The following is a 55,704-nucleotide window of genomic DNA, read 5'->3' as shown; positions in this document are numbered from 1 at the left end:
CAGGACTTCCGCTCGACCGAGATGTTCCTCTCGATCTGCGTCATCTACCTCGTCGTCATCCTCGGCGTCTCGGCGCTGGGGCACCGGCTGGAACGGCGCCTCAACCGGCCCTACGGGTCACGGTGATCCCATGGACCTGCTTTACGAATATCGCGTCTTCCTCTTCAGCGGACTGATCGAGACGCTGAAGATGTCGGCGGTCGTGGCGATGGGCGGCACCTTCTGCGCGATCCTCCTCACCATGGGCATCACGGCAAAGCCGCGGCTCGTGAACCGCGCGAGCTATGCGCTGGTCGAGCTGCTGCGCGACCTGCCGCTGATGGTGACGGTGCTGCTCGTCTATTTCATGCTGCCCATGACGGGGCTCGGGCTCAATCCGTTCTGGTCCTGCTGCCTCGCGATCTCGGTCTGGGGCGGGGCCAACGGGGCGCAGATCCTGCGCGCAGGGCTGGCCTCCGTGGGCAAGGGCCAGCGCGAGACGGCGGCGGCCTTCGGCTTCGGCCCGGTGAAGACGCTCCTCCTCGTGACGCTGCCGCAGGCGATGCCGGTGATCGTGCCGCCCTATGTGGGCCTTCTGACGGCGCTCGTTCAGGCCACCTCGCTCGGGGCCGTGGTGGGGGCGCAGGAGCTTCTGCGCACGGGCCAGGTGCTGATCGAGCAGACCACCATCATGCAGGGCGGCAGCCCGGCCTATCTCGTCTACGGTTCGATCCTCGTGGTCTATTTCACCCTCTGCACGCTGATCTCGCTGGTGGGTGGGCGCATCGAGCGCCATTTCCTGAAGCCCTATTCCGCCTCGAGCGGGGCGCAGGCCGAGGACCGGGCACATGAGATCGACGCCGCAATCTCGGTGAGGACCTGAGGATGGATGCGCCCGCCTCCCTCGCGGCCCTTCCGGCGCTCGCGGAGCTCTGCGCCGCGCCCGTCGCTCCGGCAGAGCGCGCAGCCGCGGTGCGGCCGCTGGCCGATACGTTGGGCGTGATGCTCGCAGGGCTTGCCGATCCGCGCGCGGCGGATCTGGCGGCGACCCTGAGCCTCTCGGCCGCGCCCGGCCGTGCACGCCTGCCCGGCAGCAATCTTCAGGGGGCTCCGGCCGATGTGGCGCTGATGGCAGCGTTTGCCGCCCACCTCCTCGATTTCGACGATGACGAGACCGAGGTGGCGATGGCCCATCTTTCTGCCCCGGTCCTCGGCGCGGTGCTGGCGCTGGCCTCGTGCCCCGAAACTTCTGTCGAGGCCCTTAACAATGCCTACCTCACCGGCTGCCGGATGATGCTGGCCCTGGGCAGCATGGCCAATCCCGCGCTCTACCGGGCGGGCTGGCACGCGACCTCCGTGCTCGGCAGCTTCGGGGCGGCGGCGGCGGCGGCGCGGCTTCTGGCGCTCTCTCCCGCGCAGGCGGCCGAGGCTCTGGGCCTTGCCGCCTCGGGCGCGGGCGGCCCGCGCGGAGCCTTCGGCGGCGAGGGCAAGCCGCTGCAGGTGGGGCTTGCGGCCGCAAACGGCCTGCGGGCGGCAGAGCTTGCCGCCGCGGGTTGGAAGGCCGCGCCCGGCGTGCTCTTCGGCGAGCGCGGGCTTCTCCAGCGCATGACGGGCGGGGCGCTCGCTCCGCTCCGCCTGCCCGGAGCCTTCCCGCCGCCGGGCTTCGTGACCAAGCTCTTCCCGAGCTGCACCGCCACCCATGCCGCGGTGGCCGAGCTGCTGGCGCTGCGCGCGCGGATGGCCGCGCCCACGGCCCAGATCCTCTGCGCGGTCGATCCGTTCGTGCCCGCGATCCTGATCCCCGGCCTGCCCACGAGCCCGGATGCCGCGCGCTTTTCCTTGGCCTACTGCCTCGCCGTGGCGGCGCGGACGGGTAGGCTCGGCCCCGAAGCCTTCGAGGCAGCGGCCTTCGACGCGCTCGGCCCGCGCGACCCGGAGATCCGCGCCCTGATGGCCCGCGTCCGCGTCACGGCCGACGAGAGCCTGCCCCGCGGCCCGAGCGGCATCGCGACGGGCGCCGTCGTGACGCTGATCGCCGCCGACGGCACCCGCCTCACCGGCCGCCGCGAGGCCGCCCCGGGCAGCGCCGCGGCACCGCTTTCCGACACCCAGCTCGCGGAGAAGTTCGCGGCCTGCCTCGCGCCCGTGGCCCCCTCGTCCGAGGCCCGCGCGCTCTGGCAGCGGCTCCTCTCGCCCACCGATTTCCCCTCCGCCGGGGCATTGCTCGATGCCCTGCCCCTGGCCCTCACCGACCGGAAAGATCCCAGATGAAGAACTCCGTGAGCTCCCGCCTGACGGAACGCACCGCGGCCGAGGTGGCCCGCACCATCTACGAGCCGTCGATGAAGGGCTTCGACGCCCCGGCGCTGGAGCGGATGTGCGCGCTGAACGAGGCCCATGCCGCGATGCTGGCCGCCCGCGGGCTGATCCCGGCCGATTGCGCGCGCGACATCCTGCGCGGCATCGCGCAGATCCGCGCCGAGGGCCCCGCCGCCATCGACCTCGATCCGCAGTTCGAGGACAGCTACTTCGCCTTCGAGAACCGGCTCGGGCAGGTGGCGGGCAAGGCGGTGGCGGGCTGGCTCCATGTCGGGCGCAGCCGCAACGACATCGGCTCGACGCTCGACCGGATGGCCGCGCGCGAGACCTGCCTCGCGCTTCTGGCCGCGATGGAAGAGGCCCGCCGCGCCTGTCTCGCGGCGGCCGGGCGGCATGTGCTGACCGTCATGCCGGGCTACACCCACCTCCAGCCCGCGCAGCCCATCACCTTCGGCTATTACCTCGCCAACGTCGCCCGCGGGATGGAGCGCGAGCACGAGCGGCTTGCGGCGGTCCTCGACCGGCTCGACGCCTGCCCGCTCGGCTCGGCGGCGCTGGCCGGCACCTCCTTCGCCATCGACCGCGACCAGACGGCCGACCTTCTGGGCTTTGCCGCGCCGGCTACGCCGGGGCTCGACGCCGTGGCCTCGCGCGATTTCGTGACCGAGCTTCTCTGGGCCGTCACCAGCGCGCAGGTGCTGTTTTCGCGCGTGGCGCAGGATCTCTATGTCTTCACCACCTGGGAATTCGGCGCGCTCTCCTTCCCTGACCGGGTGGCGGGCACCTCCTCGATCATGCCGCAGAAGAAGAACATGCTGCCGCTCGAGTATTTCCGGGCCGAGGCCGGGCGCAGCATCGGGGCTCTGGCGGGCACGCTCGCGGCGGTAAAGGGCTCGAACTACTCGATCGGCCTCGACAGCGTGCGCGAGGGGGTGGCCGACGCCTGGCCCGCCTTCGCCCGGTTCGCCGCCGCCCTGCCCCTCCTGCGGCTGATCTTCGAGACCGCGACGCCGGATGCCGAGAAGCTGCTGGCGCGCTGCAAGGCCAATTTCTCGACCGCGACGGATCTGGCCGACGGGCTCGTGCGCGATTTCGGCATCTCGTTCCGCGACGCCCATCATGTCGTGGGGCGCGCGGTGCAGATGGTGCTGGCCGCGGGCGGCGGCGCCGAGGAGCTGACGGTCGCGGTGCTGAACGAGGCGGCCGAAGCCGAGATCGGCCGCAGCTTCGATCTGCCCGAAGAGCGGCTCAGGCGCTGGATGGATCCGGTCGAGGCGGTGCGCGCACGCAATGTCGCGGGCGGCACCGCGCCCGAGGTGGTCTCGGCACTCCTCGCCGACATGGAGGCGCGCCTTGCGGCGGATGCCGAGATGCGGGCCGCGAGGTCTGCCGCGCTCGACGCCGCCGCACAAAGGCTCGCCGCCCGGGTGGCAGAGCTCTCGGCCTGAGCCCGGCCTCCCCTTCCCTTTCCCCTGCCACGCCGGCGGCGGGGCCCCACACACCTGCCCCGAGGGGCGAAACCAAGAGGATCAGACATGCTAAATTTCAACGAGGACCGCTTCCTCCGCATCCAGTCGGGCGCCGTTGCGCTCGCGCCGCGGATCGACGCCGAGATCGGCGCGGCCATCGCGGCGGGCGCGACCAACCTCTATTTCCTCGGCACCGGCGGCGTGGCCTATCTGATGGAGCCCGCCGTCCAGCTGCTGCACCGTCGCTCGGGCTTCCCGACCTTCAAGGACTATCCGGCGGAGTTGATCCTGACCGGCTCGGCCAATCTCACCGACAAGTCCATCGTGGTGATGCCCTCGCTCTCGGGGACCACGAAGGAGAGCGTGGCCATGCTCGGCAAGCTGAAGGAAGTGGGCGCCAAAATCATCACGCTGGTGGGCCATGCCGATACGCCACTCGGCCTCGGCGGCAACCCCGCGCTCGTCAACTTCGCCGAGGACGACACCTCGTCCGAGAGCTTCTACCTCCAGTCGCTGCTCGTGGCGCTCTCGGTGATGAAGGCCCGCGGCGAGATCGACAACTACGACGCGCTGGTGGCCGAGCTTCAGACGGTTCCCGCGGCGCTCGTCGCGGCCAAGAAGGCCTTCGAGCCCAAGGCCGAGGATCATGCGCGCATCATCGCAGGCGCCGACTATCACATGTTCACCGGCGCCGGGAACATGTGGCCCGAGGCGCTCTATTACGCGACCTGCATCCTCGAGGAGATGCAGTGGATCCGCACCCGGCCGGTCCATGCGTCGGACTTCTTCCACGGCCCGCTCGAGCTGATCGAGCCGGGGGTGAGCCTCGTGCTGTTCCGCGGCGAGGACGCCTACGATCCGCTGGCCGAGCGTGTGGCGCAGTTCGCGCGTCAATATACCGACCGGCTGACGGTGATCTCGACGGCCGACTACTGCCCGCAGACGCTCTCGCCGGAGGTGCGCGCGCTGATCTCGCCCGCGGTGATGGCCACGCTGATGGAGCGTCTGAGCGCTCATCTCGAGGTGATGCGCGACCACCCGCTTGTCACGCGCCGCTACTACAAGCGCGTGGCCTATTGAGCCTTGCACTCCGGCGGCCTTCGGGCCGCCGGGCACCCACGTCTCGGGCAGTTGTCACTTCACTGCTCGACCGATCGGGGCCGCACATACCCTCCGGCTCCATCCCGCCGGAAGTAGAGACAGTTGCAGCAACCACGCCAGTCCCGTGGCGTGGCTGCAGATATCGGTCGCGACACTCTCGACGGGCAGCTTGGGTCAGATTGTTGCCCCACATCGGTCCAGATGCTCGCTCAGGGAGCCATGTGAACGCGCCGCCTCGGGCTTCGGCGGTAGTGCCCGAACAGATTGCGGCGCCGCCGAGTGTCCATGTCGTCAGGCCCTGCTGTCGGCAAGAGCATGATCTTCCAGATCCATGACGTCCTCGGACGATTTCTCCCAGCCGGCGCGTTCGTCATCGGTGGCGCGCGGCGAGAAGAGACCGGTCACGGCGTAGAAGACCCCGATCACCGGCGCCGTCCAGCAGGCGAAAGCGAGCGGGATGTAGAGCAGGTTCTGCAACTCGCCCGACATGATGCCCAGTCCCAGCGCCGAAATCACGAAGGCGCCTCCGGCATTCCACGGGATCAGCGGACTCATCAGCGTTCCGCCCTCTTCGACCGCGCGGCTGAGGTTCAGCGTCGAGTAGCCCATGCCACGATAGAGCGGCGAATACATCCGCCCCGGAAGCGCGATGGAGATATAGGGATCGCCCGCCACCAGATTGGTCGCAAAGGCGGTGGCGATGGCCGAGCTCTGGACCGCCGCGAAGGACTTCACCCGGGCGATGATCGCCGTGATGATCGCCTCCAGGCAGCCCGTTCGTTCAAGCGCGCCGCCGAAGCCGAGCGCGATCAGCATGAGAGAGATCGTCCACATCATCGACTGGATGCCGCCTGCGTTCAGCAGGCTGTCGATCTCGGCAACCCCGGTCTCGATGGCATAACCCGACTGGGCGTAGGTGAAGACATCATGCACGCCAGCGCCCTGCTGGAAGATCGCGATCAGCGCCCCCACCAGCACCCCCGCGAAGAGCGAGGGCAGCGGCGGCTTGCGCTTCAGTGCCAGCGCCACGACGACCAGAGCGGGCAGGAGCGGCACGAGGCCGATCTCGAACCGCTGGTCGAGTTCCACGGTAATGCGCTCGATGGCGCCGAAGGAAGCCTCGCCGGAGCCCATCAGCGCGTAGCCGGCCGCCAGATAGGCCACCAGCGCGATCAGCATTGCGGGCACCGTCGTGGGCAACATGTTGCGGATATGGTCGAAGATGTTCACGCCGGTCACGGCAGGCGCAAGGTTGGTGGTGTCGGACAGGGGCGAGATCTTGTCGCCGAAGAAGGCGCCCGAGACCACTGCCCCTGCCGTCCAGTAGGCCGGAATGCCGAAGCCCGCGCCGATCCCCATCAGGGCCAGACCCACCGTTCCGACCGTGCCCCAGCTGGTGCCAAGGGACAGCGAGACCACCGAACAGAGGATCATGGCCGCTGCCAGGAAGATCGACGGGTTCAGGAGCGTGAGCCCGTAGTAGATCAGGGTCGGAACCGTCCCCGAGGCGATCCAGACGCCGATGATCATGCCCACCACGATCAGAACGGACAGGGACGGCATCGAGACATGGATGACGTGGAAGACGCCCTCGCGGATATCGAGCCATGTCTGACCGCGCAGGACGCCGACAAGGCCGGTGATGGCCAGCCCGATGACCAGCGGTATATGCGGGGTGAAGTCGCCGAAATAGAACAGCTGCAGCGCCAGCAGGCCCAGCGTCAGGAGCACCGGCACCAGGGCAATCGAAAGGGGCGGCGGATCGAACCTCGGCTTTTCCATCTGGGGCTCCGGCTTGGCTTCAACTACAGGTGAAGCGCCGGAACCGCCGTTTCGGTTCCCCGATCCGGCTCATCAACCGGATCCGGCAAGGGTGCGGGAACCCGCGGACGGTCGCCCCCGCGCATGGCGGCAAGGTCGGCGAGCCGCTCCCGGGAGCAGGACGTATCGTGGAGCATGACGCGATCCGCAGCGCCCGGATGATCGCCCCGCGGGCTCGAGATCGCGCCGCTCCGCGAGGAGAACCTTCCGGAAGCGCGCGATGATCTTCAGCGGGTTCCATCGCGGCGACGCTCAGGCGGGCAGCCGCCCGAGGCGCCCGCCTCCCGCAGCATCCCCGGGATCGACCATGCACGTCGAAGGACATGGACAGGTTGCGAGGCCGTCCGCCCGCCAGCCGCGACGCATGCCGATGGATGGGCTCCTGTTCCTATGAGGTCCATCGCCAAACTCTCGCGGCACCGCTTTCCGGGGCTCGTTCCGGTAATGGTTAACGGAAGCAGAGTGGGGACGCCGATCGCGCCCCCTTAACGTCGTCCGCGCATCGCTGATGCCGTTCGTCCCAAGGAGGAATGGGCGCGCATGTCCATCAAGTTCAAGTTGACCGCCATCTTCGCCGGGATCTTCCTGCTGTTCGCGCTCTCCATCGGCATTGCCATCAAGGAGTTCGGTGCGATGGAGGCGCGGCTCCAGCACATCGCGAAGGTCGATTTCTCGGTCGCCCTGCTGACGGAGCGCATGATCTCCGAGCAGCAGCGCGAATCCGCTTCGCTCCGGGACCACATGATCGCGACCGAGGAAGGCGCTCTGGAGAAATACGAACAGGCGTTCGTCGCGGCGCGGAAGGAACGGGATGCACTTCTGGCGGAACTGCAGGGGCTGGTCTCCGACCCGGACGAGCTGAAGGCGCTCAACCGGATCGGCGAGCTCAACGCCGAAGGATCGCAGCGCAACGATCAGGCGATGGCGCGATCGAAGCTCTATGACCTCGGCGGAGCGGCAAACATCCTGCACGATCCAGCCTCCGACGCCAGCCGCTCGGAACGTTCGAAACTCCTGAACCAGTTCCGCGAAGAGCGGGCTGCAGATGTGGCCGATGCCGTTTCCTCCGCAGAGACAGCCAACCACAAGGCCATCCGCATCCTTGTCGTGGCCCTCGGGATGGCGGCCGCGCTTGGCGGGGCTTCGGCCTTCTGGATCATCCGCTCCATCATGCTCGGGCTGAAGCAGGCAGTGGCCCTGTCGGCAAGGACTGCCGAGGGCGACCTGCGCCAGACCTCGCACCTGACTTCCGGCGACGAGATCGGCACGCTCATCGAGTCGAGCAACCGGATGGTGCTGAAACTGCGTGAGGTCACGGGCGTCGTCGCCAACACCGTGCGTCAGGTCGGGACCGGAAGCTCGGCCATGGCCGCCACCGCGGAGCAATTGTCGCAAGGCGCGCAGGAGCAGGCCTCCGCCACCGAGGAAGCATCGGCTTCGGTCGAGCAGATGACCGCCAACATTCGACAGACGGCCGAGAATGCCAGCGCCACCGAGGTCATCGCGCGCGAGGCGGCCGTGCGGGCGCGCAGCTCCGGTGCGGCGGTCGGCGAGGCGGTCGAGGCCATGCAGTCGATTGCGGACCGGATCATGGTCGTGCAGGAGATAGCGCGCCAGACCGATCTTCTTGCCCTGAACGCCGCTGTGGAGGCCGCGCGGGCCGGCGAACACGGCGGCGGCTTTGCGGTGGTGGCCGCCGAGGTCCGCAAGCTTGCCGAGCGCAGCCGGACCGCAGCCGAAGACATCTCCGGCCTGTCGGTTCGGACCGTCCGGACCGCCACAACGGCGGGCCAGATGCTGGACGAGCTCGTTCCGGACATCGACAGGACATCGACCCTGGTGACCGGCATCTCGGTCGCCTCGCGCGAACTCGCTCTTGGCGCGCAGCAGGTGGCGACGGCGATCCAGCAGCTCGACAGCGTGACACAGCAGACCTCATCCGCGGCGACGGAACTGGCGTCGAGCGCCGACCTCCTGTCCGGCCAGGCCGGAACGCTCCAGCAGATGATGGGCTACTTCCGGATCGATCGCGACGAGGCAGAGGCGACAGGCCCGATGGCCGCAGCAGCGTCTTCCGACGCCCTGCAGGGCGGGTACGCCTTCGAACTGGACGCCTCGGAGGACGAGCGTGGCCTTGAACCGAAAGGCGGGCGTCGTGACGCTGCTTGAGTCCCTCGTCCGCGCCGGAGCGCCGCGCCTGATGCAGGGCATCCTTGCCGCCGTCCTGGGCACCGCCGTCGCCACGGGCGCCGGTCATGGTGCCGAACCTGCGGAGTTCCGCCTCGGCCTTGCAGGCGGCGAGGATCCGGAGACGGCAATCGCGGCCAACGAATGTTACCGGTCGCTTCTGGAGAAATCGCTTGGCGTTCCGGTCCGGCTGATCACCAGCTCCAGCTATGACGGGATCATCGAAGGGCTTCTGGCAGGCTCCGTCGACATGGCCTGGCTTGGCGCCTCGTCGTTCGCGCGCATCCACCTGGAGAACCCGGATGCCGTGGACGTGACGCTGACCAAGCAGAACAAGGCCGGCCTGACCGGCTACTTCTCCTATGCCTTTGCACGCCGGGAGTCGGGGATGAAGACCATCGCGGATGCACGCGGAAAGGTCTTCGCCTTCGGCGAACCGGATTCCACCTCCGGCTATCTCATTCCCTCGGCCGAGCTTGCGCAGGAACTGGGCAACCTGTCGGAGTACTTTGCCGAGACCCCGTTCTCGGGCGGCCACGAGAAGACCATCGTCGGCGTCGCCGAGGGCCGCTTTGCCGCGGGGGTGAGTTCCGGCGACGGCATCGGCACCTGGGAGGAGGGGTTCAGTTCCGGCGCCTTCCGCAAGGCGGCCGACGCCGGGCTGGTTCGCATGTCGGACCTCGTGATGCTGTGGCAGTCGCGCATGATCCCGGAGGGGCCCCTCGTCATCAGGCGCGCCGTTCCGCAGGAGGTTCGCGACACGGTCGTCCCGGCCACGGCACGCCTGCACGAGACCGACCCTGCATGCGCCCGCCAGGTGGCCGGCGGCGAAGCCAAGGATTTCGTCCCGACGACGCTCCGGGCCTATCGCGGCGTCATAGCCGCCCGAAAGCAGCAGATGCAGGCGGAATGATCCGCCTGCATCCGGCGGAGATGACACGGCGGGGCGATCCCGCCGGCGTTCGGTACCGGTGTGGGCCATCACGAAGGTAATGGCCGTCATTCTCGACCCGGCGGCGCCGGAGCGTTTCGTCGACAACGAGGCCGGAGCGGCCGGCGTCAAACCCGAAGCCCGTGCAAATTGTCGAGCCATCGGGCACGAGCCTGAACGTCCCGACCACAGCCGAGCCGGCCAATGCGATCCGCCCCTTCGTGGGCCCCTGAAGGTTGGGTGACGGCCTCGCCGTTCCGGCCGCGCTGACTACATGGTCGACGCCAGCCGTTCCGGCGGCCACAGGAGGCTGCCGTCGGGTCGGCAGAACGTGCTCGCGATGGCCCGGCCCACATGCGGATCGCGCTGGATCGGCAGCCGATGACACATCGTTCGCCAGCCGCCGAGGCTGGGCTGAGTGCCCCGGTCCTCCGTATCTGGAGAGGGAATCCTCCCCGCATCAGCCCACCTCCCCACGCGGGACGGGAACGCTGACCTCGCCCCGTGGCCGCTGGAAGCGCGTTTCTCCCCAAGCCGAGTGGACCCAATGTCTTTCACCCGGCCTCGGACGCAGGCGGCCGTCTGACCCAATCTCTTGAGGAGGTTTCGGCTCCTTGTTGGCGAAAGCCGGGCCGCGATGCTACCGTGCATCACGCGGTGCAGTCCGGTGGACTGCTTTTTCAGCGCCTTCCGCTGCTTGAGGCGCGGGATCGGCCGAACGCCGCGGACAGGGGAGGACAGGGTATGCTTGCAAGAATCCTCGTGCCCGTGGGCATCGATGGGGCGGGAGAGCCCGCGCTGGCCCATGCCGCGCAGCTCGCACGGCGCCACAGAGCGCATGTCGTCGTGGCGCACTGCCGCGCCCGGCCGGAGGACATGCTGCCCTACAGCACGCTGCTACCTGCCTTCGCACGCAAGACGATCCTGTCACAGGCCGTCGAACTGGCGGTGCAGGAGGAAGTGGCCCTGCGCGAAACCTTGCGTCAGAGGGCCCGGGATCTCGACCTCACCGAAACCGAGCATCCGGACGGAGAGCGCGCGACGGTCGAGTTCGTCGAGGAGTTCGGCCCGATGGCCGATGTCATCAAGCACATCGGACGCCTCGCGGACATTATCGTTGTGACACGGCCCGACCGGGATCGGAGCCTTGGCACCAACGCGCTCAAGTCGGCCCTGTTCACCACGGGCAGGCCCGTGCTGATGTGTCCTCCGGGCGGCGCGCGTGCCGACTTCAGCGCGCGGGTCGCCGTGGCATGGAACGGCTCGTTGGAGGCGGCGCGCGTAGTCGCACTGACCCTCGACATCGCGGCCGCGGCAGAGCGGGTCGCGATCCTGGCGGGCGGCAGCGGCGAGCCGCGCGGGGCCACGACCGAGGGGCTGCTCGAATACTACAGGCTCAGGGGCATCGCGGCCGAGGCGCATCGCTTCGAGTCCCGCAACCCCGGCGCGGCGCTGCTGGAGAAGACCGCGGAGGTGGGCGCCGGCCTGCTGCTGATGGGTGCCTACGGGCACAGCCACGAACGCGAGATGTTCTTCGGAGGCAACACGCAGAGCGTCGTGGACACGGCTCCGATCCCCGTCGTCATGGCGCATTGACCGGTTTTTTCGCCACGAAACAAAATGCTTCTTGAAGTCTGACTTGCGCAATATAGTGTCTCAAGTTCGTCGCAGCGGTTGAAGATCCTTAAGCCATTCCGCATTCCCGAGAGGAAAGGACCTACGATGCCGATCACGAAGCGCGTATTTGTGCAGATGACCTTCTCGGCGCTGATTGCGCTCCTGCCCATGCCTTCACTGGCGCAGGACTGGAAGCCGAGGCGTCCGATAGACTTCACGATCATGGCAGGCCCCGGAGGGGGCGCCGACCAGATCGCGCGCTTCATCCAGTCCGTCGCGGAACGCTACGACATGATGAGCCGGCCCCTCGTGCCGACAAACCGCGGGGGTGGTTCCGGGGCCGAGGCACTGCTTCACGTCAAGGGCGCCTCGGATCCCGACCACACGCTGCTCGTGACGCTGAATTCTTTTTTCACCACTCCGCTCCGGCAGGAGAACCTCGGGATCGACGTCCAGACCTTCACGCCGGTCGCGATGATGGGGGCCGATCCCTTCGTCCTCTGGGTCCACAAGGACTCGGGCATCACCAGCTTCGACCAGTTCGTCGAGGAGGTGCGCGCTGCAAATGGCGAGTACGTCATGGGCGGCACCGGGATGGGACAGGAGGACTCCATCGTCATCGCCTACATGGCGGATGCCTACGACCTGAAGATCAAGTATATCCCCTATGACGGCGGCGGCGCGGTCGCCCGTGACCTCGCCGGCAAGCAGGTGATGGCCACGGTGAACAATCCGGCGGAAGCCAAGGGCTTCTACGAGGCGGGAAGCGTGGTCCCGCTCCTCGCCTTCTCGGACGAGCGGCTGCCGGCCTATCCGGACGTGCCGACGCTGCGCGAGATGGGCCACGACTTCTCCTACTACAACCAGCGCGCCGTGGTCGGTGCGCCCGGCATGTCCGAGGAGGCCGCCGCCTACCACAGGGAGGTCTTCACGCGGATCTACGAAAGCGACGAGTGGCAGGCCTATCTGGAGTCCGAGAGCCTCTCGCCGCTCTGGATGAATGCCGACGAGCAGCGGGCCTACTGGGAAAAGCAGGTCGAGAACCACCGCAAGCTCCTCGGCAGTCTGGAAAACTGAGGTCCGGAATCTACCGGATCCCATCGGGGGAGAGCGGGAATGCGCATGGGCGAGATCCTTCTGGCGGGCCTTCTCGCGGCCTTCTCCATCTATCTGATGTGGAAGAGCGCGGAGTTGCCCACCGGATACGTGTCCGGGCGCGGCCCCGGCGGAGGCGCCTGGCCCTTCTGGCTCTCGGGGATCATGCTGGTCTGCTGCGGCTTCATCGCCTTCAACTGGTGGCGACGGACCAGTCCGCCGTCGCAATCGGACGAGCCGTTCCTCGACGCCCGGAGCTGGCGGATGCTCGGCCTCGTGGGCGGGGGGCTCGTCGTCTTCGTGGGCCTGATCGAGGTCATCTCGATGTACGGCGCCATCGCCGTCTTCCTGTTCTACTACCTGCGCTTTCTTGGGCGACATTCCCTCTGGCTCAGTCTGGCGATTGCGCTCGTGACGCCGCTGGCCTTCTTCTTCTTCTTCGAGGGCGCCATGCAGATCACCATGCCGTCGGGTCTGCCCTTCACCGATCCTGTCTTCGATCTCCTCTACGAACTCCTGTACTAGGGCACCGCGCGACATGGACATCCTTTCCCTGCTTGGCGACGGCATGTTGCTCGCGCTCCAGCCGCTGAACATCATGCTCATCGTCATCGGGGTGTCGGTCGGGCTGTTCATCGGTGCGATGCCCGGGCTGGGCTCGGTGAACGGCGTGGCGATCCTGCTGCCGATCACCTTCCTCGTACCGCCGGGCGCGGCGATCATCTTCCTTGCCGCGATCTACTACGGCGCGATGTATGGCGGCGCCATCTCGTCGATCACCCTCGGCATTCCCGGCGCGTCGACGGCGGTCGCCACCACCTTCGACGGCAGGCCGCTCGCCCTCAAGGGCCGGGCGAGCCTTGCCCTCGTGACGGCGGCGATAGCCTCCTTCGTCGGGGGCACTGTCGCGAACGTGCTCTTCACCCTCTTCGCGCCCCTCCTCGCAAGCGTGGCACTTGCCTTCGGCCCGCCCGAGATCTTCGCCCTGATGCTGCTGGCCTTCGCGACCTTCGTGGGCCTTGGCGGGGACGATATCCCCAAGACCGTGTTCTCGATCTGCTTCGGTCTCGTGCTGGGGGCCATCGGCTTCGACCAGATCTCCGGCGCGCCCCGCCTCGTCCTGTTCGAGATGACCGGCTTCCTGCAGGGGATCGGCTTCCTGGTGCTGGCGATCGGCGTCTATGGCATCGGCGAGATGCTCTGGACCATCGACCAGTCCCGCGGGCAGGTCGAGACGACGGCGCCGAAGATGACGGCGAAGGTCATGGCGGCGGACACGGCGCAGGCGATGCGCCAGGGCTGGAAGGGCATGACGATCGGCTCGTTCCTGGGCTTCTTCGTCGGCATCCTTCCGGCGGCAGGCGCCACGCCTGCCTCGCTGATGTCCTATGGCGTGACCAAGATGATCTCGCGCGTGCCCCACGAGTTCGGGCGCGGCAATGTCGATGGCGTGGCGGCTCCCGAATCCGCGAACAATTCCGCCTCGACCGGAGCGATGCTTCCCATGCTCACCCTCGGCATTCCCGGATCGCCCACAACCGCGATCCTGCTGGGCGGCATGGTGATCTGGGGGCTCACGCCGGGCCCCTTGCTCTTCGTGAAGGAGACGGGCTTCGTCTGGGGCCTGATCGGGTCGTTCTACATCTCGAACGTCGCGGCGCTGCTGATCAACCTCGCCTTCATCCCGGTCTTCATCTGGATGCTGAGGATGCCCTTCACCATCCTCGCGCCGATGATCTTCGTGCTCTCCATCGTCGGAGGCTATGCCGCAACCTCGGACATGTTCGACATCTGGATGATCGTGATCTTCGGCATCGGCGCCTTCATCCTGCGCCGCTTCGACTATCCGCTTGCGCCGGCCGTGCTGGCAATCGTCCTCGGTCCGATCGCGGAGCCGACGCTCCGCCAGTCGCTGCTGCTCTCCTCCGGCGATCCGTCCATTTTCCTGACCCGGCCGATCGCCGCGCCCATCACGATCGCCGCGATCATCCTGATCCTGCTGCCCGCGGTGAAGCTCTTCCGTCGCTGAACGGCACTCACGCGCAGGCGGCCGTGCAGCCGGAAGGAACGAACCCCGGCGAAGCCTTCGTCTGACGCCGGCTCGCGGATTGGCGGGCTGCATCTATCCGCAGGGAATTACCGACAGGCTGCCGTCGGTCTCGAGCACGACGGACCCCACGGCATCGGGATCCTCGCGACCGCTGGCGCGGAGGGCTGCGAGGATCTCTTCCCGTGTCACCCTCTGGCGGCGCATCGCGTCCTCGAGAAAGCTCCCGCCGTGAAGGACGAGCGTCGGCTCGCTCTTGACGAGATCCTGAAAGCCTGGCCAGCGCACGGAGGCGAAGGTGATCGCATATTGCAGGCAGATCAGCAGCGCGAGCGCCGCCACGCCTTCCAGAAGCGGCACGCTGCGGTTCAGCAGCACCGTCGCGAGTGTCGAGCCGAGCGCGACGGTGACGATGAAGTCGAACGCGTTCATCTTGCTCAGCGTTCGCTTGCCCGAGACGCGGAGCATGGCGATCAGCGCGACGTAGGACACAAGCCCCACGACGATCACGCGGAGGATGCCCGCCCAGCCGTCAAAGATCATCGGTTCGCTCATCGTGTACCCTCCGCTTGCCTCGAGAGACATCTTTCGCAGACCCGAAGTGTTCCAGCCCCCCGCCTTCTCGATCGGGCCGGGATGCTCTGCCCCGATGACCTGCGACCTCGCGACGCTTGCGATGGAAGGAGCAGTCTCCCGCCGGTGAAAGGAACATGCCCCCGCCGGTTCCGTTGTCGGGCAGGAGGTGCCATGATCCCCGCAAGACCCATCCTCGCCGCGGCCGCCCTTCTCGCCTGCGCCGCGCCGGCGCTCGCTCAGGTGGCGGATCTCGATGCGCTGCGCAGCCGCGCCCTCGACATGACGAACGCCTCGCGGAAGGACCATGACCTGCCGCCGCTGCAACGCCGCGACGACCTCGACGCGGCGGCTCAGCGCCATGCCGATGACATGCTGCGGCGCGACTACTACGCCCATGTATCGCCCGAGGGAGGCACGGCTCGCGACCGGTATCTCGCTGAAGGCGGAGACGAAGGCAAGCTCGTGGCCGAGAACATCGCCCGCTGCAGCGGCTGCCCGAGGCCGGATGCGGGCAGCATCAAGCGGCTCCATCAGGGCTGGATGGACAGCCCGGAGCATCGCGACAACATCCTGCGTGAGGGCCTCGCCGGGTTCGGCTTCGGCATGGCGGGTGGCGGCGCGGAACCTCAGCTCGCCGTGCAGACCTTCGCCGGGCCCGGCACCGCTCGCGGCGAGGCCGGCGAGCTGGCACAGGAAGATGTCTCTGACGCCGCCCGCACGGCCGTGAACCGCCTCCGCCGCGAAGCGGGTCACGCGCCGGTCGAGGCGAGCGACGCGCTCACGGAGGCGGCGCGCAACCTCGTACCGGAGACGATCGAGGATTTTCGGCTCGACCACGCGGGCGACCTCGAAGGGGCTCTCCCCATGGCCGAGGCCGGTCAGTGGCGGATGCTCGCCACGCTCGCGGCAAGCTGCGGCGGCTGCGGTGCGCAGCCCGCACAGGGCGATCCGGCGGCCTTCGTGCGGGACTGGAACGCCGGCGAGACGCGCGAGACGCTGCTTGATCCGTCGGTGACGCGGATTGGAGCGGTCCTGCGGGCGGACGGCGCCGGCCGGAAGGTCATGCTGCTGGTGCTGGGTCAGCCGCGCTGAGGCCCCGGCGGGCGCAAGGCGCGAGGACCGGGCTGACCGGCGCGGCGATGCGAACTTGCGGCCAAGCTTGCACGTCACAGGCGAGCCGATTTCCGTGGACCTGCCGGCGCGAGGAGAGATCGTCGCGACCGCCTGAGGGCACTATCTCAACCTGCTTCACTGCCCTCTCTCGGCCACGGAAAAGATTTTCCGCTAAGTCGAGCAGACCACCTCCATAAGGAAAAAGTGATCCGGCCACGTCTCTGCATGGCCGGATCGAAACGAATTGGCTGTATGCGCTCGCGCTGCCGGATGAGCGGCATCAGCTGCCGCGATCGCATGGCCGGACCGTACGGTGTCAGCTGTCGCCGAGCTGCCCGTAATCGAAGGTGTCAAGCTCCATCGCCTGCGCCTCGTCGAACGGGATGTAGTAATTTGCCGATCCCGGGTCCCACCCGCCGCCCCAGCCGTAGCCGTTCATCGGATAGGCCTGATAGGCGCGCCCGCCATAAGCTGCGTCGCGCTGCACGACCACGCCCTTGATCTCGCCATCCTGCAGGATGGCATCCGTCACATAGCCGTAGTTGCGGTAACGCTGGTCGTTGCTCAGCCGGGCGGTGTCACCGATCAGTTCGGTGATACGCCAGGCGCGGCCCTGAACCTCGGCATCGTCCACATTCTCGAGAACCTGATCCTGAGCGCTGCCGGCATCAATCCAGTCGGTTCCGTCGTCGCCGAATCAGCCGAAGTCATCGACCGTTTCCTCGGTGACGGGAACCGTGATCCCCCCGGAGTCGCGCACCTCGACCTGATCCCACGGCACGCTGACGTGGGTGTCGCCGATGTCCCAGACGCCGCCGACCTCGACGATGACCGAAAGGATGCGCCCGTCGGGGCCGATCACCAGATCCTCGACATCTCCGATGTCATCCCCGGTGGAGCCGTAGACTTCAGTCTGGTTCATGAAGGCCTGGGCACTCATGCCGCTCGCGTAGAGCGCGTTCGGCGACCAGTCTTCGGCCGTCATGGTACCGGCCTGGTCGGCCGTGGTGCCGGTCTCGTTGGCCGTGGTGCCGGTCCGATTGGCCATCGTGCCGGTCTGGCTGGGCATGGTCCCGGTCTGGCTGCCGGCATCCTGCGCGACGACCGGAATTGCAGAACTCGCGAGAAGAGCGATCGCGCCCGAAACGATGAGTTTCATGTGCGTTTCCTCCTTTGCTTCAGCCGGACCGCGGAAGCACGGAAGTCGTACTCGACCCGGTCCGGCTTGCTCTCTGAACCACGGGTCCGCGGCTCTGTTCCCGCCAAAGGCAGACTGTGCCGAAATTGGGCCCTGCCATCGACGCCCGGACGTCGAAGATGGTCACGATCAGCTCGACCGCCGCGGTCAGCGCCGAGACCTCGACGAAGGTGATCATCGTGGTCAGGGTGTCGATGCCGTAGCCCCGGGCGAACTCCGGCCGTGACAGAGGCATGCAGTTGAATCGGCCCGCGTCTGGCGCCATGCCGAGGAGCGGCGAGGCAAGGAAGGTGGTCCCCCGATAAGGTGGGCGCAGTAGCCGAAGGCGTTCAGCCGCAGGAAGGCCTTGTTGCGCGCACTCCCCCTCAGCGGCGCGAGTTGGACTCCATCTCGGGAATGGCGAAGAGGAACATCATCGTCGTGCCGTGGACGGTCATCACTGGTTGCAGGTCTCGGGCGCGAGCACCTCGTTCAGCCGCTGCGCCAGTTGCAGCCGCATCAGCAGGCCCAGCACCCCCGACAGGAGGAAGAAGACAAAGGCCGTGATGACGAAGCGGCGCCCGATGCTGGTGTGGTTGATATAGCCTAACCAGCCCGGCAGGGCGGCGGCCCCTCACCTGTCCGGCTCGGCCCCGAGGCGGTGGATCTGCGCCAGAACGCTCTGGGGAACCACGCCGGACAGCATCGCCAGGAGCCGGTTGGTCAGGCCGGGCACGACGCCGCGTTCGCCCGCGATCATCGCCTCATACCCCGCGCGGGCGACCGTGGTCACGTCGTCCAGCCGGTCGCTTTGTGCGATCGGGCTGTCGGCCAGCCGGTTTTCGGGGCGGGTGAAGATCGGCGTGTCGGTCGGCCCCGGCATCAGACAGGTGAGCGTCACCGGCCCGTCGCGCCACTCGTCCTGAAGCGCATATGTCAGGCTGTCGAGATAGGCCTTGGTCGCGTTGTAGACCGCGTCGAACGGACCCGGAACGAAGCCGCCGATCGAGCCCGAGACGAGGATCCGGCCCGCGCCGCGCCGCTGCATCTTCTCTCCGACCCGGCGCAGCATCAGCGTGGTCTGAAGCACGTTGAGATCGATCAGCCGCCGGATCGCGACCCAGTCCTGTTCTGTGAAGGCATGGCCGAGCGCCCGCCCGGCATTGGCAAAGAAGAGGTCGATCTCTCGGCGCTCGACCGCGCGCCAGAGCGTATCGACGCCCTCTCGGGTGGCGAGGTCGGCGCGCACGACCTCGACCTTCCCGCCCAGACGGCGGAGCTTGTCGGCCGCGTGCTCGATCTCGTCCTCGTCGGCACAGATGATCAGCTCATGCCCGTCCTCGACCGCGAAGCGGGCGAGTTCATAGCCGATGCCGGTCGAGGCGCCAGTGACGACAGCGAGGGTCATCGGGCATCCTCCGGCTCGGCCATGCGGCGGTGGAGCATGGCGAGCACGCTGTCCGGCACCACGCCGGAAAGCGCCGCCTGCACCTTGTTGGCCAAGCCCGCCGTCACGCCCGAGGCTCCGCGCTTCATCGCGCGGTAGCCCGTGCGCGCGACCATCGCGGGGTCGTCCTTCTCCGACCGGCCCACCGGCGTCTCCTCCATCCCGGCACGGTGGAAGAACTCCGTCTCGGTCGGGCCCGGCATCAGGCAGGTGACGGTGACCCCGCTGTCGCCCAGTTCGTTGCGGATGCCCCAGCTGAGCGTGTCGAGATAGGCCTTGGTCGCATTATAGACCGCCTGGTAGCTGCCAGGCATCAGTCCCGCAATCGAGCCGGTGATCAGGATGCGGCCTTCGCCGCGCGCGGCCATCCGGCAGGCGACACGGTGGAGAAGCAGCGTGGTCGCGGTGACGTTCGTCGCGATCACCGCCTCGATGCCGGCCTCGTCCTGATCGAGGAAGGCGTGTCCGAGGCCCCGGCCCGCATTGGCCATCAGATGATCGACCGCGCGTCCGCCCGTTGCGGATAGAAGGGCCTCGACTCCCTCCTCGGTCGAAAGGTCCGCGAGGCAGGCCGTGACGGTCGCGCCCTGCCCTCGCAGGTCTTCCTCCACCTCGTGAAGCTGCGGATCGTCGGCGCAGAGGATCAGCTCCGACCCGTCCTCCGCAGCCAGCCGCGCCAGTTCGAGACCGATCCCGCTGGACGCTCCGGTGATGACGGCGAGCGTCATGCCGCCACCTCGGTGCCGGGCTTCAGCACCACCTTGGTCCATTCGTTCTGGTTGTAGCGGAAGTTCTCGTAGCCCCGCGCGGCATCCTCGAGCGGCAGGCGATGCGAGATGAGGAAGGTCGTGTCGATCTCGCCTTCTCCGATCCGGCGCAGAAGATCCTCGAGATAGTGCTGCACATGCGTCTGGCCGGTCTTGACCGCGAGGCCCTTCTCCATCATCGCGCCCAGCGGGAACTTGTCGAGGAAGCCGCCATAGACGCCGGGAACCGAGACGCGTCCGCCCTTCCTGACCGCCATGATCGCCTCGCGCAGCGCATGGGCGCTGTCGGCGCCGATGCCCACGGTCTGCTTGACGTTGTCGAGGATCGTGTCGGGCGCCATGCCATGCGCCTCCATCCCCACGGCATCGATCACCGCGTCCGGGCCGATCCCGCCCGACATCTCCATCAGCGCCTCGAGCACGCGGGTCTGCCGGAAGTCGATCACCTCGGCGCCGAGCTTGCGGGCGAGTGCCAGACGCCTGGGGTATTCGTCGATGGCGATGACCTTGCCCGCCCCCATCAGCAGCGCCGACTGGATCGCGAAGAGGCCGACCGGGCCGCAGCCCCAGACGGCTACCGTGTCGCCCTCCTCGATGCCGGCGTTGTCGGCGGCCATCCAGCCGGTGGGCAGGATGTCCGAGAGGAAGAGCACCTGATCATCGTCGAGCCCGTCCGGGATCACGATCGGACCAACGTCGGAAAAGGGCACGCGGACATATTCCGCCTGACCGCCCGGATAGCCGCCCGTCAGGTGCGAATAGCCGAAGAGCCCGGACATGGCATGGCCGTAGAGCGCCTCGCTCGCGTCCTGCTTCTCGACCGGGTTGGAGTTGTCGCAGGCGGAATACTGGTGCTTCCGGCAGAAGTAGCAGGAGCCGCAGGATATGGTGAAGGGCACCACCACGCGCTGCCCCTTCTGCAGCGTGCTCTTCGGGCCGGTCTCGACCACGCGTCCCATGAACTCGTGGCCGAGAATGTCGCCGGCGAGCAGCCCGGGGATCACCCCGTCGTATAGGTGCAAGTCCGAGCCGCAGATTGCGGTCGAGGTCACCTCGATGATCGCATCGCGCGGATTGACGATCTCGGGATCCGGATGGGTCTCGACGCGGACGTCGTGCTTACCGTGCCAGGTCAGTGCGCGCATGGGTCAGGTTCTCCGGTTGCGGGAGGTGGCGATCTCGCCCGTCTCCATCAGCATCTTCAGGCGCTTGAGCTCGTGCCGCCCCCGGAGCTTCGGGGCGAGGCGGAACAGGCGCGCGAGGGTGGAACCGCCGAAAGGCGGGACATAGGCGATGACGGCCTCGACCTCCGTGCCACGGCCGGCGGGCGCATCGGCAAAGCTGACCGTTCCGTTCGCCTTCACGTCGGAGGCTTCGGTCGATTCCCATACGATCAGCCTGTCCGGGATCTCTTCCATCACCCGCGTCTCGAAGGTCAGCTTGCGCCCGCCGATGCCCTCCATCGTCCAGCGGCAGGTATCTCCCGTCGAAGAAACGTCCGACACACCCTCCATGAACTTCGGCAGGTTCGAGAAATCCCGCCAGAAGGCAAAGAGCTCGGACCGGGGGCGGTCGATGGTCACGGTGCTGCCGCCGCGCGCCTCGCCGCGCAGCGTATGGTCGGGTGCGTCGTCGGCTGGGCGGAAATGCACCTGGTTGCGATCCCGCTCACGCGTCAGCACCCAGATACCGGCGGCGGCCGCCGCCATGCCGCCCAATGCAAGCCAGACCGTCTGCGGATCCCGCCCGCGAAGTGGTTGATGAAGTGACATCGTACCTCCGGAACTGTGCCGGTCCTGCCGGCCCGTGCCATGAACCGGCCCGCCCGCAGAGTGTTCCTGTCACATCCGGCACTTCGCGATCCTGCGCCGCACCGGACCCGGAGCCGGCGGAGTCCCGCTCGGAACCGACAGCCAAGCCCTTCCTGCGAGCAAGGGGATGTGCGTCATCGAACGCCGGATGTTTCCTCGCGGGCACCCGCTGACGCCTTGGAGCGCGCCCGCCTTCGGCCCCGCGCTCCCGGCGCCTCGAGCGGCCGACCGCGCTCAGCCCGCCGATCCGGGAAAGGGCACGGCCTTCAGGGACTTCGCGGCATGGACGCCATTCGAGACCGCGAGGCGGATCGAGGACATCACGTTCCCGGGCACACCGGGCAGGTCGACGAAGGTCGGGCTGGCCATCGCTTCTCCCACCCCGTGGAGGCCCGCATTCGGCGCAATCGTGAACCCCACGCATCGGAGCGGATTCCATTCTCCCCTTCCGCTGCCGCAACCCGTTCGCAGGCCGATGTTTCTCGCCTACCCCGTGCCCGCAAGGAACACCGGCCGGTCCCGCGATTGGACTCTGACCCGGGCCTGCACACGCGTTTCGCTTGCAAAGCGAAGGCTCCATCCGGACAAACGGGCTCAGGCTGCCGGTTGCCCGCGTCCGACCTTTGTATGATCTTCGCTCGAGCAGGCGGAAAGGTGATGTTGGTGGAGAGGCCGTTCGCGGGAAACGGTTCGAAGGAACGGAGGAACATCATGAGGTTGCGCCTTGCCCTCGTGCTCGCGGCGATGGCCGCTCCGGCGTTGGCCGCGGATCCGGTCGAGATCCGCGCGGCCGTGCTGAGGATCGACGTGCCACTCGACCGACCTCCGATCTCGCGACTCGACCTGCCGCCGGAGGATCTGGGGCTCGCAGGCGGAAGGCTGGCCACGGCGGACAATGCAACCACCGGGCAGTTCATGGGGCAGAGCTTCGTGACCGAGGAGGTAACGGCGAGCCCCGAGACCGCGGTCGCGGAGCTGGAGAAGATCCTCGGCACCGGCACGCAGTTCGTGGTGACACTGGCCGATGCCTCGACCACGCTCGCGCTCGCCGATGCCGCCGGCGACCGGGCAGTGCTGTTCAACGCGCGCGCATCCGACGACGCCCTGCGAAATGACGACTGTCGGGCGAACCTGCTGCATACGGTGCCCTCGCGCGCGATGATGACCGATGCGCTCGCGCAGTTTCTTGCCTGGAAGCGGTGGAACGAATGGTTCCTGATCGCCGGCAGTCATCCCGAGGATATCGCACTGGCCGATGCGTACCGCCGCGCGGCGGACAAGTTCGGCCTGAGGATCGTCGAGGAGCGCACCTTCGAGGATACCGGCGGCGCGCGGGCGACCGACAGCGGCCTCGTCCAGATCCAGGCGCAGATCCCGACCTTCACCCAGCGCGCCGCCGATCACGACGTGGTGGTCGCGGCCGACGAGACCGGCGTCTTCGCCGACTACCTGCCGTATCATACATGGGAGCCGCGCCCCGTGGCGGGCTCGGCGGGACTGACACCGGTCTCCTGGCATCCGGCCATGGAGATGTGGGGCGGCACGCAATTCCAGAGCCGCTTCGAGAAGCAGTCGAATCGCCCTGCTCGCGAGGAGGATTACCAGGTCTGGCTCGCGCTGCGCTCGATCGGCGAGGCGGCGAGCCGCACCGGATCGGGCGAGTTCCCCATGCTCAGGGACTACATGCTGGGCGAGAGCTTCGAACTCGGCGGATTCAAGGGCCAGCCCCTGACCTACCGCGACTGGGACGGGCAGCTCCGCCAGCCGATCCTGCTCGCGTCGGGGCCGATCGTGACCTCGGTTTCGCCCCAGGCCGAGTTCCTGCACCAGGTGTCGCAACTCGACACGCTCGGCACCGACCGCCCGGAGACCACCTGTCGGCTGACGCGATCGGCCGGATGACGGGGACCGCTGGTGGGACCGCCCATGTGCAGGGTCAGGAGCCACCGATCGGTGTCAGAGGTCCGCGTGATCCAACCGCCCCGGGTAGCGGAGCCATGAGGTGAGACCCTTCCGGACCGTCGCCCCGACGGGCGGCTTCCGGGATTGCATCCGGGTGCTCTGAAGGCGGAAAGGGCTGCTCGCAGGTCGGGCTCTCCCCTGCTCGTCCGGAAAACCGCGAGCATTGCGGGCTCGACGGGGTCCTGATCCAAGCAACGTCCCCGGCCTCGGCAGCGCCGAGTGCCGGGACATGCCCGACACGCACTGTCCTCAGGGGACGCTGGCCGGCGGGCCAGGTTACTGCGAGAGGATAAAGCGCCGGTGCGTTTCCTGCAGCGGGCGGGCGTTCATCTCGAAGAGGCGCGAGAACGCGGAGATCGCTTCATCCGACACGGCGACCTGGCTCTGCATCACGGTCCAGAGCACGGTTTCGGAACAGGGCGGCGTCGTGAGCGAACCCTGATAGCGGAAGAAGCTCCGGTCCGACGGCAAGAGGCTCACGAAGTCGATCGGGCCGAGATGCGCCTCGCCCGCATGGGCGGGCGCTGCTGCGACGACCTTGTCCAGCGCCTCATTGGCGCCGCCTGCACCCATCATCACGCCGATGACGGCAAGCGCACCATCGGCCGCCTTGTGCACGAAATGCACTTCCATCGGCGCGCGCTTGCCATCGATCGCGTGCTCTGACGGCGTGTGCAGGTGGAACTGCAGAAGTTCGTATGTCTTGCCGTCAATGACCATCGACCCGCCATTGGATGCGCTGGCCTGGACGGTGTGGCCATTGTTCGACACGGTCCAGTCGGCATCGGCGTTCCAGTCAAGCGCCGGAACCGAGGTGGCGGCGGTAACCGCACCCTTCAGGTCGATCGGCGACTGCTCGTGCCCTGAGGCGCAGGCGCCGAACTCGGTACTGAGCGCCCCCCACTGGGCCGGCCCTTCCGCGCCTTCATAGGTCCAGTGCAGGCCCTCGGCCTCGGCGAGGCCGGCGGAGAGGAGAAGCGAAACGGCAGCCTTGGCGATGATGTGGCGCATTGGACCCTGGCATGAGTGAAGGACAATGATTGGGGTTAATAAGGGAGAAGGCGCTCACACCGAATACCGGACTCGGGATGGCGTGACTCGCCTTTGCGTCGTTTATCAACCTAAAGAATACCTTCTCCGGTAGCGGAGAAGAACGTTTCCGGGCAACGGTCGTATCGGGTGGCGACGCGTCTTCAGTCCTTGAGGCGGCCGAACATGATCTCGATGCGGTTGCGGCGCCTGTACCTCCGCTTGTCGTGCCTCACCGGCTTCCTGCGGGTCTTCCTGCCCGGGATGCAGACCTTCATCCCTTTGTCCTTCAACGCATCTCGCAGCAAGTCCGCGTCGTAGCCCCGATCGGCCAGAAGCCAGTCGGCTTTTGGAAGGCTGTCCAGCAGCGCCGCCGCGCCGGTGTAGTCGCTGACCGGACCGGCCGACATGAAGAACCCGATCGGCCGCCCCTTCGCATCGGCAACGGCGTGCAGTTTGGTGTTCATGCCGCCCTTCGTCCGACCTATCTGACGCGCACGTCCCCCTTTTTCGCGCACAGGCTGGAGGCCGTGCGATGCGCTTTCAGGTAGGTCGCGTCGATCATGATCATCTTGTGCTCGGCCCTCTCGGCGGCCAGACCCATCATGATCCGTGCGAAGACACCATTGTCGCTCCAACGCTTCCAGCGGTTGTACAGGGTCTTGGCCGGACTGTATTCCCTGAGGGCGCCGCACCACCGCAAGCCACTGCGGTTGATGAAGATAATGCCGCTCAGGACGCGCCGGCTCTTGGACGCATGGCTTGCCATGGCTCTTGGGAAGAGGAAGAGAGGAGGATCAGACGACAGTCCGGTGGACTGTCGTCCCGACGAACGGCTTCAGGCGCTCCATTTGCGCGTGGGACAGCCAGTAGAGGTTGCTCATCGGTCAGGTCTCCTTGCGAGGCCTGAATCACGCGAACCGCCTGAAATCAATGGGTCTGAAGCCTAGTTAAAACAACTAGCGAACGACGAGGGCTAGCGAGACCGCTCCCGGAATTTGGGCAAAAGGACGCAGGGTCTGCAGCAACGGCTTCTGCTAGTATTTTGGAACCCCCAAGGCAAATATTTCCGAAGTGAGCATATCTCACATGCCGAATCCTCAGCGGATACTCATCGTTGGCCATAGCCACATCGGCTGCCTTTCGGCAGCGGCAAGGAACGCTGGCACAGACACTTTCGAAATAGTCAACTTAGGAAAGGCGGGAAAGGGAAAGGATCCGTCTGTTCGCGAGGTCCTCGAGACGATCGACAGGCGCAGAGGAGTGGAAACCCAGCCCCATGCGGTCTGCGTCTGCATTAATGGAAATCAGCACAATATACTGGGCATTGTCGAAAATCCGCGGCCATTCAGGGTCGGGCAAATAACCGCCGGCGCGACTCCTGCACAGGACGAGAGCCGCTGGTTTATCCCGTTCGCTCTAATCAAGGATAATTTTGAAGCCTCGTTCAGCCGAGAGGTTATACTGGCAATTTACGAACGTTTCCCCACGGCGCGCAGGTTCTACCTGAACCCGCCGCCGCCCATCTCCGATTGGGAATTCATTAAAGCACACCCGAGCAAATTCGAGGGAAAACTCGGCGATCAGCCCGTTCCGCTCGACTTGCGGATGCAACTCTATCTCGCCCAGACCGCGGCGATCAAGTCGATAGCGCATGACTGCGACGCGCAATTCATTGAGCTTGGCGACGAAGTCAAAGATGGCAACGGCTTTCTCAAGAGAAGATATTATGGAAGCGATCCTACGCACGCAAACGCCGAATATGGTGCATTAATGCTCGACAGGATTCAGAAGGAGGCAGTCGTTTCTCCATGAAGCACCCCTACATCGGCAAACCCGACATGCAGTTCTGGAAAAAGGAACCGGGCATTGATGAGCCGAGCCGCCTCGACCCTGTCACTGAACCTCCGTTTCGGATCGATAAAGGTGATCGGCTCGTAACGGCAGGTAGTTGTTTCGCCCAGCACGTGGCCGGACACATGGCCGCCGCTGGCTTCAACCACTTCATCACTGAGCGGGCACATCCGGCTATCAGACCTGCCGTAGCCAAACGTCACAACTATGGCATGTTCTCCGCGCGCTACGGGAATATTTACACAGCCCGACAAATGCGGCAGTTGCTGGAGAGAGCATATGGTATCTTCTCGCCCAGCGTTACATCTTGGCCCCTCCCGGACGGTGAGGGTGTGGTCGACCCGTTCCGTCCACAGATCCAGCCGGGTGGCTTCCTGAGTGATCAGGAGCTCGAAGTAGAACGCGCCCAACATTTCCGCTGCATTCGTGCAGCCATCGAGCAGATGGACGTCTTCGTCTTCACTCTCGGCCTGACTGAGGCTTGGTCAGATCGACGCGACGGCGCGGTTTATCCGCTGGCCCCGGGAGTTGCGGGGGGCATCTATGATGCCAATGCTGTTGAGTTTATTAATTTTGACGAGGAACAGACATATGCCGACTTGTCTAGTTCTCTCAGCTTTATCCGTTCGGTCAATCCAAACGTGAAAATCATCCTTACCGTTTCGCCAGTCCCCCTGAATGCCACATACGAGCCGCGTCACGTTTTGGTTTCCACCTCGTACTCCAAGGCTGTTCTCCGGATTGCCGCAGAGAAGGCCACCAGGGAATTTACGGATTGCGTCTACTTCCCTTCTTACGAAATAATCACGAGCCCACATGTTCGTGGTCGATACTTCGCACAGGATTGCCGGGAAGTAACTCAGGAAGGTGTTTCGCACGTGATGCATCTTTTCAGGAAGCACTTCGCCCAGGATCCCAGCATAGCATTTCAGGACGAAAACTCTGAGGTCTCACCGGACCGCTCAGGTGACGCAGAGCACCTGGCCAAGATGGAAGCTGCCATTGAAATCATTTGCGATGAAGAATCCATACGAAACGCTTGAGGCGCTTGCCGCCGAGGAGGCGTAAGGCCTCGTCCACTGGCTCCGCCCCGACTATCAGAACCCTGCCGGTACAGCCGCCGCGGCCAAGGCCGAACAGGCCGAGCTCGCCCTCGCTGCTACCAACGGCGCAACCCGCTCCGCCTTTCCGAAGCAACTCGCCGACCAGATGCCCGCCGTCCGCTCCGCGCTCGAAGAGCTTGGCGAGGCCACCCCCTGAGGAAATCGCACGCCGCTTCGCCCAGGCCAGGCCTGCTTCCGTGAGGCCTTCGTTGGAGTGCTTTGCGGCCATCGGCTATGCCAGAGACGCCGGGCAGGGTCGCTATGCTGTCTGATGGTGCTTGGCTCCAGCGGCACATTGCGCGGAGGTCGGAGCATCCACTGCTCGCTGTCAAGCCGCAGTCCAGCCTCCGGCCGCGACGTTGATCGACCCTCGAGCCTCCGGGGCGGATTCACCTCGCGGACCATGGAAGCTCGAACGACTTCCCAAGCCTCTGGGGCTGCTCCGCTGTATGGAGGCGGTTCCACCGCTGCCCGGTCTAGCCGTCCACCACGCACTTGGTGGGCGACCCGGCGCCGCAGTCTCAGCATCCAATCCGGGCCGCCTCCCGCAGGGGTGGGCAAGCTTCGCCGCGAAACGCTAATCCGGCGGGTTCCAGAAGTTAATGGGGGAATAGGTGGCGGAAGAACAGGAAGTATCTGGCACTTTCCCGTTGGACATCAAAATCTTAGCCGAGATACATGGCGGATGAGGTGGGATTCGAACCCACGGAACCTTTCGGTTCGCTGGTTTTCAAGACCAGTGCCTTAAGCCACTCGGCCACTCATCCGCTCTTGTTCCAGCTGCTGGCCGAGCTTGACAGTCTGCTGGCATGGCACATGCGTCGCTGAATCAGGTGCGCTAACGCTCCACACCTGCGGCAATCGTTTAGCCAGACTTTATTCGCTGGTCCAGCGCGCTCGCTTCGTCACGCTCTGAAAGAAGCGTGAAAATGTGCGAAGACCAGCCCGGCATGGCAAGCGCCGCCATGCGCTCTGGAAACAAGTGCCGGACGCACGGTGGGGGTCCAGCCCGCCTGCCGAAGGTTGAGACGACTGCCGTTCGGCGTTGATGAGGTGACCGCTCCCCGGCATGAAATGCACGAAGGTGGCTCCGCGACGATCCACGGAAAGAGAATCCTGGCCAGCCCGCATGGGGTGAGCCGGGCTCAATGTTGGTGCATGACGGATCTTGAACCGGCGGTCGGGGTGGCCGGCGTAGCGGGTGGCGAAGCCGGCCCCCGCACTGCCCGTGGTGCCGGGGGACAGCAGCCGAGCGATCAGTGCGGACGCCTCGTGATCGACTGCGGAGAGAACCCTAAACCCAGCAAAGGCGCAGATCCGAACCAGAACCCTTGATCAACGCGATCAGAGAATTTTTCCGGGGGCAGACCTGACATGGGGCGGCGGGAGGGTGTAAGGTGCACGCAGCCATCGCAACCGCAGCCCGAGGAGAGGACATGTCAGAGCTTGCATCCCTCCGGGCCGGGGCCGTCTGACCCGATCAGCCGCCCCGCCCGCCTGAACGTCACCGGCGCCCCCGGCGCCCGTCTTTCAGTGTCCGAACGAGGGCCTTTCCTTGACACGATCCTTCACGCTCGCCGACCTCGGCTGGGCTTCCGATTTCCTGCGCCAGCTCGACCTCGAGGACCTGGCCGCCACCCCCTGCCGCATCGCGGCCGTCCACCGCAGCCGCGTCGAGGCGCTCTCGGCCGACGGTCCGCTGTCGCTGATCCTGCCGCCTGAGTTCCCGACCGGCGGGATTGCCGTGGGCGACTGGGCGCTCTGCGACGGCACCCGCCTCCTGCGCCTCCTCGACCGCCGCACCATCCTTTCCCGCCGCGCGGCCGGCACCGGCGCGGCGCGGCAGCTCATTGCTGCCAACGTCGACACACTCTTCATCGTCACCTCCTGCAATGCCGACTTCAACCCGGCGCGGCTGGAGCGGTATCTCGCGCTGGCCCATGCGGCCAGGGTCGAGCCGGTGATCCTGCTGACCCGGATCGACCTCGTGCCGGATCCCGAGGGCTGGCGCGCCCGGGCCGAGGCCGTCGACCGTCGCGTCGCGATGTGCCTGATCGACGCCACCGCCCCCGATGTGCCCGAGCGGCTCGCCGACTGGTGCCGCCCGGGCCGGACGGTGGCGCTGGCGGGCTCGTCGGGCGTGGGCAAGACCACGCTCGCCAACGCGCTCACCGGCACGCTCGAAGCCACGGCGCCGATCCGCGCGGACGACGCCAAGGGGCGGCACACCACGACCGGCCGGCACCTGCGCCCGATCACGGGCGGGGGCTGGCTGATCGACACGCCCGGCATGCGCGAGCTGCGCCTGACCGACGCCGAGGACGGCATCGCCGCGGTCTTCGACGACATCGACGATCTCGCGCGGGCCTGCCGGTTCAGAGACTGCACGCACGGCACCGAACCGGGCTGCGCGGTGCAGGCGGCGGTGGCCGAGGGGCGGCTCGACGCGGGCCGCCTCGCGCGGTGGGAGAAGCTGAAGCGCGAGGACCGGCACAACTCGGCCACGCTGGCCGAGGCCCACGCCCGCGACCGCGCCTTCGGCCGGATGGTGCGCGAGGTGATGCGGGACAAGACCCGCCGGCGCGACGAGCGGTGAGAGTGCGCCTGCGGGGGCCTTTCGCCCCCCTCTCCCGCCGAGCGACTGTCGGCGGGAGAGACGGCGCCCGGACTCTCACCCTCCCGCACCGCGCGCCGGGGCAATATCCTGCCAAGCCGTACCCGATGCAGCAGCGCCCGTGGCGTCCTCGCGAGGGGCGGTTTGCTGTCAGTGACGTTGCGGCACCTCACATGCAGAAATCCGGGGAAGTCGTTCGTGAGCTTGCGGCGGTGCATCCGCAGCAACCGACGAATGCGGCCCTTCGTAACTCGCTTGGGCGGTGACGCGACGCGCAGTTGGCGACCGCCACAGGTCGAGGCCGTTCGGCATGCGAGAGGCCCCGGAGGCAGGATTCAGGAGGCCACTCGAAGTGGACGACATGCCACGTCGCAACTTTCGCACACCGGCCACTGATGCCCGACCAAGGAGCCTTGCCGCGGCAGCGGGACAATCTCTGTAGTCAGACTGCTTCCACTGCCTTGATCCGTCGCGCAGCGAGCCAGCTTGCGGCGGCCATGGCGCCAGCGGTGGCGAGGCAGAGCGGCAGCCCGCCCCACTGGTAGCTGAGGCCCGAGAGCAGCGTGCCGATAAGGCGCCCTGCCGCGTTCGCCATGTAGTAGAAGCCCACGTCCATCGTCACCCTCTCTGCCTTCGAGAAGGCGAGGATCAGGTAGGAGTGCAGCGATGAGTTCACCGCGAAGACGAAGCCGAAGAGCAGCAGTCCCGCGACCAGCGTCAGCGTCAGCCACGTCGCCGGCCCGCCCGCCGCCCAGGCGAGCGCGGCCAGCGCCAAGGGGATCGGCACCAGCCGCCCGGCCCATCGGCGGGCCTGGGCTGCGGCGTCGCCGCGGATCAGCCGGGGCGCCATGCCCTGGACCGCGCCGTAGCCGATGATCCAGAGCGCCATGAAGCCGCCGATCAGGAAGAAGGCCTCGCGCCGGCCCTCGGCGGTGCCGTCGGACAGGACGGACTGGAAATAGACCGGGATGCCCACCACGAACCACACATCGCGCGCGCCGAACAGGAACATCCGCGCCAGCGACAGCCGGTTGATCGCCCGATCGCGCGACCAGACCGAGGCAAATTTCGTGCCCTTCACCCCGCGCGGCAGGCCCTCGGGCATCCAGAGCACCACTGCGAGCAGGATCGCCGCCAACACCGCAGCCATCGCCCAGATCGCGGCCTGAAATCCCGCCAGCGCCAGAAGCGCCGCGCCGAGGAAGAAGCCCGCCCCCTTCACCGCGTTCTTCGACCCTGTAAGCAGCGCCACCCAGCGGAAGAGCCCGTCGCCCGCGGGCGCAAGGATCTTCACCGCGCTTTTCGACGACATCTTGGCCAGATCCTTGGCCACTCCCGAGACGCCCTGAACCGCCATGACGAAGGCAACCGAGGCCGGGATGCTCCATTCCGGGTCCAGCATCGCCAGCGCCCCGAGCGCACCGATCTGCAGCCCGAGGCCCGCGTAAAGCGTCGAGGTCAGCCCGAAGCGCGCGGCGAGCCAGCCGGCGGAAAGGTTGGTCACGATCCCCGCCAGCTCATAAAGCAGGAAGAGCCAGGCGAGCTGGATCGGCGAGAAGCCCAACCCGTTGAAATGCAGCAGTACCAGCATCCGCAGCGCGCCATCGCTGAGCATGAAGGCCCAGTAGGCGGCGGTCACGGCGGCATAGGCGCGAAGGCCCGAACGGGCGGCGACGCTCACGGCCGGGCCCTTTCGCCGCGCAGGCCGCGGGTCATCGGAGGCCTCCGCCGAACGTCGTTGCATCCCCTCGTGCAGCAGGAGCAGGAAGTCATCTCACGCCCCCGCCCGCGAGGGGACAAGGCTCTCCGCCACCATCCGGGTGATGTCGGCCAGCCGGCAGACATAGCCCCATTCGTTGTCATACCAGGCGTAGATCTTCACCTGCGTGCCGCCCACAACCATCGTCGAGGCCGCATCCACCACGGCCGATCGCGGGTCGTTCAGGAAATCCGACGAGACCAGCGGCCGCTCCTCATAGCCGAGGATGCCTTTCAGCGGTCCCCGCGCGGCCTCGGCGAGAAGCGCGTTCACCTCCTCGACCGTGGTCGGGCGTGCAACCTCGAAGACGCAGTCGGTCAGCGAGGCGTTCAGGAGCGGCACCCGCACCGCATGGCCGTTCAGCCTGCCCTTCAGCTCGGGATAGATCAGTCCGATCGCGGTGGCCGAACCGGTCGAGGTCGGGATCAGGTTCGCCAGCGCCGAGCGGGCGCGGCGCATGTCCTTCGCCGGCCGGTCCACGATGGTCTGGGTGTTCGTTACGTCATGGATCGTGGTGATCGAGCCGTGGCGGATGCCCAAGCCCCCGTGGATCACCTTCACCACCGGCGCGAGGCAGTTCGTCGTGCAGGAGGCCGCCGTCACCAGCCGCTGGCTGCCATCGTAGAGGTGATGGTTGATCCCGTAGACCAGGTTCAGCGCGCCGCCGTCCTTCACCGGGGCCGAGACGACCACCTTCTTCACCGCCTCGAAATAGGGCGCGAGCTTCGCGGCGGTCTTGAAGACCCCGGTGCAGTCCACCACCAGATCGACGCCCAGATCGCGCAGCGGCAGGTCCTCGATCCGCCGTTCGCGCATCAGGGGCATGCGGTGGCCGGCAAGCGTCAGGCTCTCGCCATCATGGGCGACCGGGGTCCGCCAGCGGCCGTGGACGCTGTCGAACTCCATCAGCAGCGCGTGCTGCGCCGGATCGCCGTCGGCATCGTTCAGAAGCACGATCTCGTCGCCCGCACCGCGGTCGATCAGCTCGCGCAGCAGGAGCTTTCCCATCCGGCCGAGCCCGTTGACCGCGATGCGCGCCATCAGACCTCTCCCAGCCGGTCGAGATGCTGCTGCAGCGCCAGCCGCTCCAGCTGGTCGAAGGGCAGCTGGGTGAAGGCCGAGATCCGGCGGTGCAGCTCGCCGAAGGCCTTGGCGAAGGCGAGGCCCTTCTCGGCATCCGTGCCGCAGGCCTTCGCCGGATCCGGCATCCCCCAATGCGCGGTCAGCGGCTGCCCCGGCCAGGGCGCACATTCGTCCGACGCCGCCTGGTCGCAGACGGTGAAGACGAAATCCATCTGCGGCGCCTCCGGCCCCTCGAATTCCGACACATGTTTCGAGCGCAGGCCGGAGGTGTCGAGGCCGTTGCGCTCCAGCACCTCGAGGGCGAAGGGGTTCAGCTGGCTGTTCGGCCGCGTCCCCGCCGAGAAGGCACGGAAGCGGGTGCCGCCGAGGCTGCGCAGGATCGCCTCGGCGAAGATCGAGCGGGCGGAATTGCCCGAGCAGATGAAGAGCACGTTGAAGGGCCGGTGCATGTCGATCTCCCGTGGAAGTGTAGCCAAGACGTCGGGGCGCCCCCGGCCGCAGTCATGGCCGAGATAGGCGATGAGCGCCGCCAGTTCGGGCAGCCGCACGCTGTAGAAGAGCGAGCGTCCCTCGCGTGCCGAACCGATCAGGCCCGCCGTCTCCAGTTCGGCCAGATGATGCGACAGCGTGTTCGGTTTCATCCCGAGCATCGCCGCGATCTCGGTCGGCCGCACGCCCCGCGGCGCGTGCCGCATCAGCAGGCGGACAACGGCAAGGCGGCCGGCATGGCCGAGGGCGGCGAAGTGGCGAACGGCGATTTCCTGTTCCATAATTCCGGATTTATGGAAGTATAGGACAGCGCGTCAAGCGAAGGTTTCGTGACAGGTTCGAGAGCCGCCGCACCCCCTTCCGTCAAATGGCCAACGCCGAAGTCATGCTCCAGCGCATGGGTGAGGCGGTGAATGAACCCGTCGGCATCGGCTCGGCACCAGACGACGTGCGCGACAAAGCGCCGAAGAACATTTCCGGCCGCGCGGTGGCGCCCGTGGCCCTGCATCAGGTCGGACAGCGTGACCTGCATCTCGCGGCAGGCGATGCAGCTTCGGGCGCCGAACCCGGCAATGACCGGCAGACCCGAAATGCGGACCGCCTCCACCGGATCGGCGCCGGGGTCTCGGCCCGGATCAGGAGAAGGCCGAGGCCGGCCAGGACGAAAAGCGCGCCAGGTCCCCAGGGATCCGGTCGCGCCTTATCAGCAGTGGCCCCTGCCGTCCCCGCCGCAGCAGTCCTCGGCCTTCGTCGCCGGCACGTCTCCGCCGCAGCAGGACGCGCCTTCGGTGCAGCCGCGGGTCAGGGCGGTCAGCGCCGCGGCGTCGCCCCGGACCGGGAAGCCCTTGGCCGCCCAGCGGGACAGCCCGCCGTCGAGGTTCGCCACCCGGTCGTGGCCCTGATACATCAGATAATAGACGGCCTTCAGGCTGCGAGGGCCGCTGGCGCAGGCCACCACCACCTCTCGGTCGCGCGGCACCTCGGCAACGCGCGCCTCGAACTGGCTGAGCGGGATCGACAGGACCTCTGCTTCGGCGAAGCCCACGGCGGCCTGCTCGTCGGCCTCGCGCACATCGACGAGCAGCGCACCCGCCGCCAGTGCCTTGCGGGTCGAGCTCGGGCACAGCTGGCGGGCCTCGGGCAGCGCGCGGGGGATCACTTCAGCCATTCCTTCACCTGATCGCGCGTGGGGACCGAGCCGGTGTGGACCACCCGCCCCTCGACCACGACGCCGGGGGTGGACATGACGCCATAGCCCACGATCTCGCGCATCCCCTCGACCTTGGTCACGGTCACCGGCACGCCCTCGGCCTCTGCCACCGCCTCGATCGTCTCGACCGTGGAACGGCATCTTGCGCAGCCGGGGCCAAGCACCTTGATTTCCATTGGCAATTCCTTTCAGAACAGCAGGTTGAACAGGAAGCCCACCGCGAGGATGCCCAGACCCACGACGCCCGCGAAGACCGCGATCAGCCGCAGCGTCAGCACCTGGCGCAGGATGATCATCTCGGGCAGCGAGAGCGCGATCACCGACATCATGAAGGCCAGCACTGTGCCGAGCGCCGCCCCCTTGCCCAGCAGCGCCTCGACGATCGGGATCACGCCGGCAGCGTTGGTATACATCGGAATGCCCATCACGACGGCCGCCGGCACCGACCACCAGGCGTCCGCGCCCATGATGCGCACCATCAGGTCCTCGGGCACATAGCCGTGGATCAGCGCTCCCATCCCGATCCCGAGGATGATCCACATCCACACCCGGCCGAAGATCTCACGCACCGCTTCGAGTCCCAGCCGGTAGCGGTCGACCAGCGTCAGGCGCGTGCCGTCCGTCGCCGGGGTCGCGGCACCCGAGTGGATGTCGCGCACCCAGTCTTGCAGCCAGCCCTCCAGATGCAGCCGGCCGATCACCCAGCCCGCGACGATGGCGATGAGCAGGCCGAAACTGAAATAGGTGACCGCCACCTCCCAGCCGACGAGCCCGAACAGCAGCACCAGCGCCACTTCGTTCACCATCGGCGCCGAGATCAGGAAGGAGAAGGTCACCCCCAGCGGCACCCCGGCCGAGACGAGGCCGATGAACAGCGGCACCGCCGAGCAGGAGCAGAAGGGGGTGACCACGCCCAGACTTGCGGCCATGACATTGCCCACCCCCTCGCGCTTGCCGGTCAGCAGCGCGCGGGTGCGCTCGGGGCTGAAGAAGCTGCGCACGACACCCATGGCGAAGACGATCAGCGCCAGCAGCAGCATCACCTTCGGCACGTCGTAGAAGAAGAAGGCCAGCGCCTCGCCGGTGTGGGTGTGGCGCTCGACCGGCAGCAGGGCCACGATCGCCTCGGAGGCGGGTACGAGCTGGCGGTATACCAGCGCCCAGAGCCCGACGGCGGCCAGAACGCCGGCCGTCCAGACCAGCGGCGAGGCCGCGCGGGGGGTGGAGGTGGACCGCACGCTCATGCCGCGTTCCGATCCTCGGTGAGGCCTGCCATGACGGCCACGAGGACGGTCCGCGCCGCCGGTGCCATTTCTGGGTTCAGCCGGTAGCGCACCCATTGTGCATCACGCCGGTCAGTGACCAGGCCTGCCTGTTTCAGCACCTGCATGTGGCGCGACATCCGGCTCTGCGTGGCCTGAAGCCGCGCCATCAGCTCGCAGACGCAATGCTCGCTGCCGTCCCACAGGAGGCTGAGGGCGGCAAGGCGGGTGGGTTCGGCCAGCGCCGAGAGAACCTGGATCATGGCGGCGATTCCTTCTCATGCGGTTATGCGCATAAGATGAACCGCCATGTCCTGATCTGGATCAGGCGGAGAAGGATTCGCGGCGCACGTACGCCACGCGACCGGCCGGAGCGGCCGTCAGATCGGCCACTGGCCGACCCGGGCCGAGGGTGCCGCGGCGGAAGCGGTTGAACCAGCACGCCATCGCGGTCAGCGCGACATGCATCGGCATCCCCTGACCAAGGAACCTGAGCAGTGCGAGCGCCATCACCAGCAGCGGCAGGCCAGCCGCTTGACGCCGATGTGAACGCCGCAGGCCTCGCACCACCCGAAGTCACCGCTTTCCTACGGCGAAAGCGCGGCTTCCCCCGCGCGCGGACGGGCGGCGCGGCGGGCATCCCCCGCCTGCGCGATCGCCCGACCCTGCAGCCCATCCATCCGCGAGAGCCGGGCGACGCTCTGCCGGTCCAGCGCCACCGGGCGCCGGGCCTTGGCCGCGCCCTTCGGACGCGGCTCTCAGTTCGGCGCGCAGGCGCGGGTTGTGGCGGGCGGCAAGCTCCTCCTCCATCCCGGCTAACGGTAGACCAGCGTCGGGATGGTGCAGGACCGGATCATGGCCGTGGTGGTCGAGCCGATGATCAGGCTGCGGATGCGGCTGTGGCCATAGGCGCCCATCACCAGCAGGTCGAAGCCCTCGGCCTCGATCTTCGCTTCCAGCGCCACCTCGGGCTCGCCGGGAACGACGCAGGTCTCGGCCTCGATCCCGGCCGCAAGAAGGGTGCCGCGGGCGCGCTCGAGCTTTCGGCCGGCCTCGTCCGCGCTGCCCGCGCAGGCCAGCGTGATCGCGAGATTGCGGAACACCGGGCTCGCCGCCATCCGGTCGATCGCCACGCGCGAGCTTGCGCCACCGTCATGGGCCACCAGCACCTTGCGCACCGGCCGGTAGCCCGCGGTCGCGATGAAGACCGGCACCGTGGTCGCCCGCAGGATGCGCTCGAGGTTCGAGCCGAGATGGTCGCTGGCAAAGCCCGCCGCCTCGCCCCGTTTGCCGACCACCAGCGCGCGCACCGAAGGCTCGATCTCGGCCACCGTGTCGATCAGGTCGCCCTGCCGCAGATGCGGCGTGGCCTCGACGCCTTCGGAGGCAAGGATCGCCTGCGCATCGTCAAGGATCGCCCGCCCCTGCGCCTGCGCCAGCCGCGCCCGCTGCGCATCGAGCGAGGCCAGTTCCTCGAGCAGCGCGGATCGTGCCCCCAGCGACAGCGCGCCCGACCGGTCGCCCCGGTCCGCCGCCTCGCGCCGACCCAGCACATGCAGCAGGTCCACCGGAAGCCCGAGCCGCTGCGCGATCCAGGCCGTGTGCAGGCAGACGCTGCGCGAAAAGCCCGAGCCGTCGACCAGCGCCAGAATCCTCTCCGTCATCTCATCCTCCCTCAATGCGCCGTCAGCCGGTCCATCGCGCCCGGCTTGTCGTGAATGGCCAGCCGGTCGACGATGGTCTCTGTGGCCTCGTTCATGCCGACGATCCGCACCTCGGCGCCCTCGCGGCGGAACTTCAGCACCGCCATGTCCAGCGCTTGAACCGACGAGATGTCCCAGATATGGGCGCGGCTCACGTCGATCACCACACGGTCGAGCGCCTCGCGGAAGTCGAAGGCTGCCATGAAATCCTCGACCGAGCCGTAGAACATCTGCCCCTCGACCCGGTAGGTCCGTTCGCGCCCGTCCTTCGAGAGATCCGAGGTAACGCGGAAGAGCTGCGCGATCTTGGCGGCAAAGAAGATCCCCGAGAGCAGCACGCCGACCAGCACGCCGATGGCGAGGTTGTGGCTCCAGACCACCGTCGCCACTGTCGCCAGCATCACCACCGAGGATGACCTCGGATGGGTGCGAAGCGCCTTCATCGACGACCACGAGAAGGTGCCGATCGAGACCATGATCATGATCGCCACCAGCGCCGCCATCGGGATGCGGCTGACCAGATCGCCCAGACCCACCACAAGGATCAAGAGGAACACTCCCGCCACGAAGCACGACAGCCGGCCGCGCCCGCCCGACTTCACGTTGATCATCGACTGGCCGATCATCGCGCAGCCGGCCATGCCGCCGATGAAGCCGGTGGCGGTGTTGGCCAGACCCTGTCCGATGCACTCCTGGTTGCGGTTCGAGCGCGTGTCGGTCAGGTCGTCGACGATGTTCTGCGTCATCAGGCTTTCCAAGAGCCCCACCACCGCGACGGCAATGGAATAGGGCAGGATGATCTGCAGTGTCTCGAAGGTCAGGGGGATGTCGGGGATCAGGAAGACCGGCAGCGTGTCGGGCAACGCCCCCATGTCGCCCACCGTCCGCACATCGAGCCCCGGCGCGAGCGTCAGCGCCGTCAGCACGATGATGGTCACAAGCGGCGAGGGCACGGCACGGGTGACCCTCGGAAAGAGGTAGATGATCGCCAGGCCCCCCGCCACCAGCGGGTAGGTCAGCGGCGGCACGGTCCGCGGATCGAGTTCCGGCAGCTGCGCCAGGAAGATCAGGATCGCCAGCGCGTTGACGAAGCCCGTCATCACCGAGCGCGAGACGTAGCGCATGACGAAGCCGAGCCGCAGGAAGCCCGCCGCAATCTGGATCAGACCCGCCAGCACGGTGGCGGCCAGCAGATATTCCAGCCCGTGATCACGCACCAGCGTCACCATCAGCACGGCGGTCGCCGCGGTCGCGGCCGAGATCATCCCGGGCCGTCCGCCCGCGATGGCGGTGATGACGGCGATCGAGAACGAGGCGTAGAGCCCCACCTTCGGATCCACTCCGGCGATGATGGAAAAGGCGATGGCCTCGGGGATGAGGGCCAGCGCCACGACGAGGCCGGACAGGAGGTCGCCTCGCAGGTTGCCCAGCCATTCCTGGCGGTAGGTGGTGAATGAAAGCATGAATGTCCCGTTCCGGTCCGGCCGTGGCCTCTGGCCCGCCGGTGGATGTTCTGTCTGATCTGAACGGTTGTCCGGCGGATCGGCGGCCGGAGGAGCCACCCGGGGATCGCACCCGGGTCCTGATGATTGGTCGGGCCTTACCCCATGCGCGGCGCGATTCCAAGCGCCCGGCCAGCGGGACTTGTCGTCCTCGCCCGACCTCGGGCTCATGAAACGGGCAGTGGTTCACCTGTGTGATAGGGACCGGTCGCCGGGTCCCGCGCGGCAAACCGGATTGTTCGGGTGGGCGGGAACATGATCCTGCAGACTCGAGCGACAATTGCCGCCCTGCGGTTCCAAACCCGACCGGGTGCAGACCTCGCACCAATGAAGGCAAGGACCGCACAAAGCTCATGCTGCCCCTGTCGCGTGCGGCTGCTCCGAGACCCGTGGCATCCGACGCCGACCGGCCGCAAAGGACCGGTTGCGTCACTCCGGTCGGCCCTTGACCCCGGGACCTCGCCGGATCTAACGTGGCAATAGATCTTGAGGTATTGAGATATGGATGACACGGCCGCCCTGACTGCCTTCGCCGGCCTCGCCCAGGAGACGCGACTGCAGATCGTGCGGCTTCTGGTCCGCGCGGGCCCCGAGGGCCTGCCGGCCGGTGAGATTGGCGCAGCAATCGGGGCGAGTTCCTCGCGGCTCTCGTTCCATCTGGCGCACCTCGAACAGGCGGAACTGGTCACCTCGCGGCGCGAGGGGCGGTACGTGATCTATGCCGCGGCCTATCCGGTGCTGTCGGAGCTCGTGGCCTTCCTGATGCGCGACTGCTGCGACGGGCGGCCCGAGGTCTGCGCGCCCTCGACTGAGGCCGAGGCGAGCCATGGCTGAGACTCCCCGCCTTGCAGCGCGCGCGGTGGCCGGCAGCGACCCCGCATTGATCGCAGCCCTGACCGCCGCCGGCCTGCCCGTCGATGACCTGACCGAACCGGGCCGCGGCTTCTTCGCTTACCGGAGCGGCGACCGGACGGCGGGCTTCGGCGGGATCGAGCGGCACGGCGCCCATGTGCTGCTGCGCTCGATCGTGGTGCCCGAGGGGCGGCGCGGCGAAGGTCTGGGCAGGGCGATCCTTGCCCATCTGATGACCGAGGCGGCGGGGTCCGCGGCGGTCTGGCTTCTCACCACCACCGCTGCCCCGTTCTTCGCCCGCCACGGCTTCCGCGCCGTGTCGCGCGCCGAGGCGCCGGCCGAGATCCTCGCCACGCGGCAGGCCGCGGCGATCTGCCCGGCCTCGGCCGTCCTGATGACCCGCAGACCGGAGGCCTGATGCACCGCCTGTCCTTCCTCGACCGTTGGCTTACGATCTGGATCTTCGCCGCGATGGCGCTGGGGCTGCTGCTGGGCCGGATCTTCCCCGGCCTTCCCGCTACGCTTGACGCGGCCTCGGTCGGCACCACGAACCTGCCGATCGCGGCGGGGCTGATCCTGATGATGTATCCCCCGCTCGCCCGCGTCCGCTACGAAGAGCTGCCGCGCGTCTTCCGCGACGGGCGGGTGCTGGCGCTGTCGCTGGTGCAGAACTGGCTGATCGGGCCGGTGCTGATGTTCGCGCTCGCGGTGATCTTCCTGCACGACCATCCCGACTACATGACCGGGGTGATCCTGATCGGGCTGGCGCGCTGCATCGCCATGGTGCTGGTCTGGAACCAGCTGGCGGAAGGCGACAGCCAGTATGTCGCGGGGCTGGTCGCGTTCAACTCGATCTTCCAGATCCTCTTCTTCCCGCTCTATGCGTGGATCTTCCTCGGGCTGCTGCCGCCCTTGTTCGGGCTCGAGGGCAGCGTGATCGACGTGAGCTTCGCCACCATCGCGCAGGCGGTGCTGATCTATCTCGGCATCCCCTTCGCCGCCGGATTCCTGACGCGGCGGTGGCTCATCGCGCGGAAGGGCGCAGGCTGGTACGAGGGGCACTTCCTGCCGCGGATCGGGCCGCTGACGCTGGCGGCGCTGCTCTTCACCATCGTCGCCATGTTCAGCCTGAAGGGCGGCGAGATCCTGCGTCTGCCCGCGGATGCCGTGCGGATCGCGCTGCCGCTGGCGCTCTACTTCGCGATCATGTTCGGGGTGAGCTTCGTCCTCGGCCGGCTGATCGCCCGCGACTATCCCCGCACCACGGCCATCGCTTTCACGGCCGCGGGCAACAATTTCGAGCTGGCCATCGCGGTCGCCATCGCGGCCTTCGGACTGGCCTCGCCGGTGGCATTCGCCACGGTCATCGGACCTCTGGTCGAGGTGCCGGTTTTGATCCTGCTGGTGCATGTGGCGCTGCGCCTGCGGTCGCGCTGGTTCGAGGTGCGGGCATGAGCGACCTGCCGAACCTCGATCCCCGTGCGCTGCGTCTGCCCGATCCGGCCGCGCTGGCCGGGCCGCGCTCGACCCATCCGCCGCGCATCCTGCTGCTCTACGGATCGCTGCGCGAACGGAGCATGAGCCGCTTCCTGACGCTCGAGGCCGAGCGTCTGCTGCGCCTCTTCGGCTGCGAGACGCGGATCTATCATGCGGACGGCCTGCCGCTGCCGGACGATGCCGACCCCGCCCACCCCAAGGTCGCCGAGCTTCGCGAGGCCTGCCTCTGGTCCGAGGGACAGGTCTGGTGCTCGCCCGAGCGGCACGGCGCGATGACCGGGGTGATGAAGGCGCAGATCGACTGGATTCCCCTCAGCATGGGGGCGATCCGACCTACGCAGGGGCGGACGCTGGCACTGATGCAGGTCTCGGGCGGCTCGCAGAGCTTCAACGCGCTGAACCAGATGCGGGTGCTGGGGCGCTGGATGCGGATGGTGACGATCCCGAACCAGTCTTCGGTGCCGAAGGCCTATGCCGAGTTCGACGAGGCGGGCCGGATGCGGGCCTCGCCGCTCTACGACCGGGTGGTGGATGTGATGGAGGAGCTGGTGAAGGTCACGCTTCTCACCCGCGATGTCTCGGCCCACCTGACCGACCGCTACTCCGAGCGCAAGGAGGCGGCAGCGGCACTCGAGGCGCGCATGAACCTTTCCGCAGCCGTGCGGTGAGCCCGCAGGCGAGGCTCGCGGCCGCGCTGGGGGTGGTGCAGATCCTCGCCTGGGGCAGCAGCTATTACCTGATGGCGGTGCTGGCCGCGCCGATCGCTGCGGATACCGGCTGGCCGCTGCCCTGGGTGGTGGGCTCGCTCTCGGTCGGGCTGCTGGTTGCGGGGCTGGTCTCGCCGCTGGTCGGCCGCACCATCGCGCGCCACGGCGGGCGGCCGGTGCTGGTGGCGGGCTGCCTCGGGATCGCGGCGGGCCTGATGACACTGGCGATGGCGCCGAATTTGCCGGTCTTCGTCACGGGTTGGGTCCTGATGGGGGCGGGCATGGCCGCGGGGCTCTACGACCCCGCCTTCGCCACGCTGGGCCAGATCTACGGGCGCGAGGCGCGGCGGGCGATCACGCTGCTCACGCTCTGGGGCGGATTCGCAAGCACCGTCTGCTGGCCGCTCTCGGCGCTGATGCTGGAGAGCTTCGGCTGGCGCGGGACGGCTGCCGCCTATGCGGGGCTGCATCTGGCGATCTCGGTGCCGCTTCTGCTGCGGGCGATCCCGCAGGCGCCGCGGCCGGAGGCGCGCGATCCTGTTCCGCCGCCGGAGCTTGCGGGCGAGGAGCGCAGGGCCTTCCGCATCATGGCGGCGATCCACACGCTTGCGGGGCTCGCGGTGACCATCGTGTCGGTGCATCTGATCGTGCTTCTGGGCGCGCGCGGGCTGCCGCTGGCGGCGGCTGTCGCGCTTGGCGCGCTGATCGGCCCGGCGCAGGTCGGCGGGCGGTTGGTCGAGATGGCCGGTGGCGCCCGCCATCACCCGGTCTGGACGCTGCTCGCTGCGGTGAGTGCCACCGCGGCCGGACTGGTCCTGCTTGCGGCGTCGGACTGGCCCGCGCTGGCGCTGATCCTCTATGGTGCGGGCAACGGCGTCTATTCGATCGCCCGGGGCGCGCTGCCGATGGCCCTCTTCGGCCCCGAGCGCTATCCGGGGGTCATGGGGCGGCTCGCGCGGCCGTCGCTGGTGGCGCAGGCCGCAGCCCCGCTGGTGGGGGCGGGGCTGATCGGTTTCATGGGTGGCGACGGCACGCTCGGGGTGCTGGCGGGGATCGCCGCCACGAACCTCATGCTGGCGGCCGTTCTCCTTCGCCAGACGGGGCGCCTGCGGGATCCGTGAGCCGGATCCCGTGGCCTCCGGATCGGCCGGCCCCTTCGCATCCGGAAGCGGCCCGCCTGAACGGCGGGCCTGTGGCAGGTCAGCCCAGTTCCACCTCCTGCGACTTGAAGGTCAGGTGGCGGACCGAGGCTGGCGGGTCCGAGATCTTGCGGATGTTCGCCCAGGTCTGCTTGTAGTTCGGCAGCACCAGTTCGTTGGTCCCTGCGTTGATCACGTTGCCCTGCGTGCCCGAGGGCGCGCCGAATACCATGAAGGTCTCGCCCGGACGCGCGGTGGGTGTCGGGCAGGCCATCGCCTGCGTGGCGCCGACGTCGTTCCAGATCTCGACCAGATCGCCCGGCTTCAGGCCGAGCTCGGTCATGTCGTCGGGGTGGATCTCGAGGAACGGGAACGGGAAGCGGTCGAAGACGAAATCGTTTTCCTTGTCGAGGAACCAGTTCTGCCAGTGGATGTTCGACCGGCCGTTGTTGATGAGGTATCGGTAGGCCGCCTTCTGCTGCTCTTTCCCCGGCGCCTGAAGCCCGCGCCACGCGCCGGCGCAGAACCGGGCCTTGCCGTCGTCGGTGCCGAACGTGCCGTCGGAATAGAGCCGCTTCGTGCCGACCAGCTTGCCGTCCTCGTAGCCCGTCACCGGCTCCTGCACGCCGTTGTTGCCCATCGCGCGCAGCCGGTCGTAGGTCACGATCTGCCCGGTATTGGCGTGGTAGCCGTCCATGAAGGCGTCTTCCTCGGTCGCCCAGTCATAGCCCTTGAACTGCGCGGCATAGTCGGCACGGCCGTCGTCGGTCAGCACCTTTTCCAGCGCCTGCGCGAGGCCGGCGGCGATCAGGCAGTCGGGTTTCGCGCTGCCCGGACCGTCCATGTATTTCTCCACCAGCCGCATCCGCCGCTCGCCGTTCATCGAGGTCAGGTTCATCTCGCCCGACTCGACCGCAGGCAGGATCACATGGGCCTGCTGGCCGATCTGGGTGTGGATGATGTCCACATTGACCGAGAAGAGACCCCCCGCCTCGATCGCGCCGACAATGGCATCGACCATCTCCTCGCGGGTTGCCCCAGCGCGGGCGTCCATCGCCTCCTTCACCATGTTGGTGCGGCGGTTGTAGACGCGCTTGAACTCGACCGCGTTCAGCGTGGTCTTGTAATGGTCGTTGGCCCAGATGTGGTGGACCTTGCCGCGGCCGCGGATCAGGAGGTCGTCTATGTAGGCCGCGGGCCGCCCGACATGGGCGTCGGAGGGGCGCATGTAGCCCTCCTGATGGCCGCCGAGGCGCGCGACGCCGCCGCCCGGACGGCCCACGTTGCCCGTGGCGAGCGCGATGTTCACCGCAGCGCCGATGGTGCGGTAGTTGTCGTTGCCCCAGATGATGCCCTTCTCGTAGCAGGTGACGGTGCGACGCCGCGCGCCGCCCTCCTTGGGCCGGGCGATCCACTCGGCGGCCTTCACGATGTCGGCTTCCGGCACGCCGCAGATGGCGGCGCCTTGGGCGAGGCTCATCCGGCAGGCCTCGCGGGCGGCCTCGAAGCTGCCGAGGGCCGCGGGGTGGGCCGGATCTTCGGGCTGGGCCACCCCTTCGCGGAAGGTCGAGGTGTCGATGAAGGCCTGATCCACCCAGCCCTGATCGGCGATATGGGTGAAGATCGTGTTCAGAAGCGCGAGGTCGGTCCCGGACTGGATCTGAAGGTGCAGGACATTTTCGGCCCCCGCGGCTTCCTCGCAGGCGTTCACCGTCACCGTGCGGCGCGGATCGACGATCACGATCCGGGCCGGGGCGTGGGGCTCGTCCGGCAGTTCGGCCTGCTTCTTCGCCAGCGTCTCGCCGCGCATCCCCGGCACCATGTGGTTCAGGAACAGGTTGGTCTGCGTCTCCAGCGAGTTCGCCCCGATCATGAAGATCGTGTCGGCAAGGCCGTAATCCTCGTAGCAGTAGTTCAGCTCGCCCACGCCCATGTCGCGGGTCGAATGCACCTCGGAGTTGTAGGCGGGCCGGTTGTGGATGCGGCAGTGCTTCACCTTCATCGACTGGAAGTAGAGCTTGCCGGTGCCCCAGGTGTTCTCGTAGCCCCCCGCCGAGCCGCCGTGGTCGAACATCGAGACGAAGAGGTCGTCCTCGTTGTCCTTGTCGATCACGCGGGCGGTGACGCGGGCCACCAGATCCAGCGCGTCCTCCCAGCTTGTCGGCTGCCAGGTGCCATAGCGCCAGACCATCGGCTCGGTCAGGCGCTGTTGCTGCGTGCCGGTGATGTCCGAGCGTCGGTTCTCGGCGATGCGCGCGCCGCGAACCGATCCCAACCCGCCGTTCACCGAACACTCCGGGTCGGGCTTGATCACCAGATGCACGTCGCGCCCGTCCTGCTTCACGATGTTGTACATCGAGGGCGCGTACCAGTTCGGAGTCTGCGTCTCCTGCTGTTGGGCGAGATCCACGCCGAACTTGTTCTGGCTCGGATCGGTGCCGCCCTGCCGGTTGATCGGCCAGGTGTAGGCCTTGTAGCCGCAGCCGACGATGCAGTAGTGGCAGGTGACGTTGTGCTCCTTCGCATCCGCCGGGATGATCGGCAGGCGGTCGATGTGACGCTTGTAGGCCATGATCCCCCCCTCAGAGCACGTTCGACAGGCGGCCGTAGATCAGCTCGTCCACGCCTTCGGCGTGGATGTCGCCCCTGTCGTCCACGCGCAGCATGAACTGCGGCAGGTTCTGCGTGGCATTGCCCCAGATCTGCTGGCCGCCCGCCTCGCAGTCGAAGCGCGAGTAATGGCCGGGGCAGTTCAGCGTCCGGTCGGCGGCGTTGTAATGCAGCTGCCAGCCCTTGTGCGGGCAGAGCACGGAATAGGCCACGACGTCCCCGTCCGGCCCCGCGCCGCCCTCGACCCTCTGGCCCAGTTTCAGCAGGATGCCGGGGCTGTCGGGATCGGGATAGGCGATGTCCAGCGGCTCGCCCACCTTCAGGTCCGCGATATTGGCGAGGCGGTTCGACGGATAGTCCACCCGCGCCATCGCGCCCGCCTTCGCGGGGGCCGCGGGCAGCACCGCCCCCGCCGCAAGCCCCGCCGCCCCCACCACGCCGCCACGCAGGAACTGGCGGCGGCCGACATCGACCAGCGGGTTGCATTTCATCGGATGTCTCCTCCCAAAGACCTGAGAGCAGGATAACAGGGCCGCGCCTGTCGCCGCGACGTGCCCGAGGGCGTTTCCGCAATGCGGCAAGTGGCGGGCAGGGATGCGGATTTTCCGGCGTTCGGAATTCCGAACGTCAGAGACCCAGCTTCTGCATCTTCTCCCACAGCGTCGTGCGCGAGACGTCGAGCAGCTTCGCCGCCTCGGCCACCCGCCCCTCGCAGCGTTCCAGCGCGGCGAGGATCTGCGCCCGCTCGGCCGCGTCGCGCGCCTGCGCCAGGGTGCGGAAGCTCTCGTCCTGCCGCTCGGGGAAGAGGTCCGCCGGAAAGAGCCACGCGCCCGCGGCAGTCTCCAGCGCCCGGACCAGCCGCGCGCGCAACTCGCGCCCATTTCCGGGCCAGTCGTGGGCCTGCACGGTCGCCTCCGTCAGCGCCGAGATCCCGGCGAGGGGCTGCGGCCGCCGCGGGTTCATCTGCTCGAACAGAAGGCGCAGGAGCCAGACCGCGTCCTCGGGCCGCTCGGCCAGCGGCGGCACGCGGATCTCGCTGCGCGAGAGCCGCTCGCCCAGGGCAGCGAGCGTCGGCCCTGCCCCCGGCAGCATGGCCGAGATCACCCGGCCAGAGGTCCGGTCGAGCGCGCGGAGCAGATCTTCCTGCAGGGCCTCGGGCAGCCGCTCCGGAGCGTTGAGGAACAGCACCCCCTCGCCGATCTGGCGCAGCGCTTCGTTCAGCGCCGCGGCCGGATCGGATTCGCGCGCCAGATTGACCTCGAGGAACGGCGCGGCGCTGCGGTCCGACAGCCGGTGGATGTGCCGCGCGATGAGCCCCTTTCCGGTGCCCGGTGCCCCGCGGACCGCCACCGGATGATCCTGCGCCGCGACCGCGCGCACCAGTGCCTCGACCCGGCGGGCCGCTTCCGAGATGCCCAGCAACGGCGGCAGGTCGACGACGACCACGCGGCGGATCAGCAGCGCCAGCCGTTCCAGCAGCACCGGCAGTTCGAAGGGTTTCGTCACATAGTCCGTCGCGCCCGCCTGCATCAGCCGCACCGCCTGCGCAATGTCGCCCTGCCCGGTGATGAACAGGAAGGGCGGCGGCGTCACCGTGCGGCAGAGCGTGGTGAAGACGTCCTCGCCCGAGCCGTCGGGCAGCCGGATGTCGCAGATCACGGCGTCGTAGGGCTTGCGCGGCGTCCGCAGCGCCCCGACCGCCCGGCCGGCCTGCTTCAGCCAGATGACCTCGGCGCCTTCCAGTGTCAGGCGCTGCAGAAGCGAGCCTCCCATGATCTCGTCATCCTCGATCAGCGCGATCCGATGGCCGCTCAGCATGGCCGGCTCTCCGGTAGAACGACGGTCAGGAGGGTCAGCCCGTCGTGGCGCGTGTGATCGATCCGCCCGCCGAGTTCACGGACCAGATCCCGGACGAGCCTCAGCCCCACACCGCCCTCCGGCGGCAGCGGCGCATCCGTCATCAGCCGGCAGAGCGCAGCCTCGGCCATGCCCGGCCCGTTGTCCGTCACCTCCAGCCGCAGGTCGGCATCGCAAGCCACGCGCAGCCCGACGCGCCCGCCGGGACCGGCAGCGGCCGAGGCATTGAGCAGCAGGTTCAACGCGATCTGGCGGATCGGCGCCGCGGGCCAGCGGTCGAGCCGCCCCGCTGCGACCGACCAGTCGAGGCGCTGCGCGAGCCGCGCCACCTCGGGCGCGAAGAGGATGCGGAGGTCGTCGAAGTCCTGCACCTGCAGCGGCATCCCCTGACGGTCGATCCGGTTCATCTCGAGCGTCGCGCGCGCCACGTCGCGCAGATGGCGCAGGCCGCGGTCGAGCAGATCGGCCGACTGCCGGACCACCTCGGGCCGGTCGGCGTAGCTGCGGAGGGTGTCGGTCACGTTAAGCAGCCCACCCAGCGGGTTGTTGATCTCGTGTGCAAGCGACGACGAGAGCCGGCCGAGGCTCACGAAGCGCTCGCGCTCGGCCAGCCGCCGCTCGGTCTCGACCCGCGCCCGCACCGCGCCGCTCATGGCATTGAAGGTGCGGAACAACCCTGCCAGCTCGGGATCGCCCCTCGGGATGCGCGCTTCGTCGATGGGCTGCGGAGCGCCCTCGGCCGTCTCCATGTGGCGCGCAAGCAGGCCCACCGGGCGGAGCATCCGGCGCATGGCCAGAAGACCCAGCGCGGCGATCAACCCCGTCGCCAGCGCGTTGCCCGCCAGCAGATAAAGCCGCGCCCGCCGGCGCTCGGCCACGAGGTCCGACACGTCGAGTTCGGTCAGGATCTGCCCGATCGGTCGGCCCTGATAGACCAGCGGGGCAAGCACCCGCACATGACCCGCCGCGGGATCGAGCACCAGCGCCTGCGACGGAAGCGCATCGGCGCTCAATGCGGAGAGCGGACTGCCTACCGGCGCTCGCCGCGGGTCGCTCGCTGCGATCACCCGGCCCTGCGGATCGGCGACCGCGGTCAACACCATCCGGCCCCCGGCTTCGGCCGCACGATCCAGCGTGTCGAACACCTCCCATACATCCTCGCGCAGGACCGAGGGCCCGAGCGCGACGGATAGCCCCGTCACCTGAAGCTCCACCAGTTCGCGCAGGCGCGACCGCTGCTCCTGGTCCAGCCGGCCGAGCACCTGCTGCGAGGCAACGAGGCCCGTCGCCACCATCATCGCCACGGCCGCGAGGGGGACCCGGACTGACAGTGACAGGCGCCGCATCACCGCACCGCACCCACGATGCGCATCCGCTGCGCGATCGGGTCGAACAGGTCCATCGCGCCGGGCGCCACCCGGTCGAGTTGAAGCATCTCCAGCGCCGCGCGTCCCGCGCCGGACTCGTGCAGGGCGCGAAGCGCCTCGCGGAAGCGCCTGACCTCGGCCGCGTCGCGACGGTCGCGTCGGCAGGCGAAGGGCGGAAAGCCCATCGGCTCGGATCGCGTGACGACCCGTGTCCGCTGCACGACACCGGGTTCGGTGGCCGCCAGCGCCTCCCAGACATATCCGTCGACACTCCCCGACCGGGCAAGGCCGGAGCCCACGGCGCGCACGACATTGCGGTGTCCGTAGGTGAAGAAGGTCCGCCCGAAGAACCGCTCGGGCGTCTCGCCCATCCGCGCAAGGTCCGAGGCCGTGACCAGCCAGCCCGAGTTGCTGTCCGGGTCGGAAAAGGCATGGATGCCGCCGCGGAGGTCGGCAAGACCTCCCGCTGCATCGTCGGCCCCCACGATCAGGTAGGAGCGGTAGAGCGGCTGCCCGCGCCATACCGGCACGCCGACAAGGTCAAGGGCGGCCTGATGCTGCAGAAAGGGATAGCCGCAGATCCACGCGGCCGAGACCGAGCCTTCGAGCAGCAGGCCCACCACGTCCTGATAGGTGCGGCGCTGGACGAGGCTGACACTGTCGCCGATCGCCTCCGACAGCGCGAAGCGGAGCCGGTCCAGAAGGACGGCCTCGTTGTCGAGGAACACCGGCGTGAGCCCGAGGCGGAAGTCGGGCGCCGCCCGCAGAAGCGAAGGCGCGGCGAGACTCGCGCCCACCATCCCTATCAGCCGCCGCCGTGTCGGGTGCATCGCCATGCATCCCCTCCCCTCTGCAGCCTATTCGAGATCAGAAGCGTCCAGCAACGTGCAGCTTGAGCGTCGGGGGCGGTCACATCATCAGAGCCTGTCGGACACCCCAGGGCGGCCTGACCGTGATCCTTCACCGGACGTTCTCATGGCGCTGGAACGACGCGAGAAACTCGCTCGGCGTCTGGGACATGACTTGCCGGAACGCATGAGAAAACGCCGCGGTGCTCGCGAAGCCGGTGTCCCGAGCGACCTGCGAAATGGGCCTGCCGCGCCCGAGTTCGGGAACCGCCCAGAGGATGCGGGCGCGTTGGCGCCAGGCCTTTAATGTCATCCCGGTCTCATCCGGAAACCGCCGGCTTGCCGTGCGCACTGAGGTGGCGGCGCGCGAGGCCAGGGTCTCGAGAGACAGGTCGTTGCGATGGTCGGCAAGAGCGATCTCGGCCAGCCGCAGCCCGACCTCGCTTGCCGGCATCGGCAGGTAGCTTGGGGCCTGCTCGATGGCCCGCAGCTCATGCAGCACCAGCCTGAGCATGATCTCGCCCCGCTCGGATGCAAGGTCGGTCCGAGCGAGGGCATCGAGCAGGCTGCGCAAGAGCGGCGAGACGGCGGACACGAAATCCCCTGCGGGAAAGTCGTCCGGTATCGCGGCGCTCAGCGCGGCAGGGGGCCACAGCACGACGAGAAGCTCGGCATCGGTCATGATGTCCAGCCGGTGCGGCATGCCCGGCGGCACCCAGGCCGCCAATTGTGGCGGCAGCAGCCAGACGCCGCCTTCGGTCCGCAACTGGGCCATGCCCGAGGCCACGAAAGTCAGCTGCGCCTGGTCATGTGCATGGTCAGGCAGCGCCTCGGCGCGCCGTTTGCGAGTTCTGTGCAGCGTAACGCCAGGCGTCGAGAATGGCATTTCAGCGATGCCTGTTGGCCACATATCGATGAAAGAAACTGATACCACCTCCGGAAACGGATCCCAAGCGAAAGGTCTCAGACATGCTTACGGCACTCGTAAACGACTACGGCTCCAACAGCGTCGTGCAGCTTGTCGAGGTGGACCGCCCGGACCCGCAACCTGATGAAGTGCTCGTCCGGGTCATTGCCGCAGGGGTCAATCCGATCGACTGGAAGATCCGCAGCGGCGCCGGCGCCCGGTTGGGGATGACGCTTCCCATCCGGCTGGGCAGCGAATTCGTCGGCGTGGTCGAAAAGACCGGAGCCAACGTTGCGGATTTCGCGACCGGGGACGAGGTCTTCGGGATGGTCAAGACCGGCGCTTTCTCGGAATACCTGACCGTCGCCGCGGCGGATATCGCTCGCAAGCCTGCGGGACTCGACGCGGAAGAGGCGGCCGCGCTTCCTCTGGCCGGCACCACGGCGTGGCAGGCGATGTTCGGCGAGGCGGGCCTCGGCGAGGGCCAGCGCCTGTTGATCACCGGCGCGTCCGGCGGCGTGGGGTCGCTCGCGGTTCAGTTTGCCAAGTCGGCCGGGGCGCATGTCACTGCCGCCTGCTCCACCCGCAACATCGAGTTCGTTCGCGGCCTCGGTGCCGATGAGGTCGTCGACTACACCGCGAGCCGCATCGAAAATGTCGTCCGGGGCATGGACGTGGTGCTCGACACGGTCGGGGCCGAGACGTTCCAGCATGCCTTCGCAACGCTGCGCCGGGGCGGCGCGATGGTGACCGTGGTGGCCTTCCCCGAGGGAGATGAGGCCGAACGCCATGGCGTCACGGTGAAGCGCTCGTTTACGGTTCCGAATGCGAGCACCCTCGCGCGCATCAGCGCACTTGTAGCAGCCGGCAAGGTCTCGCCCCATGTCGAGCGGACATTTCGGCTCGCTGAGGTCAAGCAGGCCCTGGACCTGTCTGAAGCCGGCCGCACGCGCGGGAAGATCGTTCTGTCGATGCCGTGACCTTGTCGAACAGGCACCAGCGTCCCGGATGGCTGGGACATGGCGAAAGGGTATCCGGGGGCTCTGTCGCACAAACCGGGTGACAGGCGGACCTCCCCTTCCCCCCGGACAGACTTATCCTCCGGCTTCCGGGATGGGTGTGCCGAGCGCAGTCTGGCCGTTCAGGACCGCAACGCGGACTGGAACTCGGCGACCTGACGGTCGAAGTCGCGGGCGGACCTGCCTTGGCCGAGGAGTTTGACACAGCTCATTCTGGTCCCTGCACGGCTTCGGCGGTGGTATCCGCTCCATCGTCGCCAGTTGGTCCGGCCGAGGCATTCGAGCAGGTGCAACGGGCCGTCAGACCCGTGGCAGTGATATTGACCTCGGTCAGTGGGCCAACGACCGAACCCGGCTGGCAAAGGAGACGATGGTGGCATCTTCGGACGCAGGCGTATCGCTCCATCTGGAGGTTTTGGCGGGCTTCAGCACCCGCCACGATACGCCCCCATCACGCAGTTTCGGCCGTAGCTGAGTCAAGGGCAACGCGACGCTCAGGCTGTTTTCCTTCGAGATACGCCGAGGTTTTAGACAGAAGCGTCGCGATGACTGTCGTCCTTGTCACGCTGCCCGATGATTGTCGTCGTAGTCACGCGGCCCCTCGTCCGACTGGCTGGCAACCGCGTGGATATGCCGGCGGTGAGTTTCTCTGTTGTCACTGAAGGATTCGGTGGTCTGGAGCGTAAAGTAACCGGCCCGCTCGTTCAGCATCGCGGCCTGCGACGACAGCTCTGTGGCGGTGGATGCCACTTCGTCGGAGGCGCCGGCATTCCGCCGTGTGACCTCATCCAGCTTCTGGATGGCTTGCCGGATCTGCTCGGAACCGGTTTGCTGTTCGCGACAGGAAGACGAGATTTCGCCGACCAGCGCTGCGGTGCGCTGGATGTCGGGCACAAGTTCTTCCAGCATGCGCCCAGCCTGCTCAGCGATGGTCAGCGTCGAGCGGGAAAGATCGCCGATCTCGGTCGAAGACTGCTGGGACCGCTCCGCGAGTTTGCGCACTTCGGCGGCAACCACTGCGAAGCCGGCCCCATGGCTGCCCGCACGGGCCGCCTCGATCGCGGCATTGAGCGCCAGAAGGTCGGTCTGCCGCGCAATCTCCTGAACGAACTCGATCCTCTCGGCGATGGCGCGCATGGCCTCGACCGAATTGGCGACCGCGCGTCCGCTGTTCTCGGCATTGGTGCTCGCCTGATCGGCAATCGCTTCGGTCTGCGAGGCGTTTTCAGCGATCTGCCGGATATTGGCGGTCATTTCCTCGATCGTGGCAGAGACCTCTTCCGTGGAGGCGGCCTGGTCCGCCGAACCCTGGCTCAGCTGCGTGGCCATGGACGAAGCCTGCTGCGAGCCGCTCGCAACCCGATCCGAACTGGAGATCACGTCTCCGACGATCTGGCGCAGGTTCAGCGTCATCGCTGCCATTGCCCGCGTCAGGTCGCCGATCTCGTCGCGGCGACCGTCATCGGGAATAACGGTGTCCAGTCGCCCGTCAGCCAGTTGCTGCATGGCCTGCGTCATCGACCGGATCGGCCGCGCCACCGTCCGGGCGACAAACCACATCGCAACCACGCCCGCTGCCGCAATCACGATCCCGAAGACGACCTGAAGGACAACGTCGGACCGGTTCCGTTCCGCAATCGCCGCGGTGAGTGCCGTCGCTTCCGCCAGAACGACCGATCGGGGCACCTCGATGATGACGGACCACGGGGTTTCCGTGCGACCGATCACGATGGGCGAGAGCGCCGTGAAAACCTCGGGGCTTGCGTCAACGGTCTCGCGGCCCGATTGGATCGACGGCAGGAAACCCGCAGCATCGGGCCGAATCGTGTCATAGGGCTGACCTACGGCTTCGGGATGCTCGCTGGAGGCGACCACCAATCCCTTGTAGCTGATGATCGCGACCGAGGCCTGGCCACCGTAGATCGAGGCTTTCACCTCTTCCGCCAGCTTCTGCACGAAGGTGAGGTCGAAATCGGCGCCTGCAACACCTGCGAACTTGCCGTCGATGGTGATCGGAACCGACATGGTCGCGAGGTAGACCGACTTGCCCTGCACGATGTAGGGCAGCGGGTCGAGGATGCTCTCGCCGCGGCCGTCGTGGGGGCCGATATACCATCCGCCCTTCATCACACCATTCGGGTGAAGGGCCGTGCTGTCGTATTCGACGAGCGGCTGGACCGCCAGCTTGCCATCGGCGCCGCGCGTCCAGTAGGGCAGGAACCGGCCAGTCGCGTCCGAACCCACATCCGTCCGGTTCCGGTACAGCATGTCCTGGCCGTCGATCGCGTTCGGCTCCCACGCGCTGTAGGTGCCGTTGAACCGGGGATTATCCTTCAGGACGTTGAGCAGGATCGCATTGAACTGGGACCGAAGCGCGCTTCCCGGCGCAAGCGTGTTCCCGGCGCGCGCCGTCGATACCTCGAACATGCGCGCCATGTTGCGGGCGGCATCGAAGGCCGAGTCGAGCGGCGCCTTGATCTGCGATGCCTGAGCGAAAGCGAGCGTTCTGAGACGCTCCTCGGCGCTGGCCTCCATCATGCTGTCCAGGGTCTCGCCGACGAAAGCCTTGCTGCCTTCGGCGGAGTAGATGCTGTAGCCCATGAGCGACATGCTGGCGGCCACGACACAGACGCCGGCTAGCAGGGAGATCTTGAACTGGATCGACTTCAGGCGCACTGGTCTCGCTCCTGTTTTGCTGCGGCGCCATTCGCATCCAAAGTGCCGTGATGGGCTTTCTCGAGACGGTCGCGCTTGTCAGACGGATTGATCGGAAGCCCTTCACGGGCGATGATTTCTCAAGGACAGGTCAGATTGCTCCGGCCTGAGGGTTCGAACACTGTATCAGCATCGCTTCATTGACCCGTTAACGGCCTTTCGCGACAGGCGCATAGAGTAAGCCGTCGATATCTTTCGGGTTGGTGACGCGCATTGGGGTGACGGCGAAGGATAATGGGCGGTAAGCCGCCCCGCCTCACGGCGTTGACTGGGGGCGGCCGCGTCCTGCCGACCTTGTCTGACCGGGCGCCGAAGGGGGCGGATTGCTGCCCGATGCAGGTGCCGCGTCGGGTCCGCGAAACTGTGATCGGCCATTCGCTGCTGTTTCGGAAAGGCCCACCGAGGCGCATGAAGCGACTTCGCAATCCCTCCGCGGGACAGGAGTGCGAGAGTGGGCTCAGACCGTCACTGGAATAGGCAGGTCGTTGACATGCAGGGGTGCGACCTCCGCAACCGGCCATCGTCGCATGTCGCGACGAAAACCCGGGGGGCCGCTCAAGGTCTGCCGCTGAACGGATCTGCGTCGATCGGGCTTTCGCGCCAACGGCTCAGCAGCATTTGATAGAATTGCTCTGCCGCGGGTGCGCGGCGCGATCCGGGCACACGTACCACCCCCACGGTTCTTGTCACGCGCGGGTCGATCAAGGGAATGGTGACGATCGAGGGGTGCGGTCCTGCTGGCAACGCCATTCGCGGCAGGGCCGCCACACCCAATCCTGCCTCGACCAGACCGAGCGATGTGGACAGGTGCTGCACCTCGAAGAAGGACCGCGGGCGGACGTTCGCCCGTGAGAGCGCAAGATCCATGATCAGGCGGTTGCCGCTGGTCCGCCCTACCGTGATGAAGCGGTGATCGGCAAGCTCCGCCCAGGAGACGGAGGCGCGGCTGGCCAGCGGGTGATCCCGCCGGCAGGCCAGCAGGAACGGCTCTTCGATCAGCGGGTCGAAGGTCACGTCGGGATCGTCGGCGCCCAGTAGCGTGATGCCGAAATCGACTTCCCGGTTCAAAACGCTCTGTAGCACCTCGTTCGCCCCCGCATCCACGATGCGGAAGCGGATCGCCGGGAAATCCGCGGTGAAGGCGCTGATGACGTCGGGC

At 67.5% G+C, this 55,704-nt stretch carries 53 protein-coding genes, 1 tRNA gene, 2 pseudogenes and 1 other annotated feature (2 of these 57 running past the window's edge); of the genes and pseudogenes, 22 read left to right on the top strand and 34 right to left on the bottom strand.

The genetic code is table 11. The features are described 5' to 3' along the window. From ACTVZP_RS02355 to ACTVZP_RS02335, 5 genes are all read left to right on the top strand, one after another. On the top strand, positions 1-126 hold the final stretch of the coding sequence (locus ACTVZP_RS02355) for an amino acid ABC transporter permease (RefSeq protein WP_443210475.1). The gene continues 543 nt to the left of window position 1, outside the view; the window shows 126 of its 669 coding nt (coding positions 544-669); its start codon lies beyond the left edge, outside the window; the stop codon is at positions 124-126. Between the two features lie 4 nt (positions 127-130). Then, positions 131-862, top strand: a complete 732-nt coding sequence (locus ACTVZP_RS02350) for an amino acid ABC transporter permease (RefSeq protein ID WP_443210474.1) — start codon at positions 131-133, stop codon at positions 860-862. A gap of 2 nt (positions 863-864) precedes the next feature. Continuing rightward, positions 865-2,250, top strand: coding sequence for an MmgE/PrpD family protein (locus ACTVZP_RS02345; protein WP_443210473.1), 1,386 nt, complete (start codon positions 865-867; stop codon positions 2,248-2,250). Beyond that, complete coding sequence (gene argH / locus ACTVZP_RS02340) at positions 2,247-3,746, top strand: argininosuccinate lyase (protein WP_443210472.1); 1,500 nt, start codon at positions 2,247-2,249, stop codon at positions 3,744-3,746. Before ACTVZP_RS02345 ends, argH begins: the two co-directional genes overlap by 4 nt. Before the next feature lie 87 nt (positions 3,747-3,833). After that, complete coding sequence (locus tag ACTVZP_RS02335) at positions 3,834-4,847, top strand: SIS domain-containing protein (RefSeq protein ID WP_443210471.1); 1,014 nt, start codon at positions 3,834-3,836, stop codon at positions 4,845-4,847. 312 nt (positions 4,848-5,159) lie between these two features. Here ACTVZP_RS02335 and nhaC read toward each other — a convergent pair whose 3' ends face one another. Beyond that, positions 5,160-6,650, bottom strand: coding sequence for a Na+/H+ antiporter NhaC (gene nhaC / locus ACTVZP_RS02330; protein ID WP_443210470.1), 1,491 nt, complete (start codon positions 6,648-6,650; stop codon positions 5,160-5,162). 579 nt (positions 6,651-7,229) lie between these two features. Here nhaC and ACTVZP_RS02325 point away from each other — a divergent pair. The 6 genes from ACTVZP_RS02325 to ACTVZP_RS02300 all read left to right on the top strand — a co-directional run bounded on the left by ACTVZP_RS02325 (position 7,230) and on the right by ACTVZP_RS02300 (position 14,548). Further along, positions 7,230-8,858 carry a methyl-accepting chemotaxis protein gene (locus tag ACTVZP_RS02325; RefSeq protein WP_443210469.1) on the top strand — a complete coding sequence of 543 codons (1,629 nt, stop codon included), beginning with the start codon at positions 7,230-7,232 and terminating at the stop codon, positions 8,856-8,858. Then, on the top strand, positions 8,818-9,789 hold the full coding sequence (gene phnD, locus ACTVZP_RS02320) for a phosphate/phosphite/phosphonate ABC transporter substrate-binding protein (protein WP_443210468.1): 972 nt from the start codon (positions 8,818-8,820) through the stop codon (positions 9,787-9,789). Before ACTVZP_RS02325 ends, phnD begins: the two co-directional genes overlap by 41 nt. 762 nt (positions 9,790-10,551) lie before the next feature. Continuing rightward, positions 10,552-11,403 carry a universal stress protein gene (locus ACTVZP_RS02315; protein WP_443210467.1) on the top strand — a complete coding sequence of 284 codons (852 nt, stop codon included), beginning with the start codon at positions 10,552-10,554 and terminating at the stop codon, positions 11,401-11,403. 126 nt (positions 11,404-11,529) lie between these two features. Then, entirely contained in the window at positions 11,530-12,501 is a 972-nt protein-coding gene (locus ACTVZP_RS02310; protein ID WP_443210466.1) for a Bug family tripartite tricarboxylate transporter substrate binding protein, read from the top strand. 39 nt (positions 12,502-12,540) lie between these two features. Continuing rightward, positions 12,541-13,044, top strand: a complete 504-nt coding sequence (locus ACTVZP_RS02305; protein WP_443210465.1) for a tripartite tricarboxylate transporter TctB family protein — start codon at positions 12,541-12,543, stop codon at positions 13,042-13,044. A gap of 13 nt (positions 13,045-13,057) precedes the next feature. Next, the gene (locus ACTVZP_RS02300) at positions 13,058-14,548 is read left to right on the top strand and encodes a tripartite tricarboxylate transporter permease (protein WP_443210464.1); all 1,491 of its coding nucleotides are present in this window, start codon (positions 13,058-13,060) and stop codon (positions 14,546-14,548) included. A gap of 93 nt (positions 14,549-14,641) precedes the next feature. Here ACTVZP_RS02300 and ACTVZP_RS02295 read toward each other — a convergent pair whose 3' ends face one another. Then, positions 14,642-15,121: a DUF421 domain-containing protein gene (locus ACTVZP_RS02295; RefSeq protein WP_443210463.1), complete on the bottom strand. Its 480-nt coding sequence runs from the start codon at positions 15,119-15,121 to the stop codon at positions 14,642-14,644. Between the two features lie 192 nt (positions 15,122-15,313). Between ACTVZP_RS02295 and ACTVZP_RS02290 the strand changes: the two genes are divergently transcribed. Continuing rightward, on the top strand, positions 15,314-16,234 hold the full coding sequence (locus ACTVZP_RS02290) for a CAP domain-containing protein (protein WP_443210462.1): 921 nt from the start codon (positions 15,314-15,316) through the stop codon (positions 16,232-16,234). 337 nt (positions 16,235-16,571) lie between these two features. Here ACTVZP_RS02290 and ACTVZP_RS02285 read toward each other — a convergent pair whose 3' ends face one another. From ACTVZP_RS02285 to ACTVZP_RS02250, 8 genes are all read right to left on the bottom strand, one after another. After that, a complete protein-coding gene (locus ACTVZP_RS02285; RefSeq protein ID WP_443210461.1) occupies positions 16,572-16,889 on the bottom strand; it encodes a hypothetical protein in 318 nt (105 codons plus the stop codon). A 63-nt stretch (positions 16,890-16,952) separates the two neighbouring features. Then, entirely contained in the window at positions 16,953-17,414 is a 462-nt protein-coding gene (locus ACTVZP_RS02280) for a PRC-barrel domain-containing protein (RefSeq protein WP_443210460.1), read from the bottom strand. A 19-nt stretch (positions 17,415-17,433) separates the two neighbouring features. Further along, positions 17,434-17,688, bottom strand: a complete 255-nt coding sequence (locus tag ACTVZP_RS02275) for a hypothetical protein (protein ID WP_443210459.1) — start codon at positions 17,686-17,688, stop codon at positions 17,434-17,436. 378 nt (positions 17,689-18,066) lie between these two features. Further along, a complete protein-coding gene (locus ACTVZP_RS02270) occupies positions 18,067-18,840 on the bottom strand; it encodes an SDR family NAD(P)-dependent oxidoreductase (protein WP_443210458.1) in 774 nt (257 codons plus the stop codon). Beyond that, a complete protein-coding gene (locus tag ACTVZP_RS02265; RefSeq protein WP_443210457.1) occupies positions 18,837-19,607 on the bottom strand; it encodes an SDR family NAD(P)-dependent oxidoreductase in 771 nt (256 codons plus the stop codon). Before ACTVZP_RS02265 ends, ACTVZP_RS02270 begins: the two co-directional genes overlap by 4 nt. Further along, the gene (locus ACTVZP_RS02260) at positions 19,604-20,791 is read right to left on the bottom strand and encodes a zinc-dependent alcohol dehydrogenase (RefSeq protein ID WP_443210456.1); all 1,188 of its coding nucleotides are present in this window, start codon (positions 20,789-20,791) and stop codon (positions 19,604-19,606) included. Before ACTVZP_RS02260 ends, ACTVZP_RS02265 begins: the two co-directional genes overlap by 4 nt. A 3-nt stretch (positions 20,792-20,794) precedes the next feature. Beyond that, the gene (locus ACTVZP_RS02255) at positions 20,795-21,418 is read right to left on the bottom strand and encodes an SRPBCC family protein (RefSeq protein ID WP_443210455.1); all 624 of its coding nucleotides are present in this window, start codon (positions 21,416-21,418) and stop codon (positions 20,795-20,797) included. Between the two features lie 273 nt (positions 21,419-21,691). Further along, the gene (locus ACTVZP_RS02250; protein WP_443210454.1) at positions 21,692-21,826 is read right to left on the bottom strand and encodes a hypothetical protein; all 135 of its coding nucleotides are present in this window, start codon (positions 21,824-21,826) and stop codon (positions 21,692-21,694) included. Positions 21,827-22,168: 342 nt separating this feature from the next. Here ACTVZP_RS02250 and ACTVZP_RS02245 point away from each other — a divergent pair, with 342 nt between their 5' ends. After that, positions 22,169-23,359, top strand: coding sequence for an ABC transporter substrate-binding protein (locus ACTVZP_RS02245; protein WP_443210453.1), 1,191 nt, complete (start codon positions 22,169-22,171; stop codon positions 23,357-23,359). A gap of 336 nt (positions 23,360-23,695) precedes the next feature. On the opposite strand, the gene ACTVZP_RS02240 is transcribed toward ACTVZP_RS02245, so the two are convergent. Then, positions 23,696-24,430 (bottom strand): carbonic anhydrase, encoded by a 735-nt coding sequence (locus tag ACTVZP_RS02240; RefSeq protein ID WP_443210452.1) that lies wholly within the window; start codon positions 24,428-24,430, stop codon positions 23,696-23,698. Positions 24,431-24,615: 185 nt separating this feature from the next. Further along, positions 24,616-25,332: pseudogene (locus ACTVZP_RS02235) on the bottom strand (IS5 family transposase); the annotation flags it as partial. Between the two features lie 205 nt (positions 25,333-25,537). Here ACTVZP_RS02235 and ACTVZP_RS02230 point away from each other — a divergent pair. After that, positions 25,538-26,263, top strand: a complete 726-nt coding sequence (locus ACTVZP_RS02230) for a hypothetical protein (protein WP_443210451.1) — start codon at positions 25,538-25,540, stop codon at positions 26,261-26,263. Next, positions 26,260-27,345: a GSCFA domain-containing protein gene (locus tag ACTVZP_RS02225; protein WP_443210450.1), complete on the top strand. Its 1,086-nt coding sequence runs from the start codon at positions 26,260-26,262 to the stop codon at positions 27,343-27,345. The genes ACTVZP_RS02230 and ACTVZP_RS02225 overlap by 4 nt, the downstream gene beginning before the upstream one ends. Here the strand turns inward: ACTVZP_RS02225 and ACTVZP_RS02220 are convergent. Further along, a complete protein-coding gene (locus ACTVZP_RS02220) occupies positions 27,311-27,634 on the bottom strand; it encodes a hypothetical protein (RefSeq protein ID WP_443210449.1) in 324 nt (107 codons plus the stop codon). The two genes, ACTVZP_RS02225 and ACTVZP_RS02220, sit on opposite strands and share 35 nt — an antisense overlap. Before the next feature lie 450 nt (positions 27,635-28,084). Then, positions 28,085-28,172 (bottom strand) — tRNA-Ser (locus ACTVZP_RS02215). Positions 28,173-28,960: 788 nt separating this feature from the next. Here ACTVZP_RS02215 and rsgA point away from each other — a divergent pair. After that, positions 28,961-30,001, top strand: a complete 1,041-nt coding sequence (rsgA, locus tag ACTVZP_RS02210) for a ribosome small subunit-dependent GTPase A (RefSeq protein ID WP_443210448.1) — start codon at positions 28,961-28,963, stop codon at positions 29,999-30,001. 460 nt (positions 30,002-30,461) lie between these two features. On the opposite strand, the gene arsJ is transcribed toward rsgA, so the two are convergent. The 11 genes from arsJ to ACTVZP_RS02155 all read right to left on the bottom strand — a co-directional run bounded on the left by arsJ (position 30,462) and on the right by ACTVZP_RS02155 (position 38,988). Continuing rightward, a complete protein-coding gene (gene arsJ, locus ACTVZP_RS02205; protein WP_443210447.1) occupies positions 30,462-31,700 on the bottom strand; it encodes an organoarsenical effux MFS transporter ArsJ in 1,239 nt (412 codons plus the stop codon). Between the two features lie 93 nt (positions 31,701-31,793). Next, positions 31,794-32,819, bottom strand: coding sequence for an ArsJ-associated glyceraldehyde-3-phosphate dehydrogenase (locus tag ACTVZP_RS02200; RefSeq protein ID WP_443210446.1), 1,026 nt, complete (start codon positions 32,817-32,819; stop codon positions 31,794-31,796). Then, positions 32,819-33,631: a metalloregulator ArsR/SmtB family transcription factor gene (locus ACTVZP_RS02195; protein WP_443210445.1), complete on the bottom strand. Its 813-nt coding sequence runs from the start codon at positions 33,629-33,631 to the stop codon at positions 32,819-32,821. Before ACTVZP_RS02195 ends, ACTVZP_RS02200 begins: the two co-directional genes overlap by 1 nt. Further along, on the bottom strand, positions 33,556-33,957 hold the full coding sequence (locus ACTVZP_RS02190) for a hypothetical protein (RefSeq protein WP_443210444.1): 402 nt from the start codon (positions 33,955-33,957) through the stop codon (positions 33,556-33,558). Before ACTVZP_RS02190 ends, ACTVZP_RS02195 begins: the two co-directional genes overlap by 76 nt. 96 nt (positions 33,958-34,053) lie before the next feature. Further along, a complete protein-coding gene (locus ACTVZP_RS02185) occupies positions 34,054-34,518 on the bottom strand; it encodes a rhodanese-like domain-containing protein (protein ID WP_443210443.1) in 465 nt (154 codons plus the stop codon). Then, complete coding sequence (locus ACTVZP_RS02180; RefSeq protein WP_443210442.1) at positions 34,506-34,736, bottom strand: thioredoxin family protein; 231 nt, start codon at positions 34,734-34,736, stop codon at positions 34,506-34,508. Before ACTVZP_RS02180 ends, ACTVZP_RS02185 begins: the two co-directional genes overlap by 13 nt. Before the next feature lie 12 nt (positions 34,737-34,748). Beyond that, positions 34,749-35,804, bottom strand: coding sequence for a permease (locus tag ACTVZP_RS02175; protein WP_443210441.1), 1,056 nt, complete (start codon positions 35,802-35,804; stop codon positions 34,749-34,751). Next, positions 35,801-36,085 (bottom strand): ArsR/SmtB family transcription factor, encoded by a 285-nt coding sequence (locus tag ACTVZP_RS02170; protein ID WP_443210440.1) that lies wholly within the window; start codon positions 36,083-36,085, stop codon positions 35,801-35,803. Before ACTVZP_RS02170 ends, ACTVZP_RS02175 begins: the two co-directional genes overlap by 4 nt. Positions 36,086-36,146: 61 nt before the next feature. After that, positions 36,147-36,290, bottom strand: a complete 144-nt coding sequence (locus tag ACTVZP_RS02165; RefSeq protein WP_443210439.1) for a hypothetical protein — start codon at positions 36,288-36,290, stop codon at positions 36,147-36,149. Between the two features lie 347 nt (positions 36,291-36,637). Continuing rightward, the gene (locus ACTVZP_RS02160; protein WP_443210438.1) at positions 36,638-37,486 is read right to left on the bottom strand and encodes a universal stress protein; all 849 of its coding nucleotides are present in this window, start codon (positions 37,484-37,486) and stop codon (positions 36,638-36,640) included. Positions 37,487-37,497: 11 nt separating this feature from the next. Further along, the gene (locus ACTVZP_RS02155; protein WP_443210437.1) at positions 37,498-38,988 is read right to left on the bottom strand and encodes a SulP family inorganic anion transporter; all 1,491 of its coding nucleotides are present in this window, start codon (positions 38,986-38,988) and stop codon (positions 37,498-37,500) included. Between the two features lie 65 nt (positions 38,989-39,053). After that, positions 39,054-39,111: a sequence feature (sul1 is cis-regulatory element that is thought to sense ions involved in sulfur or methionine metabolism; They are found in Alphaproteobacteria), on the bottom strand. A gap of 417 nt (positions 39,112-39,528) precedes the next feature. Here ACTVZP_RS02155 and ACTVZP_RS02150 point away from each other — a divergent pair. From ACTVZP_RS02150 to ACTVZP_RS02130, 5 genes are read left to right on the top strand one after another with little or no spacing between them, the layout of a single operon-like run. Next, positions 39,529-39,861 carry an ArsR/SmtB family transcription factor gene (locus tag ACTVZP_RS02150; protein WP_443210436.1) on the top strand — a complete coding sequence of 111 codons (333 nt, stop codon included), beginning with the start codon at positions 39,529-39,531 and terminating at the stop codon, positions 39,859-39,861. Then, positions 39,854-40,297: an arsenic resistance N-acetyltransferase ArsN2 gene (gene arsN2, locus ACTVZP_RS02145; protein WP_443210435.1), complete on the top strand. Its 444-nt coding sequence runs from the start codon at positions 39,854-39,856 to the stop codon at positions 40,295-40,297. Before ACTVZP_RS02150 ends, arsN2 begins: the two co-directional genes overlap by 8 nt. After that, on the top strand, positions 40,297-41,334 hold the full coding sequence (arsB, locus tag ACTVZP_RS02140) for an ACR3 family arsenite efflux transporter (RefSeq protein ID WP_443210434.1): 1,038 nt from the start codon (positions 40,297-40,299) through the stop codon (positions 41,332-41,334). Before arsN2 ends, arsB begins: the two co-directional genes overlap by 1 nt. Further along, positions 41,331-42,044, top strand: coding sequence for an arsenical resistance protein ArsH (gene arsH, locus ACTVZP_RS02135; RefSeq protein WP_443210433.1), 714 nt, complete (start codon positions 41,331-41,333; stop codon positions 42,042-42,044). Before arsB ends, arsH begins: the two co-directional genes overlap by 4 nt. Beyond that, a complete protein-coding gene (locus ACTVZP_RS02130) occupies positions 42,041-43,204 on the top strand; it encodes an MFS transporter (protein WP_443210431.1) in 1,164 nt (387 codons plus the stop codon). Before arsH ends, ACTVZP_RS02130 begins: the two co-directional genes overlap by 4 nt. Before the next feature lie 79 nt (positions 43,205-43,283). Here ACTVZP_RS02130 and ACTVZP_RS02125 read toward each other — a convergent pair whose 3' ends face one another. The 6 genes from ACTVZP_RS02125 to ACTVZP_RS02100 all read right to left on the bottom strand — a co-directional run bounded on the left by ACTVZP_RS02125 (position 43,284) and on the right by ACTVZP_RS02100 (position 50,790). After that, on the bottom strand, positions 43,284-45,794 hold the full coding sequence (locus tag ACTVZP_RS02125) for an arsenate reductase (azurin) large subunit (protein WP_443210429.1): 2,511 nt from the start codon (positions 45,792-45,794) through the stop codon (positions 43,284-43,286). 10 nt (positions 45,795-45,804) lie between these two features. Beyond that, positions 45,805-46,323, bottom strand: a complete 519-nt coding sequence (locus tag ACTVZP_RS02120; RefSeq protein ID WP_443210428.1) for an arsenate reductase (azurin) small subunit — start codon at positions 46,321-46,323, stop codon at positions 45,805-45,807. A 136-nt stretch (positions 46,324-46,459) separates the two neighbouring features. Next, the gene (locus ACTVZP_RS02115; RefSeq protein ID WP_443210427.1) at positions 46,460-47,650 is read right to left on the bottom strand and encodes a sigma-54-dependent transcriptional regulator; all 1,191 of its coding nucleotides are present in this window, start codon (positions 47,648-47,650) and stop codon (positions 46,460-46,462) included. Further along, the gene (locus ACTVZP_RS02110; RefSeq protein WP_443210426.1) at positions 47,644-49,035 is read right to left on the bottom strand and encodes a sensor histidine kinase; all 1,392 of its coding nucleotides are present in this window, start codon (positions 49,033-49,035) and stop codon (positions 47,644-47,646) included. The genes ACTVZP_RS02115 and ACTVZP_RS02110 overlap by 7 nt, the downstream gene beginning before the upstream one ends. After that, positions 49,035-49,892, bottom strand: a complete 858-nt coding sequence (locus ACTVZP_RS02105; RefSeq protein ID WP_443210425.1) for a substrate-binding domain-containing protein — start codon at positions 49,890-49,892, stop codon at positions 49,035-49,037. Before ACTVZP_RS02105 ends, ACTVZP_RS02110 begins: the two co-directional genes overlap by 1 nt. Positions 49,893-50,016: 124 nt before the next feature. After that, complete coding sequence (locus ACTVZP_RS02100) at positions 50,017-50,790, bottom strand: AraC family transcriptional regulator (RefSeq protein ID WP_443210424.1); 774 nt, start codon at positions 50,788-50,790, stop codon at positions 50,017-50,019. An 83-nt stretch (positions 50,791-50,873) separates the two neighbouring features. Between ACTVZP_RS02100 and ACTVZP_RS02095 the strand changes: the two genes are divergently transcribed. Continuing rightward, a complete protein-coding gene (locus tag ACTVZP_RS02095) occupies positions 50,874-51,791 on the top strand; it encodes an NADP-dependent oxidoreductase (protein WP_443210423.1) in 918 nt (305 codons plus the stop codon). A 114-nt stretch (positions 51,792-51,905) separates the two neighbouring features. On the opposite strand, the pseudogene ACTVZP_RS02090 reads toward ACTVZP_RS02095, so the two are convergent. The 3 genes and pseudogenes from ACTVZP_RS02090 to ACTVZP_RS02080 all read right to left on the bottom strand — a co-directional run. Beyond that, a pseudogene (locus tag ACTVZP_RS02090) lies at positions 51,906-52,105 on the bottom strand (IS5/IS1182 family transposase); the annotation flags it as partial. 286 nt (positions 52,106-52,391) lie between these two features. Beyond that, on the bottom strand, positions 52,392-54,506 hold the full coding sequence (locus ACTVZP_RS02085) for a methyl-accepting chemotaxis protein (protein ID WP_443210422.1): 2,115 nt from the start codon (positions 54,504-54,506) through the stop codon (positions 52,392-52,394). Between the two features lie 594 nt (positions 54,507-55,100). Then, positions 55,101-55,704 carry the 3' portion of a LysR family transcriptional regulator gene (locus tag ACTVZP_RS02080; protein ID WP_443210421.1) on the bottom strand. The gene runs 407 nt beyond the window's last position, so 604 of the gene's 1,011 nt are visible here — the last part of the coding sequence; its start codon lies off the right edge, out of view — the gene reads right to left on this strand; its stop codon occupies positions 55,101-55,103.

This window comes from Rhodobacter sp. NSM (assembly GCF_052244495.1).
Lineage (GTDB): Bacteria > Pseudomonadota > Alphaproteobacteria > Rhodobacterales > Rhodobacteraceae > Cereibacter_A.
This window is presented reverse-complemented; position numbering and strand designations above follow the sequence as displayed.

Coding starts and splice junctions, on each gene's coding strand:
- ACTVZP_RS02350 (WP_443210474.1), top strand. CDS start 131: ATGGACCTGCTTTACGAATATCGCGTCTTCCTCTTCAGCGGACTGATC.
- ACTVZP_RS02345 (WP_443210473.1), top strand. CDS start 865: ATGGATGCGCCCGCCTCCCTCGCGGCCCTTCCGGCGCTCGCGGAGCTC.
- argH (WP_443210472.1), top strand. CDS start 2,247: ATGAAGAACTCCGTGAGCTCCCGCCTGACGGAACGCACCGCGGCCGAG.
- ACTVZP_RS02335 (WP_443210471.1), top strand. CDS start 3,834: ATGCTAAATTTCAACGAGGACCGCTTCCTCCGCATCCAGTCGGGCGCC.
- nhaC (WP_443210470.1), bottom strand. CDS start 6,650: ATGGAAAAGCCGAGGTTCGATCCGCCGCCCCTTTCGATTGCCCTGGTG.
- ACTVZP_RS02325 (WP_443210469.1), top strand. CDS start 7,230: ATGTCCATCAAGTTCAAGTTGACCGCCATCTTCGCCGGGATCTTCCTG.
- ACTVZP_RS02315 (WP_443210467.1), top strand. CDS start 10,552: ATGCTTGCAAGAATCCTCGTGCCCGTGGGCATCGATGGGGCGGGAGAG.
- ACTVZP_RS02310 (WP_443210466.1), top strand. CDS start 11,530: ATGCCGATCACGAAGCGCGTATTTGTGCAGATGACCTTCTCGGCGCTG.
- ACTVZP_RS02305 (WP_443210465.1), top strand. CDS start 12,541: ATGCGCATGGGCGAGATCCTTCTGGCGGGCCTTCTCGCGGCCTTCTCC.
- ACTVZP_RS02300 (WP_443210464.1), top strand. CDS start 13,058: ATGGACATCCTTTCCCTGCTTGGCGACGGCATGTTGCTCGCGCTCCAG.
- ACTVZP_RS02295 (WP_443210463.1), bottom strand. CDS start 15,121: ATGAGCGAACCGATGATCTTTGACGGCTGGGCGGGCATCCTCCGCGTG.
- ACTVZP_RS02290 (WP_443210462.1), top strand. CDS start 15,314: ATGATCCCCGCAAGACCCATCCTCGCCGCGGCCGCCCTTCTCGCCTGC.
- ACTVZP_RS02280 (WP_443210460.1), bottom strand. CDS start 17,414: ATGAAACTCATCGTTTCGGGCGCGATCGCTCTTCTCGCGAGTTCTGCA.
- ACTVZP_RS02275 (WP_443210459.1), bottom strand. CDS start 17,688: ATGCCTCTGTCACGGCCGGAGTTCGCCCGGGGCTACGGCATCGACACC.
- ACTVZP_RS02270 (WP_443210458.1), bottom strand. CDS start 18,840: ATGACCCTCGCTGTCGTCACTGGCGCCTCGACCGGCATCGGCTATGAA.
- ACTVZP_RS02265 (WP_443210457.1), bottom strand. CDS start 19,607: ATGACGCTCGCCGTCATCACCGGAGCGTCCAGCGGGATCGGTCTCGAA.
- ACTVZP_RS02260 (WP_443210456.1), bottom strand. CDS start 20,791: ATGCGCGCACTGACCTGGCACGGTAAGCACGACGTCCGCGTCGAGACC.
- ACTVZP_RS02255 (WP_443210455.1), bottom strand. CDS start 21,418: ATGTCACTTCATCAACCACTTCGCGGGCGGGATCCGCAGACGGTCTGG.
- ACTVZP_RS02250 (WP_443210454.1), bottom strand. CDS start 21,826: ATGGCCAGCCCGACCTTCGTCGACCTGCCCGGTGTGCCCGGGAACGTG.
- ACTVZP_RS02245 (WP_443210453.1), top strand. CDS start 22,169: ATGAGGTTGCGCCTTGCCCTCGTGCTCGCGGCGATGGCCGCTCCGGCG.
- ACTVZP_RS02240 (WP_443210452.1), bottom strand. CDS start 24,430: ATGCGCCACATCATCGCCAAGGCTGCCGTTTCGCTTCTCCTCTCCGCC.
- ACTVZP_RS02230 (WP_443210451.1), top strand. CDS start 25,538: ATGCCGAATCCTCAGCGGATACTCATCGTTGGCCATAGCCACATCGGC.
- ACTVZP_RS02225 (WP_443210450.1), top strand. CDS start 26,260: ATGAAGCACCCCTACATCGGCAAACCCGACATGCAGTTCTGGAAAAAG.
- ACTVZP_RS02220 (WP_443210449.1), bottom strand. CDS start 27,634: ATGGCCGCAAAGCACTCCAACGAAGGCCTCACGGAAGCAGGCCTGGCC.
- ACTVZP_RS02200 (WP_443210446.1), bottom strand. CDS start 32,819: ATGGCGCGCATCGCGGTCAACGGGCTCGGCCGGATGGGAAAGCTCCTG.
- ACTVZP_RS02195 (WP_443210445.1), bottom strand. CDS start 33,631: ATGGAACAGGAAATCGCCGTTCGCCACTTCGCCGCCCTCGGCCATGCC.
- ACTVZP_RS02185 (WP_443210443.1), bottom strand. CDS start 34,518: ATGGCTGAAGTGATCCCCCGCGCGCTGCCCGAGGCCCGCCAGCTGTGC.
- ACTVZP_RS02180 (WP_443210442.1), bottom strand. CDS start 34,736: ATGGAAATCAAGGTGCTTGGCCCCGGCTGCGCAAGATGCCGTTCCACG.
- ACTVZP_RS02175 (WP_443210441.1), bottom strand. CDS start 35,804: ATGAGCGTGCGGTCCACCTCCACCCCCCGCGCGGCCTCGCCGCTGGTC.
- ACTVZP_RS02170 (WP_443210440.1), bottom strand. CDS start 36,085: ATGATCCAGGTTCTCTCGGCGCTGGCCGAACCCACCCGCCTTGCCGCC.
- ACTVZP_RS02165 (WP_443210439.1), bottom strand. CDS start 36,290: ATGCATGTCGCGCTGACCGCGATGGCGTGCTGGTTCAACCGCTTCCGC.
- ACTVZP_RS02160 (WP_443210438.1), bottom strand. CDS start 37,486: ATGACGGAGAGGATTCTGGCGCTGGTCGACGGCTCGGGCTTTTCGCGC.
- ACTVZP_RS02155 (WP_443210437.1), bottom strand. CDS start 38,988: ATGCTTTCATTCACCACCTACCGCCAGGAATGGCTGGGCAACCTGCGA.
- ACTVZP_RS02150 (WP_443210436.1), top strand. CDS start 39,529: ATGGATGACACGGCCGCCCTGACTGCCTTCGCCGGCCTCGCCCAGGAG.
- arsN2 (WP_443210435.1), top strand. CDS start 39,854: ATGGCTGAGACTCCCCGCCTTGCAGCGCGCGCGGTGGCCGGCAGCGAC.
- arsB (WP_443210434.1), top strand. CDS start 40,297: ATGCACCGCCTGTCCTTCCTCGACCGTTGGCTTACGATCTGGATCTTC.
- arsH (WP_443210433.1), top strand. CDS start 41,331: ATGAGCGACCTGCCGAACCTCGATCCCCGTGCGCTGCGTCTGCCCGAT.
- ACTVZP_RS02125 (WP_443210429.1), bottom strand. CDS start 45,794: ATGGCCTACAAGCGTCACATCGACCGCCTGCCGATCATCCCGGCGGAT.
- ACTVZP_RS02120 (WP_443210428.1), bottom strand. CDS start 46,323: ATGAAATGCAACCCGCTGGTCGATGTCGGCCGCCGCCAGTTCCTGCGT.
- ACTVZP_RS02115 (WP_443210427.1), bottom strand. CDS start 47,650: ATGCTGAGCGGCCATCGGATCGCGCTGATCGAGGATGACGAGATCATG.
- ACTVZP_RS02110 (WP_443210426.1), bottom strand. CDS start 49,035: ATGCGGCGCCTGTCACTGTCAGTCCGGGTCCCCCTCGCGGCCGTGGCG.
- ACTVZP_RS02105 (WP_443210425.1), bottom strand. CDS start 49,892: ATGGCGATGCACCCGACACGGCGGCGGCTGATAGGGATGGTGGGCGCG.
- ACTVZP_RS02100 (WP_443210424.1), bottom strand. CDS start 50,790: ATGCCATTCTCGACGCCTGGCGTTACGCTGCACAGAACTCGCAAACGG.
- ACTVZP_RS02095 (WP_443210423.1), top strand. CDS start 50,874: ATGCTTACGGCACTCGTAAACGACTACGGCTCCAACAGCGTCGTGCAG.